The sequence below is a fragment of the Pseudomonas onubensis genome, from assembly GCF_965653655.1.
Classification (GTDB): domain Bacteria; phylum Pseudomonadota; class Gammaproteobacteria; order Pseudomonadales; family Pseudomonadaceae; genus Aquipseudomonas.
The window spans coordinates 1-57,346 of the sequence record NZ_CBFHAZ010000001.1; the positions used below are offsets into that span (position 1 = coordinate 1).

The 57,346-nt window shown below is 59.8% G+C and carries 49 protein-coding genes; 22 read left to right on the plus strand and 27 right to left on the minus strand.

What is annotated here, in order from left to right; translation table 11 throughout:
- Positions 1–75 precede the first annotated feature (75 nt).
- A complete protein-coding gene (locus ACTD9P_RS00005) occupies positions 76–822 on the minus strand; it encodes a 3-oxoacyl-ACP reductase family protein (RefSeq protein ID WP_219269273.1) in 747 nt (248 codons plus the stop codon).
- Between the two features lie 105 nt (positions 823–927).
- On the opposite strand from ACTD9P_RS00005, the gene ACTD9P_RS00010 reads away from it, so the two are divergent.
- A complete protein-coding gene (locus ACTD9P_RS00010) occupies positions 928–1,851 on the plus strand; it encodes a LysR family transcriptional regulator (protein WP_438866202.1) in 924 nt (307 codons plus the stop codon).
- A gap of 10 nt (positions 1,852–1,861) precedes the next feature.
- On the opposite strand, the gene ACTD9P_RS00015 is transcribed toward ACTD9P_RS00010, so the two are convergent.
- The 3 genes from ACTD9P_RS00015 to ACTD9P_RS00025 all read right to left on the minus strand — a co-directional run bounded on the left by ACTD9P_RS00015 (position 1,862) and on the right by ACTD9P_RS00025 (position 5,343).
- The gene (locus ACTD9P_RS00015) at positions 1,862–2,581 is read right to left on the minus strand and encodes an aspartate/glutamate racemase family protein (protein ID WP_438866203.1); all 720 of its coding nucleotides are present in this window, start codon (positions 2,579–2,581) and stop codon (positions 1,862–1,864) included.
- Between the two features lie 13 nt (positions 2,582–2,594).
- Positions 2,595–4,124: an NCS1 family nucleobase:cation symporter-1 gene (locus tag ACTD9P_RS00020; RefSeq protein ID WP_438866204.1), complete on the minus strand. Its 1,530-nt coding sequence runs from the start codon at positions 4,122–4,124 to the stop codon at positions 2,595–2,597.
- Positions 4,125–4,608: 484 nt separating this feature from the next.
- Positions 4,609–5,343, minus strand: coding sequence for a phosphoadenylyl-sulfate reductase (locus ACTD9P_RS00025; RefSeq protein WP_438866205.1), 735 nt, complete (start codon positions 5,341–5,343; stop codon positions 4,609–4,611).
- Positions 5,344–5,494: 151 nt separating this feature from the next.
- Between ACTD9P_RS00025 and thrH the strand changes: the two genes are divergently transcribed.
- Positions 5,495–6,112: a bifunctional phosphoserine phosphatase/homoserine phosphotransferase ThrH gene (gene thrH, locus ACTD9P_RS00030; RefSeq protein WP_438866206.1), complete on the plus strand. Its 618-nt coding sequence runs from the start codon at positions 5,495–5,497 to the stop codon at positions 6,110–6,112.
- Positions 6,113–6,221: 109 nt separating this feature from the next.
- Here thrH and ACTD9P_RS00035 read toward each other — a convergent pair whose 3' ends face one another.
- The 6 genes from ACTD9P_RS00035 to rloA form a co-directional block, all read right to left on the minus strand.
- A complete protein-coding gene (locus tag ACTD9P_RS00035; RefSeq protein ID WP_056861584.1) occupies positions 6,222–6,578 on the minus strand; it encodes a helix-turn-helix domain-containing protein in 357 nt (118 codons plus the stop codon).
- Entirely contained in the window at positions 6,578–6,880 is a 303-nt protein-coding gene (locus tag ACTD9P_RS00040; RefSeq protein ID WP_438866207.1) for a type II toxin-antitoxin system HigB family toxin, read from the minus strand. Before ACTD9P_RS00040 ends, ACTD9P_RS00035 begins: the two co-directional genes overlap by 1 nt.
- Positions 6,881–7,107: 227 nt before the next feature.
- Positions 7,108–8,451, minus strand: a complete 1,344-nt coding sequence (pabB, locus tag ACTD9P_RS00045; protein WP_438866208.1) for an aminodeoxychorismate synthase component I — start codon at positions 8,449–8,451, stop codon at positions 7,108–7,110.
- Positions 8,452–8,630: 179 nt separating this feature from the next.
- Positions 8,631–9,617: an alpha-L-glutamate ligase-like protein gene (locus ACTD9P_RS00050; RefSeq protein WP_438866209.1), complete on the minus strand. Its 987-nt coding sequence runs from the start codon at positions 9,615–9,617 to the stop codon at positions 8,631–8,633.
- On the minus strand, positions 9,617–11,149 hold the full coding sequence (gene rloB / locus ACTD9P_RS00055; protein ID WP_438866210.1) for an osmotic stress tolerance membrane protein RloB: 1,533 nt from the start codon (positions 11,147–11,149) through the stop codon (positions 9,617–9,619). The genes ACTD9P_RS00050 and rloB overlap by 1 nt, the downstream gene beginning before the upstream one ends.
- 5 nt (positions 11,150–11,154) lie before the next feature.
- On the minus strand, positions 11,155–11,688 hold the full coding sequence (rloA, locus tag ACTD9P_RS00060) for a retropepsin-like aspartic peptidase RloA (RefSeq protein WP_138814335.1): 534 nt from the start codon (positions 11,686–11,688) through the stop codon (positions 11,155–11,157).
- Positions 11,689–11,960: 272 nt separating this feature from the next.
- On the opposite strand from rloA, the gene ACTD9P_RS00065 reads away from it, so the two are divergent.
- The 6 genes from ACTD9P_RS00065 to prpD all read left to right on the plus strand — a co-directional run bounded on the left by ACTD9P_RS00065 (position 11,961) and on the right by prpD (position 20,353).
- Entirely contained in the window at positions 11,961–12,674 is a 714-nt protein-coding gene (locus ACTD9P_RS00065) for a GntR family transcriptional regulator (RefSeq protein WP_138814336.1), read from the plus strand.
- Positions 12,671–13,564, plus strand: a complete 894-nt coding sequence (prpB, locus tag ACTD9P_RS00070; protein WP_438866211.1) for a methylisocitrate lyase — start codon at positions 12,671–12,673, stop codon at positions 13,562–13,564. Before ACTD9P_RS00065 ends, prpB begins: the two co-directional genes overlap by 4 nt.
- Before the next feature lie 42 nt (positions 13,565–13,606).
- Positions 13,607–14,734 (plus strand): bifunctional 2-methylcitrate synthase/citrate synthase, encoded by a 1,128-nt coding sequence (gene prpC / locus ACTD9P_RS00075; protein WP_017134743.1) that lies wholly within the window; start codon positions 13,607–13,609, stop codon positions 14,732–14,734.
- 197 nt (positions 14,735–14,931) lie between these two features.
- Complete coding sequence (gene acnD, locus ACTD9P_RS00080; RefSeq protein ID WP_438866212.1) at positions 14,932–17,526, plus strand: Fe/S-dependent 2-methylisocitrate dehydratase AcnD; 2,595 nt, start codon at positions 14,932–14,934, stop codon at positions 17,524–17,526.
- A gap of 10 nt (positions 17,527–17,536) precedes the next feature.
- The gene (gene prpF, locus ACTD9P_RS00085) at positions 17,537–18,727 is read left to right on the plus strand and encodes a 2-methylaconitate cis-trans isomerase PrpF (RefSeq protein ID WP_438866213.1); all 1,191 of its coding nucleotides are present in this window, start codon (positions 17,537–17,539) and stop codon (positions 18,725–18,727) included.
- Between the two features lie 141 nt (positions 18,728–18,868).
- Entirely contained in the window at positions 18,869–20,353 is a 1,485-nt protein-coding gene (gene prpD, locus ACTD9P_RS00090; RefSeq protein WP_438866214.1) for a 2-methylcitrate dehydratase, read from the plus strand.
- 43 nt (positions 20,354–20,396) lie between these two features.
- Here prpD and ACTD9P_RS00095 read toward each other — a convergent pair whose 3' ends face one another.
- Both ACTD9P_RS00095 and ACTD9P_RS00100 read right to left on the minus strand, forming a co-directional pair.
- A complete protein-coding gene (locus ACTD9P_RS00095; protein ID WP_056861574.1) occupies positions 20,397–21,719 on the minus strand; it encodes an ABC transporter ATP-binding protein in 1,323 nt (440 codons plus the stop codon).
- A gap of 14 nt (positions 21,720–21,733) precedes the next feature.
- Positions 21,734–23,479, minus strand: a complete 1,746-nt coding sequence (locus ACTD9P_RS00100; RefSeq protein WP_056861573.1) for an ABC transporter permease — start codon at positions 23,477–23,479, stop codon at positions 21,734–21,736.
- A gap of 213 nt (positions 23,480–23,692) precedes the next feature.
- Between ACTD9P_RS00100 and ACTD9P_RS00105 the strand changes: the two genes are divergently transcribed.
- Entirely contained in the window at positions 23,693–24,718 is a 1,026-nt protein-coding gene (locus ACTD9P_RS00105; protein WP_438866216.1) for a hypothetical protein, read from the plus strand.
- A 61-nt stretch (positions 24,719–24,779) separates the two neighbouring features.
- Here ACTD9P_RS00105 and ACTD9P_RS00110 read toward each other — a convergent pair whose 3' ends face one another.
- From ACTD9P_RS00110 to ACTD9P_RS00130, 5 genes are read right to left on the minus strand one after another with little or no spacing between them, the layout of a single operon-like run.
- Positions 24,780–25,511 (minus strand): alanyl-tRNA editing protein, encoded by a 732-nt coding sequence (locus ACTD9P_RS00110; protein ID WP_438866218.1) that lies wholly within the window; start codon positions 25,509–25,511, stop codon positions 24,780–24,782.
- A 2-nt stretch (positions 25,512–25,513) separates the two neighbouring features.
- Positions 25,514–26,506, minus strand: a complete 993-nt coding sequence (locus ACTD9P_RS00115) for a serine O-acetyltransferase (protein ID WP_438866219.1) — start codon at positions 26,504–26,506, stop codon at positions 25,514–25,516.
- Between the two features lie 37 nt (positions 26,507–26,543).
- A complete protein-coding gene (locus ACTD9P_RS00120; protein WP_438866220.1) occupies positions 26,544–27,458 on the minus strand; it encodes a PLP-dependent cysteine synthase family protein in 915 nt (304 codons plus the stop codon).
- A gap of 15 nt (positions 27,459–27,473) precedes the next feature.
- On the minus strand, positions 27,474–29,336 hold the full coding sequence (moeB, locus tag ACTD9P_RS00125) for a molybdopterin-synthase adenylyltransferase MoeB (protein ID WP_438866221.1): 1,863 nt from the start codon (positions 29,334–29,336) through the stop codon (positions 27,474–27,476).
- A gap of 35 nt (positions 29,337–29,371) precedes the next feature.
- On the minus strand, positions 29,372–30,265 hold the full coding sequence (locus ACTD9P_RS00130; protein WP_017134754.1) for a DMT family transporter: 894 nt from the start codon (positions 30,263–30,265) through the stop codon (positions 29,372–29,374).
- A gap of 160 nt (positions 30,266–30,425) precedes the next feature.
- On the opposite strand from ACTD9P_RS00130, the gene ACTD9P_RS00135 reads away from it, so the two are divergent.
- Positions 30,426–31,850, plus strand: coding sequence for an aminotransferase-like domain-containing protein (locus tag ACTD9P_RS00135; RefSeq protein ID WP_438866222.1), 1,425 nt, complete (start codon positions 30,426–30,428; stop codon positions 31,848–31,850).
- Positions 31,851–31,976: 126 nt separating this feature from the next.
- Here the strand turns inward: ACTD9P_RS00135 and ppsR are convergent, their stop codons facing one another.
- Positions 31,977–32,795 (minus strand): posphoenolpyruvate synthetase regulatory kinase/phosphorylase PpsR, encoded by an 819-nt coding sequence (gene ppsR, locus ACTD9P_RS00140; protein ID WP_058412273.1) that lies wholly within the window; start codon positions 32,793–32,795, stop codon positions 31,977–31,979.
- A gap of 178 nt (positions 32,796–32,973) precedes the next feature.
- Here ppsR and ppsA point away from each other — a divergent pair, with 178 nt between their 5' ends.
- From ppsA to ACTD9P_RS00180, 8 genes are all read left to right on the plus strand, one after another.
- Positions 32,974–35,349: a phosphoenolpyruvate synthase gene (gene ppsA / locus ACTD9P_RS00145; RefSeq protein WP_200432315.1), complete on the plus strand. Its 2,376-nt coding sequence runs from the start codon at positions 32,974–32,976 to the stop codon at positions 35,347–35,349.
- 106 nt (positions 35,350–35,455) lie between these two features.
- Positions 35,456–36,445, plus strand: coding sequence for an alpha/beta fold hydrolase (locus tag ACTD9P_RS00150; RefSeq protein ID WP_438866223.1), 990 nt, complete (start codon positions 35,456–35,458; stop codon positions 36,443–36,445).
- A 232-nt stretch (positions 36,446–36,677) separates the two neighbouring features.
- Positions 36,678–37,169 (plus strand): ribonuclease E activity regulator RraA, encoded by a 492-nt coding sequence (rraA, locus tag ACTD9P_RS00155; protein WP_200432317.1) that lies wholly within the window; start codon positions 36,678–36,680, stop codon positions 37,167–37,169.
- A gap of 25 nt (positions 37,170–37,194) precedes the next feature.
- Positions 37,195–38,190: a divalent cation transporter CmaX gene (gene cmaX, locus ACTD9P_RS00160; protein ID WP_438866224.1), complete on the plus strand. Its 996-nt coding sequence runs from the start codon at positions 37,195–37,197 to the stop codon at positions 38,188–38,190.
- An 86-nt stretch (positions 38,191–38,276) separates the two neighbouring features.
- A complete protein-coding gene (locus ACTD9P_RS00165; protein ID WP_005790375.1) occupies positions 38,277–38,522 on the plus strand; it encodes a hypothetical protein in 246 nt (81 codons plus the stop codon).
- 2 nt (positions 38,523–38,524) lie between these two features.
- A complete protein-coding gene (locus ACTD9P_RS00170) occupies positions 38,525–39,349 on the plus strand; it encodes a mechanosensitive ion channel family protein (RefSeq protein ID WP_003193288.1) in 825 nt (274 codons plus the stop codon).
- An 87-nt stretch (positions 39,350–39,436) separates the two neighbouring features.
- Positions 39,437–40,027 carry an RNA polymerase sigma factor SigX gene (gene sigX / locus ACTD9P_RS00175; RefSeq protein ID WP_219269259.1) on the plus strand — a complete coding sequence of 197 codons (591 nt, stop codon included), beginning with the start codon at positions 39,437–39,439 and terminating at the stop codon, positions 40,025–40,027.
- Between the two features lie 107 nt (positions 40,028–40,134).
- On the plus strand, positions 40,135–41,118 hold the full coding sequence (locus tag ACTD9P_RS00180) for an OmpA family protein (protein WP_438866225.1): 984 nt from the start codon (positions 40,135–40,137) through the stop codon (positions 41,116–41,118).
- 60 nt (positions 41,119–41,178) lie between these two features.
- On the opposite strand, the gene cobA is transcribed toward ACTD9P_RS00180, so the two are convergent.
- The 8 genes from cobA to ACTD9P_RS00220 form a co-directional block, all read right to left on the minus strand.
- A complete protein-coding gene (gene cobA, locus ACTD9P_RS00185) occupies positions 41,179–41,922 on the minus strand; it encodes a uroporphyrinogen-III C-methyltransferase (protein ID WP_438866226.1) in 744 nt (247 codons plus the stop codon).
- A gap of 10 nt (positions 41,923–41,932) precedes the next feature.
- Positions 41,933–44,641: a nitrate reductase gene (locus ACTD9P_RS00190; RefSeq protein WP_438866227.1), complete on the minus strand. Its 2,709-nt coding sequence runs from the start codon at positions 44,639–44,641 to the stop codon at positions 41,933–41,935.
- A complete protein-coding gene (nirD, locus tag ACTD9P_RS00195) occupies positions 44,641–44,958 on the minus strand; it encodes a nitrite reductase small subunit NirD (RefSeq protein WP_017134764.1) in 318 nt (105 codons plus the stop codon). Before nirD ends, ACTD9P_RS00190 begins: the two co-directional genes overlap by 1 nt.
- Positions 44,955–47,408 (minus strand): nitrite reductase large subunit NirB, encoded by a 2,454-nt coding sequence (nirB, locus tag ACTD9P_RS00200; protein WP_017134765.1) that lies wholly within the window; start codon positions 47,406–47,408, stop codon positions 44,955–44,957. Before nirB ends, nirD begins: the two co-directional genes overlap by 4 nt.
- Positions 47,409–47,639: 231 nt before the next feature.
- Positions 47,640–49,310, minus strand: a complete 1,671-nt coding sequence (locus tag ACTD9P_RS00205; protein WP_438866228.1) for a bifunctional protein-serine/threonine kinase/phosphatase — start codon at positions 49,308–49,310, stop codon at positions 47,640–47,642.
- Entirely contained in the window at positions 49,310–50,521 is a 1,212-nt protein-coding gene (locus tag ACTD9P_RS00210) for a nitrate/nitrite transporter (RefSeq protein ID WP_058422064.1), read from the minus strand. Before ACTD9P_RS00210 ends, ACTD9P_RS00205 begins: the two co-directional genes overlap by 1 nt.
- A 184-nt stretch (positions 50,522–50,705) precedes the next feature.
- Positions 50,706–51,281, minus strand: a complete 576-nt coding sequence (locus tag ACTD9P_RS00215; protein WP_053257467.1) for an ANTAR domain-containing response regulator — start codon at positions 51,279–51,281, stop codon at positions 50,706–50,708.
- A gap of 13 nt (positions 51,282–51,294) precedes the next feature.
- On the minus strand, positions 51,295–52,521 hold the full coding sequence (locus tag ACTD9P_RS00220) for a CmpA/NrtA family ABC transporter substrate-binding protein (protein WP_438866229.1): 1,227 nt from the start codon (positions 52,519–52,521) through the stop codon (positions 51,295–51,297).
- Positions 52,522–52,809: 288 nt separating this feature from the next.
- On the opposite strand from ACTD9P_RS00220, the gene sctC reads away from it, so the two are divergent.
- From sctC to ACTD9P_RS00240, 4 genes are all read left to right on the plus strand, one after another.
- The gene (gene sctC, locus ACTD9P_RS00225) at positions 52,810–54,267 is read left to right on the plus strand and encodes a type III secretion system outer membrane ring subunit SctC (RefSeq protein ID WP_438866230.1); all 1,458 of its coding nucleotides are present in this window, start codon (positions 52,810–52,812) and stop codon (positions 54,265–54,267) included.
- 206 nt (positions 54,268–54,473) lie between these two features.
- On the plus strand, positions 54,474–54,875 hold the full coding sequence (locus ACTD9P_RS00230) for a winged helix-turn-helix domain-containing protein (protein ID WP_438866231.1): 402 nt from the start codon (positions 54,474–54,476) through the stop codon (positions 54,873–54,875).
- Positions 54,868–55,323, plus strand: a complete 456-nt coding sequence (locus ACTD9P_RS00235) for a transglycosylase SLT domain-containing protein (RefSeq protein WP_438866232.1) — start codon at positions 54,868–54,870, stop codon at positions 55,321–55,323. The genes ACTD9P_RS00230 and ACTD9P_RS00235 overlap by 8 nt, the downstream gene beginning before the upstream one ends.
- An 85-nt stretch (positions 55,324–55,408) precedes the next feature.
- Positions 55,409–56,428, plus strand: coding sequence for a quinone-dependent dihydroorotate dehydrogenase (locus tag ACTD9P_RS00240; protein ID WP_438866233.1), 1,020 nt, complete (start codon positions 55,409–55,411; stop codon positions 56,426–56,428).
- Between the two features lie 220 nt (positions 56,429–56,648).
- Here the strand turns inward: ACTD9P_RS00240 and rmf are convergent, their stop codons facing one another.
- Complete coding sequence (gene rmf / locus ACTD9P_RS00245; protein WP_002553055.1) at positions 56,649–56,864, minus strand: ribosome modulation factor; 216 nt, start codon at positions 56,862–56,864, stop codon at positions 56,649–56,651.
- Positions 56,865–57,346: the final 482 nt, after the last annotated feature.

Genomic DNA, 57,346 nt, shown 5'->3' on the forward strand with positions numbered 1-57,346 from the left:
CTGCGATGGCGATCTTGAGGACGCCATCGCAGGCAAGCCAGCTCCCACATTGGGTTTTGCGGTGTTATAGAAGTCTTAAGCGCTGAAACCACCATCGATGGTCAAGCTCGCACCCGTGATGTAACCGGCTTCCGGGCCGGCAAGGTAAGCCACGAAGCTGGCAATTTCCTCGACCTGCCCATACCGCCCAACCGCCATCAACCCAATCAAACTCGCCGCAAACTCACTGTCCGCCGGGTTCATATCGGTATCCACCGGCCCAGGCTGCACATTGTTAATGGTGATGCCACGCGGTCCCAGATCCCGTGCCAAGCCCTTGGTCAACCCCACCAGCGCCGCCTTGCTCATTGCATACGGCCCGCCACCGCCAAACGGCATGCGCTCGGCATTGGTGCTGCCGATATTGATCACGCGGCCGCCTTCGCCCATGTGTTTGGCCGCCTCCTGAGTGGCAATAAATACACTGCGCACATTGATCGCCAGGGTCTGGTCGAAGTCTTCCAGCTTGAAGTCTTCCAGTGGCGCGATGGCCAGCACACCGGCGTTGTTCACCAGGATATCCAGGCGCCCAAACGCTTCGACAGTCGCGTTGACGGCGTTGCGAATCGCCGTGGCATCGGCACTGTCGGCCTGAATGGCCAAGGCTTTGCCGCCTGCGCTGATCACGCTGTTTTGCAGTGCCTCGGCCTTGGCGGCGGAGCTGACGTAGGTAAAGGCGACGGCCGCGCCTTGCGCTGCCAGGCGCTTGACGATGGCAGCGCCAATACCGCGTGAACCGCCCTGAATCAATGCAACTTTGCCGCTGAGGGTGTGTGTGGTCATGTCGATCTCCAAGTAGTTGATGGACCGAGTATCGGCCTCGCCCACCCAAGCCGGTAGGCCGTGATTACTATAGTCTGTGTAAACCAAAAGTTTAGAGTGGTCGATATGGAGAGCTTTGGCAGTATCGAGTGTTTCGTGCGCAGCGCCGAAGGTGGCAGCTTCGCCGAAGCGGCCCGGCATCTGAGTTTGACCCCGGCGGCAGTCGGTAAAAGCGTCGCCAAGCTGGAAGCGCGCCTCGGGGTTCGGCTGTTTCAGCGCAGCACCCGGCGGCTGACGCTGACCGAAGCCGGCAAGCTGTTCCTCGAAGAAGTCAGCGCCAGCCTCACCACCATTCAGAATGCCGTGGCCAACCTTGCCAGCGCCGAAGGGCGGCCGGTGGGAACCTTGAAAGTCAGCATGGGCACGGTGGTCGGCTGTTTATACATCGTGCCGTTGCTTGGGGAGTTTCTGAAGCGCTTCCCCGATATCAGCCCCGACTGGCATTTTGACAATCGCCAGGTCGACCTGATTGGCCAGGGCTTCGATGCCGCATTGGGCGGCGGTTTTGAACTGCCTCAGGGCGTGGTCGCGCGTAAGCTCGCGCCGGCGCATCGGGTGCTGGTGGCCTCACCTGATTATTTGGCGACACGTGCGAGGGTGTTGCAGCCCGAAGACCTTGAGCACTGCGATGGCATCCTGATTCGCTCGCCACAAACCGGCCGCGTGCGCTCCTGGCAACTGACCGGCCGCCACGGTGCGCACGGCCCGTTGAACCTCAAGGCGCGCATGACCATGAGCGATTCCCAGGCGGCCTGCGTCGCGGCAGACCAGGCGTTGGGCATTGCGCTGGTGAGCATGCCGTTTGCCGTGCCTTGGCTGGCGAGCGGCAAGTTGGTACGCGTACTGCCTGATTGGTATGTCGACGACGGCAACATCTCCATTTACTACGCCGAACACAAACTGCTGCCCGGCAAGACCCGGGCGTTTGTGGACTTCATCATCGAGCAATTTTCCGAGCAGAAACTGGGGCAAGCATTCAGCGCGACTTGATCACGGCGATCTACCGACCTGGCCAACCAATCACTTTCTTCGGCCGTGGTGTCGCATAAGTCCTGATCTTCGACGTCGACAACCCCAGGCGCACCAGCGATTCGGCAATGGTGACCGCCGCAGTCACGCCATCCACCACCGGCACGCCGGTGCGCTGGCGAATCTGCTCATCCAGCCCGGCCATGCCGCCGCAGCCCAGGCAGATCACTTCGGCCTTGTCGTCGCGGATGGCCAGCTCCGCCTCGCGCACGATGGCTTGCATGGCGGCGAGCGGGTCTTCTTCCAGCTCCAGCACCGCCATGCCGCTGGCGCGTACCGAGGCGCAGCGTTGATACAGACCTGCGAGTTTCAGGCGGTCTTCAATCAACGGTACGGTACGGTCCAGGGTGGTGACCACCGAATAGGCATGGCCCAGAAACATCGCCGTGCTGGCCGCCGCTTCGGTGATGTCCACCACCGGCACGTTGAGCAATTCCTGCAAACCTTCACGGCCATGTTCGCCGTAGCCGGCCTGGATCACCGCATCAAATGGCTGGTCGTAGGCCATCACCCGGTCCATCACGGCGATGGCGGCCAGGTAGCTTTCAAAGTTGCCCTCGACTGATTCCGCACCGAAGAACGGGGTGAGCCCGACAATCTCGGTGCCCGGTGAAGCCACGGACCGCGCCTGCTGGGCGATGGTGTCGGTGATGGAGGCGGTGGTGTTGACGTTGACCACGAGGATGCGCATGGAATGTCCTTGATTAATGACTGACGTTATCGACTGCAATGCTTTCGCCGCTGACATCGGCGTAGAACGCGTGGCGCTTGGCAATCAGCAGGTACAGCAGCCCTGCAATACCGGCGCCAAACAGCCAGGAAAACGGTGCGACGCTGGCAAAACCGGGCAACAGCGCCAGCAGAATCGCGATGACCGCCGCAGGAATAAACGCCGCGACCGCGCGTAAATTGACCCCACGGCTGTAGTAATAAGCGCCATTCGGGTCTTCGCTATACAGCTGCAATACATCCACCTGGCTTTTACGGATCAGCCAGTAATCGACCATGATCACGCCATACAACGGCCCCAGCAGTGCGCCCAGCCCGGAGAGGAAATACACGATCACCAGTGGGCTGTTGTAGAGGTTCCACGGCAGGATCAGCACCGCCACGGTAGCGCTGATCAGCCCGGCACGCCGGAAGTTCAGGTACTTGGGCGCCAGGTTGCTGAGCACAAAGGCCGGTGCGACGAAGTTGGCCATGATGTTCACCGCCACAGTCACGATCAGGAACGCCAGGCAGCCGAGCACGAGGAAGAAGGTATTGGGGATGGCCGCGATGATTTCGGTCGGGCTTTCAATCACCCGGCCATTGAGCTGGAACTGCCCGCCGCAGAGCAATACGGTGATCGCGGCAAACACCAGGATATTCACCGGCAAGCCCCAGAAGTTGCCGACCAGGATGGTCTTGCGGCACGGCGAGGAGCGAGCGAAGTCACAGAAATTGAGGATCAGCGTGCCGTAGATGCTCAGCCACAGCGCGCCACCGGCAAAGATGTTGCGCCACATCTCACCGCCGCTTAAAGGCTCGCGGATCGACCAGGCGATATTGCCGCCAACCTGGAAGTACATCCAGCCGGCCAGCGCAGCCACGGTCACCAGAATCACCGGCCCGGCGAAGGCTTCATAACGGCGCACCATTTCCATGCCATAAGCCAGGATCGCCAACTGCACAAACCAGATCGTGATGAAACACGCCCAGCCCAAGGTCGACAGGCCGAGAATCGAGTTGTGGTCATAGTCGGCAAACCCTGGATGAATCGCCGACAACAACACACGGAAAACTACCGAAGCCAGGTAGGTCTGGATACCAAACCAGGCAATCGCGATCACGGCACGGATCAACGCCGGAATCTGCGCACCGTGAATGCCGAAACTGATACGGCTGATCACCGGGAACGGCACCCCAGTCTTCTGGCCCATAAACCCCGACAGGTTCATAAAGAAGTACACCAGCGCCGCGCCAATCCCCAGGGACAGCAGAATCTGCCAGCCACCAAGGCCCAGCGCATAGAGGCCGATGGCAAACGAATAGTTGGCGATGTTGTGCACGTCGTTGGTCCACAACGCGAAAATACTGTAGCGCCCCCAGCGTCGGTCTTCGGCTTTGGTGGGGGCCAGGTCCCTGTTGTGCAAGCGTGGGCTTAGCACCAATGGGCCAGGGCTTGTGGCGTCGGGGTTCAGGGCGGAGGAGGGCAGATCCAGTGCGATGTCATTCGAGAGGCTTGTACGCATTCCGGCAGGCTCCGGCGCATCTGCAGGAGCGCTGCAGATGGCAAAGTGTATGTATGTTTTGTATTTATTGTATACAAAGAACAATTCACCTTAAGCCACATGCGTGCCAGTTTTGGCTCTATTAAAATCAGGGTTAATTTCGTTTTTATAGGTTTTACAAATAACTAGTTGAATTAACAGCAATATAAATTGACCGATTGAACAGGTAATTATTTTTTGTGGGAAGGCGCTTTATTTAAGAGGGAAGCAGCGTTAGGAAACGAGTGTTACGTTTTGGTGCGGGAGACTACGGATTGCACACATAAATGGCACTTATGGTTACATTGGTGTGTACATTCCTATGGGCTGCCCCAAACAAAATGTGGGAGCGGGCTTGCTCGCGAAGGCGGCCTCTCAGTCGACTTATAAGTGACTGATCCACCGCCTTCGCGAGCAAGTCGAACCGTCGCACCGCCGCTCCCACACTTTTTTACCGCGTTATATCTCAAGCCTTGCTGATGATATTCCCGGCATGCAGCCCGCATTCCTTCTGCGTGGCTTCCTCCCACCACCAGCGGCCTTCGCGCTCGTGCTGGTTGGGCAATACCGGGCGGGTGCAGGGCTCGCAGCCGATGCTGATAAAACCGCGCTCATGCAGGCTGTTGTACGGCAGTTCCAGCATGCGGATGTAACCCCAGACTTCCTCGCTGGTCATTTGCGCCAGCGGGTTGAATTTGTACAGCGTACGTTCCGGAGTCGAAAACGCCGTATCGATCTCCAGCGCTGCCACCTGGCTGCGGGTGCCGGGGCTCTGGTCGCGGCGTTGGCCGGTGGCCCAGGCGTTTACACTGGACAGTTTGCGGCGCAGCGGTTCGATCTTGCGCACGCCGCAGCATTCGCCATGGCCGTCTTTATAGAAGCTGAACAGGCCTTTCTCTTTGACGAAGGGTTCCAGTTTGCTCTGGTCTGGTGAGATCAGCTCGATGTCGATTTTGTAGAAATCGCGCACCTGTTCAATAAACCGGTAGGTCTCCGGGTGCAGGCGGCCGGTGTCGAGGCTGAAGACTTTGACGTTCTTGTTCAGCTTCCAAGCCATATCGACCAGCACCACATCCTCGGCACCGCTGAAGGAAATCCACAGGTCATCACCGAACTGGCTGAATGCCAGCTTGAGAATGTCCTGGGCGGATTTGTTGGCATAAGTCGCGGCGAGTTCAGCGACGTCGAAGGCTTGGTTCATCAGGACGGTTCCTACAGGTCAGTGGCGCTGAGCGCTCTATAGGGGAGCGATGGTATCAAAATCCGCTCTGCGTTGCGGCGCCGCGCTTGAATCGCTAGAGTTCGGCAGTCCTTTTGCTCGCTCAACTAACAACATCCAATAGGAGTGTCTTGTGGAAATTGCCTGTCTCGACCTGGAAGGGGTGCTGGTTCCGGAAATCTGGATAGCCTTCGCCGAAAAAACCGGTATTGAATCCCTGCGGGCCACCACCCGTGACATTCCCGACTACGACGTGCTGATGAAGCAGCGTCTGCGCATTCTTGACGAGCATGGGCTCAAACTTGCCGATATCCAGGAAGTGATCGCCACCCTCAAGCCGCTGGATGGCGCCATCGAGTTCGTCAACTGGCTGCGCGAACGCTTCCAGGTGGTGATTCTGTCGGACACCTTCTATGAGTTCTCCCAGCCGTTGATGCGCCAGCTCGGTTTCCCGACCTTGTTGTGCCACCGCCTGATCACTGATGGAAATGATCGAGTGGTGAGCTATCAACTGCGTCAGAAGGACCCTAAGCGCCAGTCCGTGCTGGCGTTCAAGACGCTTTACTACCGCGTGATCGCCGCTGGCGATTCCTACAATGACACCACGATGCTGGGTGAAGCTGACCGCGGGATTCTGTTTCATGCGCCGGAAAATGTGATTCGCGAGTTCCCGCAGTTCCCTGCGGTGCACACCTTTGAAGATTTGAAGAAAGCGTTCATCAAGGCATCGAATCGGCAGTTGAGCCTGTAATACACCCAGCGCTGTTGATGGCCCCATCGCAGGCAGGCCAGCTCCCATACTGAATGCGGTCAGCCTGTGGGAGCTGGATTGCCTTCGATGAAGCCCGTGCGGCCACTGCCTAAACCCCTGCCAGTAACCGCTCATAAGGAATGCTCAAGCCTTCATGCAGCCGCTTGATCATCGACAGGCTCAGCTTGCGCTTGTGGTTAAGCACCTCTGACACCCGCCCGCTGGTGCCAATGAAGGGCTCCAGATCACGGGCAGTCATGCCAAGCTGTTCCATGCGAAATTTAATCGCTTCCACCGGGTCCGAAGGCGGCATTGGAAAGTGTTCCGCCTCGTACTTCTCGATGAGTACGGCGAGAATTTCCAGCTCGTCACCCTCAGGCGAGCCGATTGGCGCGCCCCAAAGCTGCTCCACACGCGCGAGCGCGGCAGTCAGGTCTTCCTGGGAATGAATAGGTTTGATGTTCATCACACGGTCTCCGCGTTGATCTGGTCATATTGCATATGGGTGCCCACGAAACGCACGAACCCCAGCTGTCGTTGATAGTCGATCGCCATGATCACTCGATACTTGTTGCCGCCCACGTTGAAAACAACCCTGCTGCCCTTGAGAATACTCGCCGTTCTAAGCTCTGCCTTGATTGCCTGTGGCGTTGTGTAAGTGGTCCTCTCCATATGGCGATACAGTTCGACCAGCGGTGTTTTGGCATCGGTATAAGCGGGATGGCTTTCCCAGAATGTCCTTAAGGTAGAGAGGGCGATTATCCGCATCGCTGTATCCTCCCAATTTGGGAGATATTAGGCGGGGTTAGTGTGAGATGCAATCTCGGAATTAATTTCTGACGAATAGGCAGTCGCTTCATGTGATCCTTCACAGGTGGCGGGTGGACGGTCTGAACCGGACGCTATCCGCCCGCTCATACTTCGTCCACAGCCGTTCTGATTCAGGTTTTTTCTGTCGCTGGGCGCCGCGTACGAGCGCCAGGAAAGGCGGGGTGCTACAGGTTTTCCAACGTGTGTAACAAGACCCGTACTTTGGTCAGCGACTCTTGATACTCCGCCTCCCACTGCGAGTCCGCGACAATTCCGCCGCCGCCCCAGCAGTTCACGTGCCCATCCTTGACCAGCAGACTGCGGATGGCGATGGAGCTGTCCATCTCGCCGCGTACATCCAGATACACCAGCGAGCCGCAGTACAACCCGCGGCGGGTCGGCTCCAGCTCATCGATGATCTGCATCGCGCGAATCTTCGGCGCGCCGGTGATGGAGCCGCCAGGGAAGCTGCCGGCGATCAGGTCGAGGGCGTCTTTGTCGTCGGCCAGCACCCCGGTCACGCTGCTCACCAAGTGGTGCACATTGGGATAGCTTTCCAGGCTGAACAATTCCGGCACTTTCACCGAGCCGGTGCGGCAAGTGCGGCCCAGATCGTTGCGCAGCAGGTCGACGATCATCAGGTTTTCGGCGCGATCCTTGGGACTGGCCAGGAGTTCGGCGGCATTGGCGGCGTCTTCTTCAGGCGTCAAACCCCGCGGGCGGGTGCCTTTGATCGGACGGGTTTCGACCTGGCGTTCGCTGATCTGCACGAAGCGTTCCGGCGACAGACTGAGTACCGCGCCGTCATCCGGCAGGCTCTGAAACCCGGAAAACGGCGTAGGGCAGGCCTCACGCAGCGCGCAGTACGCGACCCAGGGATCGCCGGCACAGGGCGCGCGAAAACGTTGCGCAAAGTTGACCTGGTAGCAGTCGCCCGCCTGGATGTAGGCCTGGATACGCACGATGGCCTGCCGGTAGGCCTCGGATGTGAGGGCCGGTGCCATGGGACCGTTCAGCTTGAACGTGTCAGGCGATTTAGCCGCAGGTTGCCCAAACAGGTCGATCAACCGTAGCCGTTCGCTGCCGGCCAACGCGGGGTGAAATACCAACTGGCTGGTCTGCGCCTGGTGATCGCTGATCAGCGCCCAGGCATACAGCCCGAAGCGTGCATCCGGCAGGTGCAGGTCATCTATGGCCCAATCAGGCAGTTGCTCCAGGTGCCGGCCAAAGTCGTAACTCAAGTAGCCAATCAAGCCGCCAGCAAACGGTAGTGCATAACCTGCAGGCAGATCCGCTTCGCCTAACTGCGTCAGGTTTGTCCGCAAGCGTTGCAGGAAATCACCACCACTTTCGTCAGGCGCTACCGCTAATGTCACTTGTGGCCAGGCGCTGAGCAGGTCATAACGCCCGCGTTCGGCAGCCGGGCGACCACTGTCGAGCAGCACTGCGCCGGGGGCATGACGAATTGCCGCAAAGTAGTCGGCGGGGTTGGCCCGGTAGGGCAGCGGGTGTACTGAGCAGGTCGACATTGCGGGGTGGGATCAGCCGGTGGCGTGGGGGAGGCGATTGTAGTCCCCTGAAGGGTTTGGTCCTAGAGTGAGATTCAAATGTGGGAGCGGGCTTGCTCGCGAAGGCGGTGTATCAGTCCCGGTTGTGTCGAATGACACTGCGCATTCGCGAGCAAGCCCGCTCCCACATTGGATGTGTGTCAGCCTTCTACAGCAGGAATATGCCCAAACATTTCCTGCACAAACTTCACCCGTTCTTCCGGGGTTTCGGTCACGCCAGCCGCTTTCAGCGCGTCCAGTCGCGCTTCTACCGCATGGGTACGCGACGTCAAACCGCAGTCGTTGGCGATCTGGATATTCAGCCCAGGCCGCGCATTCAGCTCCAGGATCAACGGGCCTTTTTCCTGGTCCAGCACCATATCCACGCCGATATAGCCTAGCCCGCACAGCTCATAGCAGCCGGCCGCGAGCGTCATGAACCCGTCCCAGTTGGGCAGTTGCACGCCATCCACCGCGTTGGTGGTGTCGGGGTGTTTGGTAATGATGTTGTTCAGCCAAGTGCCGCGCAGGGTCAGGCCGGTGGCGAGGTCCACGCCCACGCCAATCGCGCCCTGATGCAGGTTGGCCTTGCCGCCGGACTGGCGGGTCGGCAGGCGCAGCATGGCCATTACCGGGTAGCCCATCAGCACGATAATGCGGATATCCGGCACGCCTTCGTAACTGATGCTCTTGAAGATCTGGTCGGGCACCACGCGGTATTCGATCAGTGCGCGGTCGCGGTGGCCTCCCAGGGAATACAAGCCGGTGAGGATGCTGGAGATCTGATGCTCGATTTCTTCATGGCTGATGATCTTGCCGGACACCGTGCGGTAGCGCCCTTCAAAACGGTCGGCCACCACCAGGATGCCATCACCGCCGGCGCCCTGCGCCGGTTTGATCACGAAGTCGCTGCGCCCACCGATGATCTCGTCGAGCTTGTCGATTTCTTTTTCGGTGGAAATGATCCCGTACATTTCCGGCACGTGCAGGCCGGCAGCCAAGGCGCGTTCCTTGGTGATGATCTTGTCATCCACCAGTGGGTACAGGCTGCGCTTGTTGTACTTGAGCACGTAATCGGCGTTTCGCCGGTTAATGCCCATGATCCCCCGCGCTTCCAGGGCCTTCCAGGTTTTCCAGAAGCCGAACATTACGAATCAGCCCTGAGGAAGGCCTTGAAACGTACCAGTTCGGTGAGGCGATAGCCGCGATAGCGACCCATGGCCAGCATGAAACCCACCAGGATCAACAGGATCGCCGGGAAGGTGAACACAAAGTAAACCAGCTCCGGCACGCTCATGATGATGTGCGCCAGGGCGGCGGCGAACAGTGTACCTACGGCCACTTTCAGCGCATGGTTGGCGCCGCGTTCTTCCCAGGTGATCGACAGACGCTCGATGGTCATGGTCAGAATCACCATCGGGAACAGCGCCACCGACAGGCCGCGTTCCAGGCCGAGCTTGTGGCTGAACAGGCTGATGGCTGCAATCAGCACCACCACAAAGGTCAGCACCACCGAGAGCCTTGGCAGCATCTGCAACTTCAAATGTTCCAGATACGATCTGAGCGACAGGCCCAGCGCGGTGATGATGGTAAACAGCGCAATGCCGAAGCCCAACTGCGTCTCGCGAAACGCCAGGGCGATCAGTACCGGGGTGAAGGTGCCCAGGGTTTGCAGGCCGATCAGGTTGCGCAGGATCAGAATCACCAGCACGCCGATGGGGATCATCACCATGATCATGAAGGTCTGCTGGGTTTGCAGCGGCAGGCCGTACAGCGAGTATTCGAGGAAGTTGGCGTCGGTGTTTTCGTCTGTCAGCTTGGCCAGGCGAATCGCGTTCATCTCACTGTTGTTGAGGCTGAAGGTCACCATGGCTTTCTTGCCGCCCTCCACCGAGATCAGGTTTTCATCACCGGTCCACCACAGCAGGCGGTCGGACGGCAGGCCCTGCTCGCCGGTTTCCGGGTTGAAGTACAGCCAGTCATTGCCATTGAAACTGCGCAGCCACAGTTCCGGGGTTTGCGGCTGGTCGGCGACCAGCCGGATGGTGTGGACTTTTTCCACCGGCACATGGGCGATGGACAGCAACAGTTCGACGATCTTGGCTTTGTGCGGCGTGGACGGGTCGCCCGCCAGCAGCAGCTTTACATTGTCGTCGTTGAGGTTGTTGGTGCGCTTGATCGCTTCGGTGATAAAGGTCTCGACGTCGGCCGAATGCTGGCGGATCGGTGCCAGCAGGGCTTCGGCGGCGATTTTTTCCGGGCCTTCGACGGCGATGCTGTCGCGAAAGGTCGGGCCTTTGACCTTGACCTTTTCGCCGCTGTAACGCTTGGTCAGCACCAGGCGGTAATACAGCGTCTGGTTGCCCTTGGCGCGGCGCGCCGACCAGGTGACCTTGCGGTTGCCGTCGGTGCGGTTGACGCTCACGCCGTAGTTATTGGATATAAAACTCTCGTTGAGGCTGACGAAATCGCGGCTCAGGGGCGGCACGAACATCGAGATTTTCACAGGGTCCTTGGGGTTGGCGACGAACTCGACCTTGGCGTCGATGTTCCACAAGTCGTCGGTGGCGTCTTCGGTGACGGGGATTCCCAGCACGAAAATCTGATAGGCGGTGACCGAAATACCCAACACCACCAGGATGGTGATCAGGATTCTCAGGTGCAGGGTCAGAGAGCGCATTCGGTTTACTCGGCGGTATGAGCGTCGGCGGCGCAGGCGGGTTTGCCCGCTGCGTATTTAAGACTGGGGTCGACCAGCGCATCAAAGCGTTTCAACGCTTCGGAGCCGATCAGCAGCGGGTATTGGAAGGCGCTGCGGTCAGTCAAGTTCACTTCGATGCTGCGTAAAGCAGTGCCCATGCAGATATCCAGGGCAATCACTGGGCGGGCGGTGTAGTTCTTGTCCTCATCGGGGTCGTAGTCACCGGCGCGGCGCTTGATCTTGCTGACGCGAGCCAGGGGGCGTTCGATGGGGTGGGAATGGGCGGTGTCGATGGCGAGATAAAAGCGCACCCAGGATTCGCCGTCGCGCTTGAAACGCTTGATATCGCGGGCGCTCAACGAGGCGGTCTTGGCGCCGGTATCGAGTTTGGCGGCGACTTCCAGGTCGATGCCGGCCAATTTGGCGTATTCATTCAGGCCATACACGGTCTTCTCGGCGGCAACGCCAAGGCCAGGTAGGCACAATAGGCAAATAAGAAGGAAGGGTTTGAGTCTCATAGATCCTGACGCGGTGCAGTGCGATGTTTAATTCAAGGCGACTGGCATTGCTGCGCAAACTCCCTCGTGCGCCGTTTCATCAAGTGATGTCAGGCAAAAGCGGCGGGCATTCTAACATGATGCTTTTCTGACGCCAGCGCTGGCAGGCGGCCATGCTCCGCGAAGGTGCAGAGGGGGTTATTAGACGATTGTCGACAATGTGGATTTATTCTTTGACTATTAAGGCTTGATTGGCTAGTTTTTGCGGCATTGCTTTTAAAGGTGTCGACAATATGCTGGGTCAGCTGGAAACGCCGCTGGTGTCGCAAGACGATTCCCAGACCATGTCAGAGAACGTCTTTCGGCGTATCCAGGCCGCCATCGTCAAGGGTGAAATCGCTCCCGGCAGCAAGATCTCCGAACCGGAGCTGGCGCGCACCTACGGCATCAGCCGTGGCCCGTTGCGTGAGGCTATCCACCGTCTCGAGGGCCAGCGCCTGCTGGTGCGCGTGCCGCATGTCGGCGCAAGAGTGGTGTCCTTGAGCCATGCCGAGCTGATCGAGCTGTATGAAATCCGCGAATCCCTGGAAGGCATGGCCTGCCGCCTGGCGGCCGAGCGCATGACCGACGCCGAAATCGAAGAGCTGCGCCAGGTGTTGCACACCCATGAGCGCGATGAAGCATTCCAGGCGGGCCTGGGCTACTACCAGCAAGAGGGCGACTTCGATTTTCATTACCGGATAATTCAAGGCGCCGGTAACCGCACCCTTACCCAAATGCTCTGCGGCGAGCTGTACCAATTGGTGCGCATGTACCGCATCCAGTTCTCCGCCACCCCTAATCGTCCACGCCAGGCCTTTGCCGAGCATCACCGCATTCTTGACGCGATTGCCGATCGCGACGGTGAACTGGCCGAGTTGTTGATGCGCCGGCATATCGGCGCTTCCAAACGCAATATTGCCCGTCACTTCCCGGACGGCGCTCCTTCATCACGAGGTGAGTCATGAGTTCCAACAATAAAACCACTCCAGGCCAGCGTTTTCGTGACGCCGTCGCCAGCGAACAGCCCTTGCAGGTGGTGGGCTCCATCAACGCCAACCACGCGCTGCTGGCCAAGCGCGCCGGTTTCAAGGCGATTTATCTGTCAGGCGGCGGCGTAGCAGCCGGTTCCCTGGGCGTGCCGGACTTGGGCATCACCGGCCTGGACGACGTACTTACCGACGTACGCCGCATCACCGATGTGTGCGACCTGCCGCTGCTGGTAGACGTCGACACCGGTTTCGGCTCCTCGGCGTTCAACGTGGCGCGCACCGTCAAGTCGATGATCAAGTTCGGCGCCGCCGCCATCCACATCGAAGACCAGGTCGGCGCCAAGCGTTGCGGTCATCGCCCGAACAAAGAAATCGTGTCCCAGCAGGAAATGGTCGACCGCATCAAGGCCGCCGTGGACGCGCGCACCGACGACAGCTTCGTGATTATGGCGCGCACCGACGCGCTGGCGGTTGAAGGCTTGGAGTCGGCCCTGGACCGTGCCGCCGCCTGCATCGAAGCCGGCGCCGACATGGTGTTCCCGGAAGCCATTACTGAGCTGGAGATGTACAAGCTCTTCGCCTCAAAGGTAAAGGCCCCGATCCTGGCTAACATTACCGAGTTCGGTGCAACCCCTCTCTACACAGTCGATCAACTGAAATCTGCCGATGTTTCTATCGTGCTGTACCCGCTCTCGGCTTTCCGCGCCATGAACAAGGCTGCCGAGAACGTCTACACCGCAATCCGTCGCGACGGTACGCAGCAGAACGTGATCGACACCATGCAAACCCGCATGGAGCTTTACGATCGCATCGACTACCACACCTTCGAGCAGAAGCTCGACGCGCTGTTCGCCGCGAAAAAGTAACGAACGCGCCTCCCTGAATAACTACAAAATTGGAGAAGAACCATGGCTGAAGCAAAAGTACTGAGTGGCGCCGGCCTGCGTGGCCAGGTGGCCGGGCAGACCGCATTGTCCACCGTGGGCCAGGCCGGTGCCGGCTTGACCTATCGCGGCTATGACGTGCGCGAACTGGCCGCCGATGCGCAATTTGAAGAAGTCGCCTACCTGCTGCTGTACGGCGAATTGCCGAGCAAAACCGAATTGGCCGCCTACAGCGCCAAACTCAGCAAGCTGCGCGACTTGCCCCAGGCGCTTAAAGAAGTACTGGAACGCATCCCCGCCGACGCCCACCCGATGGACGTGATGCGCACCGGTTGCTCGTTCCTGGGCAATATCGAACCCGAGAAAGACTTCAGCGCGCAGCACGATGTTACCGACCGCCTGCTCGCCGCTTTCCCGGCGATCATGTGCTACTGGTATCGCTTCAGCCACGACGGCAAGAAAATTGACTGCGTGACCGACGAACCCAGCATCGGCGGCCACTTCCTGCACCTGCTGCATGGCAAGAAACCGAGCGCGCTGCATGAGAAAGTCATGAACGTGTCGCTGATCCTCTACGCCGAGCACGAATTCAACGCCTCGACCTTCACCGCCCGCGTATGTGCTTCAACCCTGTCCGATCTGTATTCCTGCGTGACCGCCGCCATCGGCTCGCTGCGTGGCCCGCTGCATGGTGGCGCCAACGAAGCGGCGATGGAGATGATCGAGCGTTTCGGTTCGGCCGAAGAAGCCGTCGAAGGCACCCTCGGCATGCTGGCGCGCAAAGACAAGATCATGGGCTTTGGCCACGCGATCTACAAAGACAGCGACCCGCGCAACGAAGTGATCAAGGGCTGGGCGAAAAAACTCGCGGATGAGGTCGGTGACAAGGTGTTGTTCCCGGTTTCGGAAGCCATCGACAAGACTATGTGGGAACAGAAAAAACTGTTCCCCAACGCCGACTTCTACCATGCCTCGGCGTACCACTTCATGGGCATCCCGACCAAGCTGTTCACGCCGATCTTCGTGTGCTCGCGCCTGACCGGCTGGGCTGCGCATGTGTTCGAGCAGCGCGCCAATAACCGCATCATCCGCCCAAGCGCCGAGTACATCGGCGTAGAACAGCGCAAGTTCGTGCCAATCGAACGTCGCTGAATTAGGACACCGGCGATTCTGAAGTGATAACCGAAGCAAAATGTGGGAGCGGGCTTGCTCGCGAATACGGTGTGTCATTCAACACATTCGGCGACTGTTCCACCGCTTTCGCGAGCAAGCCCGCTCCCACATTTTGATCGCATTCCACCTCGGAGTCAGTCGGCGCCTTGTGAACCTACCGTGACCGAGTCCTGACGATGAACACTGAATTTCGCAAACCGCTGCCCGGCAGCCGCCTGGATTTCTTCGACGCCCGCGCGGCTGTCGAGGCAATCACCCCCGGCGCCTATGCCACCCTGCCGTACACCTCGCGCGTGCTCGCCGAAAACCTGGTGCGCCGCTGCGACCCGGCCACCCTCAACGCTTCCCTGAGCCAACTGATCGAACGCAAACGCGACCTCGACTTCCCTTGGTTTCCGGCGCGTGTGGTGTGCCATGACATCCTCGGCCAGACCGCGTTGGTCGACCTTGCCGGCCTGCGCGATGCCATCGCCCTGCAAGGCGGTGACCCGGCGCAGGTTAACCCGGTGGTGCCGACCCAATTGATCGTCGACCATTCGCTGGCCGTCGAAGCCGGTGGTTTTGATCCGCAGGCGTTCGAGAAAAACCGCGCCATCGAAGACCGTCGCAACGAAGACCGTTTTCACTTTATCGAGTGGACCAAAAAGGCCTTCAAGAACGTCGACGTGATCCCGCCGGGCAACGGCATCATGCACCAGATCAACCTGGAGAAAATGTCTCCGGTGATCCAGGTGCGCGATGGCGTGGCCTTCCCGGATACCTGCGTCGGCACCGACAGCCATACCCCGCACGTAGACGCCCTGGGCGTAATCGCCATCGGCGTCGGCGGCCTTGAGGCCGAGAGCGTGATGCTCGGCCGCGCCTCGTGGATGCGCTTGCCGGAAAGCGTCGGCGTCGAACTGACCGGCAAGCTGCAACCGGGCATCACCGCCACCGACATGGTGCTGGCCTTGACCGAATTCCTGCGCAAACAGAAAGTCGTAGGTGCGTGGCTGGAGTTCTTCGGTGAAGGCGCTTCGGCGCTCACACTCGGCGACCGCGCGACCATCTCCAACATGGCCCCGGAATACGGCGCTACCGCCGCGATGTTTTACATCGACCAGCAGACCATCGCCTATCTGAAACTCACCGGCCGCGAAGACGAACAGGTCACGTTGGTCGAGCAATACGCCCGCCATACCGGCCTGTGGGCCGATGACCTCAAGGGCGCGCAATACGAGCGTGGCCTGACCTTCGACCTGTCCAGCGTCGTGCGTAACATGGCTGGCCCGAGCAACCCGCATGCGCGCGTGGCGACCAGTGATCTGGCGTCCAAAGGCATCTGCGGTCAGTGGGATGAAGTGCCGGGGCAAATGCCCGACGGCGCGGTGATCATCGCTGCCATTACCAGTTGCACCAACACCAGCAACCCGCGCAACGTGATTGCCGCAGGCTTGCTGGCGCGTAACGCCAACCAGCTTGGGCTGACGCGCAAACCGTGGGTCAAATCCTCGCTGGCGCCGGGCTCGAAAACCGTGGCCATGTACCTGGAAGAAGCCGGCCTGGGCCATGAGCTGGACAAGCTCGGCTTCGGCGTGGTGGCGTTTGCTTGCACCACTTGCAATGGCATGTCCGGCGCACTCGACCCGGTGATTCAGCAGGAAATCATCGACCGTGACCTTTACGCCACGGCCGTGTTGTCGGGCAACCGTAACTTCGACGGGCGTATTCACCCGTATGCCAAGCAAGCGTTCCTGGCTTCGCCGCCATTGGTGGTGGCGTATGCGATTGCCGGTACCATCCGTTTCGACATCGAAAAAGACGTGTTGGGCCTGGATGCCGACGGCAAGGAAATCCGCCTGAAAGACATCTGGCCAAGCGACGAAGAAATCGACGCGGTGGTCAAGGCCTCGGTCAAGCCGGAGCAGTTCCGCGCCGTCTATATACCGATGTTCGCCATCCACGAAGACACCGGCCCTAAAGTCACGCCACTGTATGACTGGCGTCCGCAAAGCACCTATATCCGTCGTCCGCCCTACTGGGAAGGCGCGTTGGCCGGTGCCCGTCCGCTCAAGGGCATGCGCCCGCTGGCGGTACTGCCGGACAACATCACCACCGACCACCTGTCGCCGTCCAACGCGATCATGCTCGACAGCGCCGCGGGTGAATACCTGGCGAAAATGGGCCTGCCGGAAGTCGACTTCAACTCTTACGCGACCCATCGCGGCGACCACTTGACCGCGCAGCGCGCGACCTTTGCCAACCCGAAGCTGTTCAACGAGATGGTGGTGGAAAACGGCAAGGTCAAGCAGGGTTCCCTGGCGCGTATCGAGCCCGAAGGCCAGGTCACGCGGATGTGGGAAGCCATCGAAACCTACATGGAGCGCAAGCAGCCGCTGATCATCATCGCCGGCGCCGACTACGGCCAGGGCTCGTCCCGCGACTGGGCGGCCAAGGGCGTGCGCCTGGCCGGTGTGGAGGCGATTGCCGCCGAAGGGTTCGAGCGCATCCACCGCACCAACCTGGTGGGCATGGGCGTGTTGCCGCTGGAATTTTTGCCGGGCACCGACCGCCACACACTGAAGATCGACGGCAGCGAAACCTATGACGTGGTCGGCCAACGCACCCCGCGTGCGCAACTGACGTTGGTGATCAACCGCAAGAATGGCGAACGTGTCGAAGTGCCGGTGACGTGCCGCCTGGACACCGCCGAAGAAGTGTCGATCTACGAGGCGGGCGGCGTGTTGCAACGTTTTGCCCAGGACTTCCTGGAATCGGCGGCGACCGCTTAAGGGGATAACCATGGCACACGCAGCGCAAATCAAGATCCCCGCCACCTACATGCGTGGCGGTACCAGCAAGGGCGTGTTTTTCAGCCTCAAGGACCTGCCCGAATCGGCGCAGGTGCCGGGTGCTGCTCGCGATGCCTTGCTGTTAAGGGTCATCGGTAGCCCTGACCCCTACGACAAGCAGATCGACGGCATGGGCGGTGCAACCTCCAGCACCAGCAAAACCGTGATCCTGGCCAAAAGCACCCGCGCCGATCACGACGTGGACTACCTGTTTGGCCAGGTCTCGATCGACAAGCCGTTTGTCGACTGGAGCGGCAACTGCGGCAACCTGTCGGCGGCGGTGGGCTCGTTCGCCATCAGCGCCGGGTTGGTTGACCCAGCCCGCGTGCCGCCTAACGGTGTGGCGGTGGTGCGGGTGTGGCAGGCCAATATCGGCAAGACCATCATCGCTCACGTGCCGATCACCGACGGCGCGGTGCAGGAAACCGGCGACTTTGAGCTCGACGGCGTGACCTTCCCGGCCGCCGAAGTGCAGCTTGAATTCATGGACCCGGCAGCGGAAGAAGAGGGCGGCGGTGGCTCGATGTTTCCCACCGGCAACCTGATCGATGATCTGGAAGTGCCGGGAGTCGGTACCTTCAAGGCGACGCTGATCAACGCGGGCATCCCGACGATCTTCATCAACGCCGAAGACCTCGGCTACACCGGCACCGAGCTGCAAGGCGCAATCAACAGCGACCCTAAAGCGCTGGCGATGTTCGAGACCGTGCGGGCCTATGGCGCGTTGCGCATGGGCCTGATCAAACACCTGGACGAAGCCGCCCAGCGCCAGCACACGCCGAAGGTCGCGTTTGTGGCCAAGCCTTTGGATTACGTGGCGTCCAGTGGCAAGGCAATCAAGGCCGGCGATGTGGATTTGCTGGTGCGCGCACTCTCCATGGGCAAGCTGCACCACGCGATGATGGGCACGGCGGCGGTGGCGATTGGCACGGCGGCGGCGATTTCCGGCACCCTGGTCAACCTCGCGGCCGGTGGTGTCGAGCGCAATGCGGTGCGGTTCGGGCACCCGTCCGGCACCTTGCGTGTGGGTGCCGAAGCCACCCAGGTGAACGGCGAATGGGTGGTGAAGAAAGCCATTATGAGCCGCAGCGCACGGGTGTTGATGGAAGGCTTCGTGCGCGTGCCCGGCGACGCGTTCTAAAGACCAACACAATCCCTTTTGGGGAGTGGGCTTGTGTGGGGTTCAACACTGTCCGAACTACCAAGGCAGGCAACCAGACCGGCCTTAACATGATCAACCGTGAGCCCGAGGACTAACCCCAACCCACTTTGGAGTACTGCCATGAGCGCCAACGTCGACCAGAACAACCGCCCCGACTACGACCAGGTCCTGCAGGACATTGCCGACTACGTCCTCAATTACCGCATCGATTCGCGCGACGCGTTGGACACTGCACGCAATTGCCTGATGGACACCCTCGGCTGCGGCCTGCTGGCCCTGCGTTTTCCCGAGTGCACCAAGCACCTGGGGCCGATCGTTGAGGGCACTGTTGTGCCGTTCGGTGCACGTGTGCCGGGCACCTCGTTCCGTCTGGACCCGGTCAAGGCTGCCTGGGACATTGGCTGCATCGTGCGTTGGCTCGACTACAACGACACGTGGCTCGCCGCCGAATGGGGCCACCCTTCGGATAACCTTGGCGGCATCCTCGCCGTGGCCGATCATTTGTCGCAAAAACGTGTGGCCAACGGCGACGCGCCGCTGACGGTGCGTGCGGTGCTGGAAGCGATGATCATGGCACACGAAATCCAGGGCGTGATTGCCCTGGAAAACTCCTTTAACCGCGTCGGCCTCGACCATGTATTGCTGGTGAAAGTCGCCTCCACGGCGGTCACCGCCAAGCTGATGGGCGCCAACCGTGAACAGCTGCTGTCGGCGCTGTCCCATGCGTTTGTCGATGGGCAGGCGCTGCGCACGTATCGCCATGCGCCGAATGCCGGCTCGCGCAAATCCTGGGCGGCCGGGGATGCGTCGAGCCGTGGCGTACGCTTGGCGGATATCGCACTGCGCGGCGAGATGGGCATCCCCGGAGTGCTGAGCGCGCCGCAATGGGGTTTTTATGACGTGCTGTTCAGCCACACCAACAAAGACCTGGCGCTTAAGCCTGAGGACAAGCGCGCGTTCAGCCTGTCCCAGCCTTATGGCACCTATGTGATGGAAAACGTGCTGTTCAAGATCAGCTTCCCGGCCGAGTTCCACGCGCAAACGGCCTGTGAGGCGGCGGTGACCTTGCACCCACTGGTCAAGGATCGCCTGCATGAAATCGACCGCATCGTGATCACCACCCACGAGTCGGCGATTCGTATCATTTCCAAAGTCGGGAAGCTGGCCAACGCCGCCGACCGCGACCACTGCCTGCAATACATGACCGCCGTGCCGTTGGCGTTCGGCAATCTGGTGGCCGAGCAGTACGAAGATGAGTTCCACGCGGCGCACCCGGTCATCGATGAGCTGCGCGACAAGATGGAGATCGTTGAAGACCTGCGCTACAGCCGCGAATACCTGGAGGCCGACAAACGCTCTATCGCCAATGCGGTGCAGGTGTTTTTCAAAGACGGTACCCATACCGAGCAGGTCGCGGTGGAATATCCGATTGGCCATCGCCGGCGTCGGGCAGACGGTATTCCGTTGCTGGAGGATAAGTTCAAAGCCAACCTGGCCACGCGGTTTACCGCGCAGCGCAGTGGCGAGATTTTTGCGTTGTGCAAGGATCAGACGCGGCTTGAGGCCACGCCGGTGAATCGGTTTGTGGACCTGTTTGTGATCTGAGAAACACCCCGTACCCACATTTAAATCTACGTTCACTTAGGACTTACATACTGCCTTCCACATCATCCAGGCTAAACGTCTCGGTATGGTCGTCATACGAAAAAATCTCCGCATAACGCCCCCACGCAATCACGCTTTCGAGGGTTTTTTCTACGAAGGCTTCGGTCATCGAGTCTTCCAGCTCCTGCTCAAAACGCACCCGTGGCGCCCGGTGCCCGCTGCGCTCAAGCAACACCTGATGAATCCGCGCGGCCAGCGGCACGTGTTTGATCAAATGCTCGGCGAACAGGGTTTTGCGCTCCTGGGTGCCGTAGTCGGCGAACAGCTTGCCGGCCTCGGTGAGGGTGATGTCGGCGCCCTTGAGTTCAGCGAAACCCAAATGCTCGAGCATCTCGGCCACCGGAAACAGGTCATCGACTTCCAGCAAGCGCCGTTCGGCCACGGTGGGCAAACCGGCGTGGCCGTTGTAAGGCTCGGCGGCCAGGGTTTCGATCAGGCCGGCCATGAGGTTGGTGGACACCTCCGGCAGCAGGCTGCCCATCTTCAGCTCGGGTATGCCACGGCTGGCATCGGCGCTGCGTCGGTCGGTCATCAGTGCATAGATGTCGTCAACCATTTGCCGGAACGTCGGGTCCAGGCGGTTGCGCGGGTGCGCGAACGGCACCTTTATCTCGGCGACCACACGGCCGGGGTTGGATGACAGCACCAGAATGCGGTCGCACATCAGCACTGCTTCTTCGATGTTGTGGGTCACGATCAGGATCGACTTGATCGGCAACTGTTTGCCGCTCCACAAATCCAGCAGGTCAGTACGCAGGGTTTCGGCGGTGAGCACGTCGAGGGCCGAGAAGGGTTCATCCATCAGCAACAGCGTGGGGTTGACCACCAGGCCACGGGCAAACCCCACGCGCTGGCGCATGCCGCCGGACAGCTCGCGCGGGTAGGCGTTTTCAAAGCCGTCGAGGCCGATCAAGTCGATGGCGGCCAAGGCGCGCCGGCGGGTTTCCTTGCGCTCGACTTGCAGGGCTTGCAGGCCGGCTTCGACGTTTTCCAGCACGGTCAGCCAGGGGAACAGCGCAAAGGTCTGGAACACCATGGCCACGCCTTCGGCCGGGCCGTTGAGCGGTGCGCCGTTGTAGCGGACTTCGCCGGAGGACGGCTGGATCAGCCCGGCGATAATGCGCAGCAAGGTAGACTTGCCCGAGCCGGAACGGCCAAGCATGCCGACGATCTCGCCTTCGTGCAGGCTCAGGTCGACGCCGCTGAGCACCTGCAGCTCGTCTTTCCCTTTGCCGAACACTCGGTTGACGTTTTTCAGCGAGTAGATTTGCGGGGTATCGGCAGTGTTTTCGGTGTAGGTAGTCATCACGGCGAATCCCATCAATTCAGACGAAGTTTGTTTTCAGCGATGGCGTACATCGGCCGCCAGACCGCGCGGTTGAACGCCACCACGAAGATCGACATCACCACCACGCCAAGGGCAATTTTCGGGAAGTCGCCGGCAGCGGTGGTTTGCGCAATGTAGGCGCCCAGCCCATGGGCGACCACGTTGTCCTGGCCCCAGGACACGTACTCGGACACGATACTGGCGTTCCAGGCACCGCCCGAGGCGGTAATGGCGCCGGTGACGTAATAGGGGAATATCCCCGGCAGCATCACCTTGCGCCACCACAGCCAGCCGCGGATGCGGAAGTTGGCGGCGGCTTCCTTGAAGTCATTGGGGAAGGCGCTGGCGCCGGCAATCACGTTGAACAGGATGTACCACTGGGTGCCCAGCACGATCAGCGGGCTCAGCCAGATATCCGGATTGAGGTTGTAGTGCAGGATCACGATCACAAAGACCGGGAACAACAGGTTCGCCGGGAAGGCCGCGAGAAACTGCGCCAGCGGCTGGATTTTTTCCGCCAGCGCAGGACGCAAGCCGATCATCACGCCCAACGGCACCCAGATCAGCGAGGCGATCAGGATCAGCCCGGCCACCCGCAGCAAGGTGATCAGGCCCAGTACAAATACGTGGCCGACTTCGGCGAAGGTCACTTCGGTGCCCACGTATTGCACGATGTGATACAGCGCGTACGCGGCCAGCAACGCAATCAGCGTGCCCCACACCCAGTCGATCACTTTCGACGCCGCCGGGGTTTCGGCCGGCAACGCCTTGAATGCACCGCCTGCCAGGCTGAAACGTTTGTTGCCGATCCGGCTGAAAGCACGGGTAATGGGGCGCAGGATGCGCTGCACAATGCGCGTGCGCTGGATCAGGTTAAGCAGCCAGGACTGTGGCGCAGCGCCTTGGGACGCGGTGGTTTCCATGCGGAACTTGTCAGCCCAGGCCACCAGCGGGCGGAACAGCAACTGGTCGTACAGCAGGATCACCACAATCATCGCCAGAATCACGTAACCCACGGCGTGCAGGTCTTTCTGAGCGATCGCCAAGGCCAGGTACGAACCGACGCCCGGCAGGGTGATGGTCTTGTCGCCGACGGTGATGGCTTCGGAGGCGACCACGAAGAACCAGCCGCCGGACATGCTCATCATCATGTTCCACACCAGCCCCGGCATGGCGAACGGCACATCGAGCTTCCAGAACTTCTGCCAGCCGGAAAGTCGCAGGTTGGTCGACACCTCCACCAAATCGTGGGGCAGCATGCGCAGCGACTGGTAGAAGCTGAACGTCATGTTCCAGGCCTGGCTGGTGAAGATCGCAAAGATCGCCGCGAGCTCGGCGCCGAGTACGCGCCCAGGGAACAGCAGCAGGAAGAACGTCACCGTGAATGAGATATAGCCGAGCACCGGCACCGATTGCAGGATATCGAGCACCGGGACCAGCAGCTTTTCAGCGCGCCGGCTTTTGGCCGCCAGGGTGCCGTACAGCAGGGTAAACACCAGCGCCGCGACCATGGCCGCGAGCATGCGCATCGTGGTGCGCATCGCGTATTCCGGCAGGTTGGCCGGGTCGAGGGAAATGACTTCACTCTGCAACGTGGCGATGGGCGCCCAGGTTTCCCGGGCCGTTAGGGAGAAAAACAGCAGAAAGCCGATGACCAGCGGCAGCGCGACCAGGTCCCAGCGGTTGGGCAGCAAGCGCAGGGTGGATGCCGGCAGGTAATCGCGGAACACTTTGTTCATAGGCATTCAGTCCTGCAGCGTTCAGGTTCAGGGGCGTGGTGGGGGTGAGCTTAGCTGCTGCACGAATGACCCACCGAGAAGGACGGGCGCTGTTTTCGTGAGTCAGGGGCAACGAGACGTTGCTGGCGGGATTGTACGTTTCTGAATGTTACAAGCACATAAATTTGCTGTCAGTTTCCTGTACGAACTGCGCCTTGGGCATCGGATTTGCCTGTGCCGATCAACCTTCAGGAAAAGGCTCCTTGCGCTGCCGACATAATTAGCTACCCACACATCCTGTATCCCAGGAACTGCTTTCAGATAAATGCCAATCAATGGGTCAGATGGCTTGCCGCAGCAAGTCTCTGCCAACCCAACAATCAGCACTATCTGGATTTGAGAAAGCATTTTATGACTAACGTAAATACCCGGCCACAAACGAATTACCCTATGGGCTATGAGGCGTCTCAGCATTCGAAACCGCCCCGTCAGGAAAGCAAGGCCGATACCTCAAGTGGTGTGGGCACACAGGGCGATGTTGCAGCGCCTCGGCCCCCCGTAACGCCAGAGCAGCGCGGTCAGTTTTCGAGCCACAACACCCTTGTTAACCAACCGCAAATGCAAAACGTCGGCCCACAGGCTGAGACCCTGGAATTGGTGGGTAAAAATAACCAGCTCCTGATCGACTTCAAGGCGTTTATCACCGAATGCCAGGAGAAAATCGTCAAACTCAAAAACGATATTGTCGAACTGCGTGAGCAACTGAGTGCTCCACGCAAAGGCACAGATGAGGCCCCCGTCGAACTGCCTCAAACATCTCAAGCGCCGGTTAAGCAGGTTGTTCAAGACACTCAGACACCTGAAGTTGTCCAGAATCAAGATCTTGAGGAGCCACTCAAGCTGAATACGCAGTTGCGCGCAGATATCACCAGGCTGATGCAGCAGATGACAGAAGCCTTTGAAGCGTTGGGCAAGGAGCTTAAAAGTATGACTGAGTACGTCAAGAAGATGACCAAACCTGAAATCCAGCCGCCAACGGCGCCGGCGGATAAGTCCACTGTGACCACCCGCGATGCCCCGGCAGATCCGACCAACGAGTCACCCATGCGGTCGGTGCCCACCGCCGAGCAATTCAGGGTGGACAACGCTAATATCGAAGCGGGTATTGCTGAGATGAAGTCCTACTACAGCACACAAATTTCAATGCTTGAGGAACAGGTTCAGGTGTTGAAAAAACACCTCAATGAGGCGAAGCAGTAAGGTTTAGCTTGACGTCGGCAAGCGCGGTCTACAGCGCCCACGCTTAGCCGACTCACGTAATTTATTCCTCAAACCGCAGGATAACCCGGCGGTTGTGCTTGCTCTTTTTCTCGATTTTCTCGCAGAACACCCGGCCGATTTCTTCGGTGTTGATCACATGGGTGCCGCCGCACGGCTGGATATCGATCCCGGCGATTTCTATTACCCTCACTGAGCCCTGGATGACCGGCGGTGCCACTGCCTGGGTGCGGGTGATCTGCAGCAGGGTCGAGTATTCCGAGGCAGGCATCGACAGTGTTTTCACCGCATGGGCTTGTTCGATCAAGGCATTGAGGTCGCGGGTGATGCTGTCCTTGTCGAGGGTCATTTCCGGTAAATCGAAATCCAGGCGGCCTTTGTCTGCGCTGATGCTGCAGCCGGTGACGGGCGCATCAATGATCGAGCACAGCAGGTGCAGGCAGGTGTGCATCTTCATGTGCTGGTAACGCCGTTCCCAATCCAGGCCGGCATCCACTTGTACGCCGGCCGTCAATTGCTCGGGGCAGTGTTCAACCTGGTGCCAGATAATTGAGCGCAACACCGGGTCGCGCACGGTACCCGTCACGTTGACCCGTGTCCCATCGGCCAGGGTCAGGTGGCCGGTGTCGCCTGGCTGCCCACCGCCAGTGGGGTAGAACAGCGTGTGTTCCAGGGCAATGCCCTGTTCGCTGACGGCAATCACCCGGGCGCTGAAGGCGTTCTGGTAGGGCGCGCTGTCAAACAGCGCCAGGGTTTCCATGGTATGCACGGACATGTTCAACCTCCGACGATCAGTGGGTTGGCTTGCAGCAAATGACGCACCATTGCGCTCAAGCCAGGCGGGGAGAGCAGGGTGATTTCAAATTCGGGGCCACAGACTTTCAGGTTCAGTGGCAAGCGCGGCAGATGGTCGCCGGTATCCAGGCGACGCAGGCGAAACTGCAAGTGATGGCGCTCCTTCACCGTGGGCTCCAGCAGCAGCCCGTGCAAGGGATGAAAGTCGGCATCCAGCACGGTGACCTTATGGCTGGCGCTGACTTCGCCGACCACGTGCAAACGCTCATCCAGCGCGAAAGCGCTCAGGTAGTTGCTATGGTCGGTTTCGGCGTTCTTCTGTAATTGAATCTGGTTGACTACCTTGACCTTGGTGCCCGCCGGCACATCCTGGGTGATCACACACGAAGGGCTGATAAACACGTTGTCGCCGATCAGCACATAACCCAACACACGGGCGCCGGAGCCGACCTCGACATTATTTCCCAGGCGCGGGTGGCGTTTGCCGTCCGGGTTGTTGGCAATGCCTCGTGCGCCAAGGGTCACGCCGCAGAGGATGTAGCAATCGTTGCCGATCTCGCAGGTTTCGCCGATCACGGTGCCAAAGCCGTGGTCGAGCACAAAGCGCCGGCCAATGCGGGCTGCGGGGTGGATTTCGGCGCCGGAGAGGATTTTGCCCTGGTTGCTGAGCTTAAGGGCCAGGCGTGAAAACACACCGTTGGCCTGGTCGGGGAAATTCCACACCAGGTGTGCCAACCGGTAGAACAACACGGCCTTGAACGACGCATAGGATTCCAGGATCAACTCGCCACGCCCACGGGAAGCCGGGTCGCGATAGGCATATGCAATCAGGTCTTCTGCCACGGCCTGGGCAGCATTCTGGATCAGTGGCGCCAAATGCGGTTCCAACTGCTTCATCTGCGCAGGCGTCAGGGTCTGGATGAGGTGGGTCAGCAACTCATCGTGCAGCTGTTGCATGTCGATAAAGCCCCCCATGGAGGCACCCCCACAGTTTGGATGGTTGAAAAACCGGTTATTCGAAATTGGGCAGGTAGCTGTCGGCATTGTCGTAGACCATGGTCAACATCACCGTTTCGGGCGGGAGTTCGGGGGCGAGTTGGGCGATGGCCACCATGTTGGCGGCCGAGGACAAACCCAGGCTGATGGCGTCGGTGCGCATGATGCGTTTGATCATGTCGATGCACGCCAGGCGCGAGACCTTGAGCATGCCGTCAATTACACCCACGTTAAGGATGCTCGGGATCAAGCCGATCGACAGGCCCTGGATGTGGTGCGACGCGTGCTGGTCCTTGAGCAGGTCGCATTCTTCCGGCTCCACGCCCATGACGCGCATCGCTGGCCAGGCCGCCTTGAGGGTTTCGCCGATGCCGGTGATGTGGCCGCCGGTGCCGATGCCGCTGACGAAGTAGTCCACTCGTTGCTCACCGAAGGCGCGGAGGATTTCCGGAGCGGTGGTGTCGCGGTGAGTCTGCGGGTTGGCGCCATTACGCTGCTGGTTGAGCATCACGAAGTTGGGGTTTTCCAACTGCAGTTCCATGCACTTTTCGCCGTGGGAATTGTTGCCCAGTCGGCTGTCCGACAACACTACCTTGGCGCCGTATAAACGCAGCAGTTTTTGCTTTTCGGGGCTGTAGTTGTCAGGGATCACCAGCACCACTTTGTAGCCCAGCACATTGCCGGCCATCACCAGGCCAATGCCGGTATTGCCGCCGCTGGGCTCGATGATGGTTTGCCCGGAGTCGCGAATCAGCACGCCACGGCGTTCTGCGTCGAGGATCATGCCCAGGGCGATGCGCGCCTTGTGGCTGCCGCCAGGGTTGAGGGATTCGAGCTTGGCATAGACCTCAATGCCGAGGTCTTCGGAAAACTGCGCCAGGCGCACAATCGGCGTATGGCCGATCACGTCGAGAATGGAGTTATGCAACATCGTTCAGCCCCCGGATCAGTACAAAGGCATGTCGGGTTCGACGTCGCGAACCCAATGTTTCATGCCGCCCTGCAGGACTTTGGTATTGGCGAAGCCGGCTGCCAGCAGGGTGCTGGCCGCTTGCTCGGCGCGGGTTCCGGCGTAGCAGATCAGGTAATGGGTATTGTCGCGGCTCAGGCTGCTCAATTGCCCGTCCAGTTCGGCCAGGGGGATATGCACCACGCCCGGCAATTTGCACACTTCCAGCTCGCTGGCGTCGCGCACATCCAGCAACACGTCGGCGCTGCGCGGGTGTTCGAGCAGTTGCTTGAGCACGCGCGGTTTGATGTAGCGCTCCTCGGCCAAAGCCGGTTGGCTCGGGACGGCATCCGCGCACACGGCTGGCGCGACGTTTTCGCTGTGGCGCAGGTCTGAGCAGCATGGGCAGTCGGCACGGCGTTTGAAGCGAATCTCGCTGAATTTCATGGCCAGCGCGTCGAAGCGCATCAGGCGGCCCGACAGTGGTTCGCCGATGCCGATGAGCAATTTAATCGCTTCGGTGGCCTGGATCATGCCGACCACGCCGGGCAGTACGCCGATCACGCCCCCAGCGCTGCAGTTGGGCGCCAACTCGGCAGGCGGTGCTGAAGGAAACAGGCAGCGATAGCACGGCCCACCCTTGTAGTTGAGCACGCTGATCTGCCCGTCGAAGCGATAGATCGCGCCGTACACCAATGGCTTGCCCAACTGTACGCAGGCATCGTTGACCAGGTAGCGGGTGTCGAAGTTGTCGGTGCCGTCGATCACCAGGTCATAAGCGCCGACCAGTTCCAGCGCATTGTCGGCATTGAGGGCAGTGTCGTGGGCGTTGATCTGGATATGGCTGTTGAGGTCTTGCAGCCGCCGCTTGGCCGACTCGACCTTGGGCATGCCCAGGGTGCTGTTGCCGTGCACGATCTGGCGTTGCAGGTTGCTGCTCTCTACCACATCGAAATCCACCAGGCCCAGGGTGCCGATGCCGGCTGCCGCGAGGTACAGGCTGATGGGCGAGCCCAGGCCACCAGTGCCGATGATCAGCACCTTGGCTTTTTTCAGGTTCAACTGGCCTTCACGGCCGACGCCGGGCAGGGTGATGTGGCGTACGTAGCGCTGGACTTCTTCGTTGCTCAGTTGCTCGACGTCCATACCGCCGGAGGTGGCCAGCAGCACTTCTATTTTGGCTTTTTCCGGCAGCGGCTCATCGGCGCCGATCAGTTCTTCCTCGGCGGTGAACAGGAAGTGCTCCTTGAGCTGGTTGTTGTTTTCGTGGAACAGGTGCGGGCGCAGCTGTGGGTGGCTGCTGCAGAGGTTTTCAATGACTTCGCGCAATGTCGATCCAGTGCCCTTAAGGGTCGATTCCGGCAGCTTGGCCACGCGAACCAGAATATCGGGGAAAGAGACAGCGTTCATGGACAACTCCGTGTGCAGGTCGTTGAAGGGTTTAAGGGCGAATTGCTTGCCATCCCAGGCAAACAGCTTTGAGCCCAGGGCCTGGCCCTGGCGCACGTCCACCACCAAGTAGCTGACGGGGTGGATCGGCTCACCCAGGAACAGTGCCTTGTCCTGGTCTTCATCACTGAAATAGGCGCCGACGTCCGGGTGGGAGTGGTAGATCACCACCACCGGGTTGTCGCTGCGAAACGCCTTGTTCATCAGCAGGGTGTCGGCCACCGAAAAGGTATAGCCATTGGCCGCGCTGCGCGGGTACATCTCGGGGTTCTTGCGGTGCAGCTCATTCTGGATATTGTTGCCCAGGTACACACTGCCATCGGCGAAGACAAAACCGCAGCATTCTTCCGGGTAGCTGCGGCTGGCGTGGGCATAGATCTGTTCCAGAGCGGTGGGGCGGAGGACTTCCATGTTTCTCTCGCGTTGTTGTAGTTGTGGTTTAAGAGTCAATTTTTCTTGGCCAGAAGTTTTTCAACCGGCAATTTGGTGATCGCAAAGCCGGCCAGCAGGATGGCCGAGTACAGCATCAGGTCACGGGAAATTTCCACGCCCTCGTACCAGGCGCCGATGATCACTGCGAACACCGGGAAGATGATGAACACGAACGACAAAATGATTGGGCTCAAACGTTTGAGCAACATGAAGTACACGATAAACCCGCCCACCGAGGCCACCAATCCCAGGTAGAACAAGGCACTCCACGAACGCAGGGTGATGTTTTCGAACGTCGGTGTTTCAAACCACAGGCCGGCCACGAACAGCATCAGCCCGGCGATGCCGATGGGCAATGTGTTGTAGGTGATCACGCTGATGGCGCTGCCTTTTTGTTTGGTAATGACGTAGCACAAGGCATGCATGATCGCGGCGGTCAGAATCGCCAGCACGCCGAAGAATTCGGCGTGGTCCAGGTGCAGGCCCTGGCTCTTGATGATCATGTAGAGGCTGCCGAAACCGATGCCGATGCCGACCACTTGGGAAAAGTAGATGCGCTCGCGCAAAAACAGCGCGGAGAAAATCAGGATGAACACCGGCATGCAGCTGAACAGCAGCGCGGTGAGGCCGGACGATACATGCATCTCGCCATAGTTGAGCAAGTAGTAGGGAACGCTGAAGTACGACAGGGTCACGAATACGAAGAACCAGCGGCTTTCACGCGGGAACAGGATCGGCTCGCGGCGTACCAGGGCAAAACACAAAAACAGCGGGAACGCGATTAGAAAGCGCAGCCCGGCCGACGTCAGCGGTGGCACGCTTTCGACGGCGATCTTGATGCCCAGCCAGGTGGTGCCCCAGCTCAGGCACACGATAAGAAACATCACGCTGGTGACCAGACCGGCCAACCACTGTTTCTGATTTTTTGTTTTTGTAGTGTTTTCAAGAACGGCGGACATTGGCATCGTTTATTGCTTCCCTGAGCCGGAATTGAACTCTATATTGACTGTGTATTAAGTTGTTTCATTCGGTGATTGAACCCGTAAAAGCACACTATTAGGGCGAATGATGGCTGTCAAAACAAATATTGACATGGTGTCAATTATGCGTGAGGGGTTGTCCAGCGGTCAGGGCGTCAAGTACAAACGCCTGTCCGATGTGATGGAGCGGGGCATCCTTGAAGGCTTGATTGAGCCGGGGTGCAAACTGCCACCCCATCGGGTTCTTTCCGATAACCTCGGCGTGACCATTGGCACCATCAGCCGAGCCTACGGCGAGCTGGAACGCTTGGGGCTTGTAGTGGCGCGTGTCGGTGACGGCACTTTCGTGCGCAAGCGTGGTATGGAACGCCAGCGCGATGAAGGTTTTCGCAACGTCAGCGAAGAGCCGCGCCAGTACTTCGATATGAGCCGCAACATGCACATTCCCGGGCAAGAGACGGTGTTCCTGGCCCAGAGCTTCCAAACCTTGTCGACCAACGCCAAGTTCCTCCAGGACATCAGCGCCTATACGCCGGACGCCGGTTTGCCGCGCTACCGGGACGCCGGGGCGCAATGGCTGGTGCAGCGCGATTTCCATCCGATTCCCGAGCAGGTCATCTGCGTCAACGGCGGCCAGCATGGCCTGCTGTGCGCCATGATGGCGCTGTTGCGGGCGGGGGATACGGTGGTTACCGAGCAGCTGACGTACCCAGGGCTTATCACTGCCGCACGTATGCTCGGTGTGCGGCTGATTGGCCTGGAGATGGATGACGAGGGTGTGTTGCCGGGCGCCCTGGATGAAGTCTGTCGTAATCACCGGGTTTCGGCGCTGTACTGCACGCCGACGATCCAGAACCCGACCACGGCCGTGCTGTCGGTCGCGCGCCGAGAAGCGTTGGCCAAGGTGTGCCGCGAGCATAATCTGCTGATTTTGGAGGACGAAGCCCACGGCGTGTTGGTGGAAGATCGGCCGCCACCGCTGAGTTTTTTCGCCCCTGAGCGTACGATTTTGATCAGTAGCCTGAGCAAGGCGGTGTCTGCCGGGCTGCGCGTGGGGTATGTGCATGCGCCACCGGCTTTGGTCAGCCGTATTTCGGCGGCCTTGCGCTCGACCTGCTGGATGGCCACGCCGGTGACGCTGGAGCTGGCGACCCAGTGGATCGAAAACGGCACGGCGGAATACCTGCTGCGCCAGCAAATCAACGAGATCAGCCGGCGCAAAGCACTGGTGCGCGACCTCTTGGTCGGTTTGGAGTACCGCACTCACCTCAACAGCCCGCACTTCTGGATTGAAGTCCCTGAACCCTGGCGGGCGTCGGAAATCGAGGCAGAGCTCAAGCAGAATAATTACCTGATAGCCACCGCCGAGGCATTTGCCGTAGGGCAGACGGCGGTGCCGCAGTTTATTCGGGCGAGTATCTGTAATACGTCGGGCGATGATCAGTTACTGCGTGAGGGCTTTGATGCCTTGGCCACCGCGCTGGGGCAGGGCGGTGACAGGTTTCAGCTGTAGGCAAGCATATACACCGACCTAATGTGGGAGCGGGCTTGCTCGCGAATGCGGTGTGCCAGTCAACCGATTTATTGGCTGATCCACCGCATTCGCGAGCAAGCCCGCTCCCACAATTTGAATGCGGTGTTATTTGAATCTGCGCTCCACACCTTTCTCCACCAAAATCTTCGCCGAGATCTCTTCCACCGAAAAATGCGTGGAATTGATGTGCGCAATATTCTCGCGACGGAACAGATTTTCCACTTCGCGCACTTCGAACTCGCACTGGGCGTAGCTGGAGTAGCGGCTGTTGGGCTTGCGCTCGTTGCGGATGGCGGTGAGGCGATCCGGGTCGATGGTCAGGCCGAACAGCTTGTGCTGGTGCGCACGCAGGGCGGCAGGCAGCGTCAGGTGCTCCATATCGTCTTCGGTAAGCGGGTAGTTGGCCGCGCGGATACCGAATTGCATGGCCATGTACAGGCAGGTCGGGGTCTTGCCGCAGCGAGACACGCCCACCAGGATCAGGTCGGCCTTGTCATAGTAGTGGGTGCGGGCGCCGTCATCGTTGTCGAGGGCGAAATTCACCGCCTCGATACGCTCCATGTAGTTAGAGTTGTGGCCAATGGAATGGGACTTGCCCACGGAGTAGGAGGAATGTTCACTCAGCTCCTGTTCCAATGGCGCCAGGAACGTGGAGAAGATGTCGATCATGAAACCATTGGAGGTTGCCAGGATCTCACGAATGTCTTGATTGACGATGGTGTCGAAAATGATCGGGCGAAAACCGTCTTTTTCAGCCGCCAGATTGATTTGTTGTACCATGGCCCGCGCTTTATCCACGCTGTCTATATACGGCCGCGTAAATTTGGCGAAGGTAATGTTTTCGAACTGCGCGAGCAGGCTCTGACCCAATGTTTCGGCTGTGATGCCGGTGCCGTCGGAGATAAAGAAAGCAGATCGTTTCATTTGAGCCCTGGGCCTTAAGCTGATGGCGAATCTTGGATATGATAGGCGCGATTTTGCCGTCCCGCAGTGGGCCGCATTCTCACTTATTTTCCAGGTCCAGGCCACAAGCGCTGGCGTTTGCTCCTACTGAGCTGCCGGCGTCCTGAGCTTTTCCAACACAGAAAGTGGAGAGATCACCTTGGTAGAGTACGTAGTTTCCCTCGATAAGCTCGGCGTCCATGATGTAGAGCATGTGGGGGGCAAGAACGCATCCCTCGGCGAGATGATCAGTAATCTTGCAGGCGCTGGAGTCTCGGTGCCCGGTGGTTTCGCCACCACGGCCCAGGCTTACCGCGATTTCCTCGAGCTGAGCGGCCTCAACGCCCAGATCCACGCCGCGCTGGACGCCCTGGACGTCGATGACGTCAACGCCCTGGCCAAGACCGGTGCCCAGATTCGCGAATGGATCATGGACGCCGAGTTCCCCGAGAAGCTCAACGAAGAAATCCGTACCGCCTTCGCGGCACTGTCGGCCGGCAACCCGGACATGGCGGTTGCCGTGCGCTCCTCGGCCACCGCCGAAGACTTGCCGGACGCCTCTTTTGCTGGCCAGCAGGAAACCTTCCTGAACATCCGTGGCGTTGAAAACGTGATCCGCGCCGCCAAGGAAGTGTTTGCGTCGTTGTTCAATGACCGCGCTATTTCCTACCGCGTACACCAGGGTTTCGACCACAAGCTGGTGGCTTTGTCTGCCGGTGTGCAGCGCATGGTGCGTTCGGAAACCGGCACCGCCGGCGTGATGTTCACCCTCGATACCGAGTCCGGTTTCCGTGACGTGGTGTTTATCACCGGCGCCTACGGCCTGGGCGAAACCGTCGTACAAGGCGCGGTTAACCCGGACGAGTTCTACGTCCACAAACACACCCTTGAGGCTGGCCGCCCTGCCATCCTGCGCCGCAACCTGGGCAGCAAGGCCATCAAGATGATCTACGGCGACGAGGCCAAGGCCGGTCGCTCGGTGAAAACCGTTGAAGTCGACAAGGCCGAACGCGCGCGTTTCTGCCTGACCGACGCTGAAGTCAGCGAACTGGCCAAACAAGCGATGATCATCGAAAAGCACTACAAGTGCCCGATGGACATCGAGTGGGCCAAAGACGGTGACGACGGCAAGCTGTACATCGTGCAAGCGCGTCCGGAAACCGTGAAGAGCCGCACATCGGCCAACGTGATGGAACGCTACCTGTTGAAAGAAACCGGCACTGTGCTGGTGGAAGGCCGTGCCATCGGCCAGCGCATCGGCGCCGGCAAAGTGCGGATCATCAAGGACGTGTCCGAAATGGACAAAGTCCAGCCCGGTGACGTGCTGGTCTCCGACATGACCGACCCGGACTGGGAACCGGTGATGAAGCGCGCCAGCGCCATCGTCACCAACCGTGGCGGGCGTACCTGCCACGCGGCGATCATTGCCCGAGAGTTGGGGATTCCCGCAGTCGTCGGTTGTGGCAACGCCACCCAACTGTTGAAAGACGGCCAGGGTGTGACCGTGTCCTGTGCCGAAGGCGACACCGGCTTCATCTTTGAAGGTGAGCTGGGCTTCGATATCAAGCAAAACTCCATCGATGCGATGCCGGACCTGCCGTTCAAGATCATGATGAACGTGGGTAACCCGGACCGTGCGTTCGATTTCGCGCAGTTGCCGAACGCCGGTGTGGGCTTGGCCCGCCTCGAGTTCATCATCAACCGCATGATCGGCGTACACCCCAAGGCGCTGTTGAATTACGACGGCCTGCCGCTGGAAATCAAGGAAAGCGTCGACAAGCGCATCGCCGGCTACAACGACCCAGTGGGTTTCTACGTCGAGAAGCTGGTGGAAGGCATCAGCACCCTGGCGGCGGCGTTCTACCCGAAAAAAGTCATCGTGCGCTTGTCGGACTTCAAGTCCAACGAATACGCCAACCTGATCGGCGGCAAGCTCTACGAACCCGAAGAAGAAAACCCGATGCTGGGCTTCCGCGGCGCTTCGCGTTACATCAGCGAAGCCTTCCGTGACTGCTTTGAGCTGGAATGCCGTGCCCTCAAACGCGTGCGCAACGAGATGGGCCTGACCAACGTCGAGATCATGGTGCCGTTTGTACGCACCCTGGGCGAAGCGAGCCAGGTCGTCGACCTGCTGGCTGAAAACGGCTTGTCCCGCGGCGAGAATGGCCTGCGCGTGATCATGATGTGCGAACTGCCGTCCAACGCCATTCTGGCCGAGGAATTCCTGGAGTTCTTCGACGGCTTCTCCATCGGTTCCAACGACCTGACCCAGCTGACCCTGGGCCTGGACCGTGACTCGGGGATCATCGCGCACCTGTTTGATGAGCGTAACCCTGCGGTCAAGAAGCTGCTGGCCAACGCCATCCAGGCCTGTAACAAGGCCGGCAAGTACATCGGCATCTGCGGCCAAGGCCCTTCCGACCACCCGGACCTGGCCAAATGGCTGATGGAGCAGGGTATCGAAAGTGTTTCGCTGAACCCCGACTCCGTGCTGGAAACCTGGTTCTTCCTGGCGGAAGGCCAAGCGTCCGCTTAAAGGCGTGACGTCAAAAGTGCCGGTCACCCAGCCTGGGTGACCGGCATTCTTATCTGTACAGGGCGGAACTCCATCCGGACGCCGCCCTTTTTTGTGCAAGAGCATTATGCAAAGCAGCAGCAACCTATTTCCCGTCGCCTTGATCAGTGCTGAACGTCGTGGCGACCTGAGTGAAGATGTGTACCGCCTCAAACCCGGCAACAGCCCCGACGGCACCGTCGAACTGGCTGTGACCCGTTTGGGCCTGGCGGATGCCCCGCAAAACCGGGGCACGCCGGTTATTTTATTGCACGGCAGTTTTTCCAATCGGCGCTTCTGGTATTCGCCCAAAGGGATCGGCCTGGGCGCTTACCTGGCGCGCCAGGGTTTTGATGTGTGGATCCCGGAAATGCGCGGCCATGGCCTGTCCAAGCGCAATCAGGATTACGCCAGAAACCGCGTCGCCGATTATGCGCGATACGATTTGCCGGCGATCGGCGCGTTTGTGCGTGAGCAAAGTGCACAAACCCCGCACTGGATCGGCCATTCCCTGGGCGGCACCGCCCTGGCAGCGGCCCTGGGCGGTCAGCACCTTGGCGCGCCAGCCGTGGCGTCGGTAGCGCTGTTTGGTTGCCAGGTCAGCCGCACCCACTGGCCGCTGAAAATTCCGCCGCTGGAGTGGACCGGCCGTTTGCTCTTGAAACGTTTTGGTGAAGTATCCGGCGTACGGCTCAAACGCGGCCCCGAGGACGAGCCGGCGGGCGTGATGATCGAAGCGATGCGCTGGAACGGCCTGTTCGGTCGTTTTGGCGAGGGCAAGCAGGACTGGTGGAAGGGGCTGGCGAACGTCGACGTGCCGCTGTTGGCCGTCAGCGCTGCTGGCGATCAACAGGACCCGGACTGGGCCTGTCGCAAGTTGTTCGAACAAGTCGGCTCTGAACATCGCCAATACTTGTGCCTGGGGCGCAAGCAAGGCTTCAGCGGGGATTTCGGGCACGTCGAGATGCTCGTCAGCAAGGCCGCGCAGGTCGAAGTGTGGCCGTTGGTGGCGCAGTGGTTGAAAGATCCTCTGACACCTTTATTGGCGGCAGAGCCGCAGGTAGCTGCGACGGTTTAGCGCAACCGCTCTGCCAAGGGCGTTTCACTCGGCAGAGGTTGCGGCTAAGATATGACGCATCAAACGCTTCTGGTCATATTCAGTCGCGCAGTCGCTATTGCGTTGCGGTGGTGTGAGTCTGATCATGGCCGCCGCTAACGGGGGAGCGCTTAAAGTTCAGCCGTTGTGACGCGTTTTGCTGATGTACACCGTGGGATTGTTCGACCTCTTCTTTGACGACAGGAGTTTCTCGATGAACCATTACGTGACGCCCGATCTGTGCGACGCCTACCCGGAGCTGGTGCAGGTAGTTGAGCCGATGTTCAGTAATTTCGGTGGCCGAGACTCCTTTGGCGGTGAAATCGTCACCATCAAGTGCTTCGAAGACAATTCGCTGGTCAAGGAACAGGCCGACCAACCGGGCGCGGGCAAGGTGCTGGTGGTCGACGGCGGCGGTTCCCTGCGTCGCGCGCTGCTGGGCGATATGATCGCCGAGAAAGCCGCAAAAAATGGTTGGGAAGGCTTGGTGATCTACGGTTGCGTGCGTGATGTCGACGTCCTCGCCCAGACTGACCTGGGTGTGCAGGCGTTGGCGCCTCACCCAATGAAGACCGACAAACGCGGCATTGGCGACCTGAATGTGGTGGTGACGTTTGCCGGCGTGACATTCCGCCCTGGTGAGTACGTCTACGCCGACAATAATGGCGTGATCGTTTCGCCAAGCCCGCTGAAAATGCCTGAATAAACCGCAGTAGCCGAAAGGGGTGAGGATGTTCGAGGAAGAAAACGCGCAATGGGGGCTGGTGCATGCCCTGGTGCTGGACGGTAAAGGCGGTGCGCGTTCGATTGCCCGGACTGAGCTCGACGACTTGCAACTGCAACCCCAGGAAAGCCTGTGGCTGCATTGGGATCGCAGCCATCCACAGACCCAGACCTGGTTGCGTAAATCCAGCGGTTTGAGCGAATTTGCCTGCGACTTGTTGCTGGAGGAGAACACCCGCCCGCGCCTGTTGCCGCTGCCGGACAGCGAATTGCTGCTGTTTCTGCGCGGGATCAACCTCAACCCGGGCGCCGAACCGGAAGACATGGTCTCGGTGCGTATTTTTGCGGCAGCCAGTCGTGTGATTTCCCTGCGCTTGCGCCCGTTGCGGGCTACCGATGAGCTGCTGGTGCAACTGGCGGAGGGCAAAGGGCCAAAAACCGCCTCTGAACTCATCCTTTATATGGCGCAGTACCTGACCAATAAAGTGCAGGATCTGGTCACCGACCTGTCCGAAGTCGTCGATTTAGAGGAAGAAAAACTCGATGCCGACGAACGGTACACCCCGGAGCACGGCAACGTCTTGCAGATCCGTCGAAGGGCTGCCGGATTGAAGCGTTTCCTGGCGCCGCAGCGGGATATTTTTGCCCAGCTGACGCGGATCAAATTAGCGTGGTTTTGTGACGACGATGCTGACTACTGGAACGAACTGAACAACAGCCTGACTCGCTACCTGGAAGAGCTCGAACTGACCCGGGAGCGCGTGGGGCTGGTACTTGAGGCCGAAGACCGGCGCTTGAGCGTACGCATGAATCGCACCATGTACCGCTTCGGGATCATCACCGGCATCTTCCTGCCGATGAGTTTTCTGACCGGTTTGCTGGGTATAAATGTGGGTGGGATTCCGTTCTCCGCCAGCCCCTATGGATTCGTGATTGCCTGCCTGTTGATGGTCTCGGTAGCACTGGGGCAATGGTGGCTATTTCGACGATTGCGCTGGGTTTGACCTGAATATGACCTGAACGCAGGCAGGGTCACATGTGACCCCAAGAATTTAACCCTCGTCTTTTAACTCACTTGCGAGAGGTCTTTATGCACGATCCGTTCGAACAGTCTTTGCGTGACATGCTCAATGCGTCGCCATCCAACCGTGATGACGATGCCTGCCTGGGCCGCGTGTTGAAAACCGCCAACCGCCAGGTTGGGGCGGGAGACCTGTTCGGTCTGCTGGGTCGTTGGTTGCCGGCATTGATGATGGCCTTGAACAATGGTTCGGCCCACGTATCGCCGGTTTCGCGTCGTAAACCTCTTGCTCGCACTGCTGATAAGGCTGATTGAATATGGAACTTGATCTCTGGACCCAGAGCCTGGTCACCGCGATGACCGCATTGTGGACCAAGGTGGCGAATTTCATTCCCAACCTGTTTGGTGCCCTGGTTTTGGTGTTGCTGGGCTTTGTCGTGGCCAAGTTGCTCGACACCCTGCTGTCCAAATTGCTTGCAAAACTGGGGCTGGACCGCTTGATGGCTGGCACCGGCCTGACCAAGCTGCTGGGCCGTGCCGGGCTGCAAGTACCGATCTCAACCCTCATCGGCAAGATCGTTTACTGGTTTGTTCTGCTTATTTTTCTGGTTTCTGCGGCTCAATCCCTTGGACTTGAGCGAGTTTCAGCTACGCTCGACATGCTGGCGCTGTATTTGCCGAAGGTTTTTGGCGGCGCGCTGGTGTTGCTGGTAGGTGTATTACTGGCGCAACTGGCCAACGGGCTGGTGCGCGGTGCTGCTGAAGGCGTGGGGCTGGACTATGCTGCGGGCCTGGGGCGAATCGCCCAGGGGCTGGTGATCATCATCAGTATTTCCGTCGCGATCAGCCAGTTGGAGGTCAAAACTGACCTTCTGAACCACGTGATTGTGATTGTTTTGATTACCGTTGGTCTGGCAGTTGCGCTGGCCATGGGTTTGGGAAGCCGGGAAATTGCCGGCCAGATTCTTGCGGGAATCTATGTGCGTGAGCTGTATCAGGTTGGGCAACAGGTGCGTGTGGGCGAGGTCGAAGGGCAAATCGAGGAGATCGGCACGGTCAAGACGACGGTGCTGACCGATGACGGTGAGCTGGTATCGCTGTCCAATCGGATTCTCCTCGAGCAGCAGGTCAGTAGCCGCTAACCCGGCAAATCCTGCTAATGTACGCCGCCGCAAACCCGGGAGACCGGGCTGTAGCGGACATTGACCTGACTGTCGGCACGACTTGTTTTGAATAAAGCCCAAACGCTGTCCACGCGCTATGACCCCCGTGAGCTCTCTGATGAGGAGTTGGTCGCGCGCTCGCACACGGAGCTGTTTCACGTAACACGCGCGTACGAAGAATTGATGCGCAGATATCAACGCACTCTGTTCAACGTTTGTTCAAGGTATTTAGGGAACGATAGAGATGCGGATGATGTCTGTCAGGAAGTGATGCTCAAGGTGCTATACGGCCTGAAGAACTTTGAGGGAAAATCGAAGTTCAAGACATGGCTCTATAGCATCACGTACAACGAGTGCATCACGCAGTATCGTAAGGAACGGCGAAAGCGTCGCTTGATGGACGCTTTAAGTCTGGATCCCCTTGAGGAGGCGTCTGAAGAAAAGGCGCCGGTACCCGAGGAAAAGACCGGGCTTGATCGCTGGTTGGTGCATGTGAATCCGATTGACCGGGAAATTCTGGTGCTACGATTTGTCGCAGAGCTGGAGTTTCAGGAAATTGCTGACATCATGCACATGGGTTTGAGTGCTACAAAAATGCGTTACAAGCGTGCTCTTGATAAATTACGTGAGAAATTTGCGGGCGAGACTGAAACTTAGTGCGTGGCAAATATCTCTTACGTGTAGGCAAGTTCTGTTAGACTTGTCGCCGAGTTGTCCCCCGGTTTGTGGGACTGCTTTACAATCACCAGATGGGGATTTAACGGATGAAACTGAAAAACACCTTGGGCTTTGCCATTGGTTCTCTTATTGCGGCCACTTCTTTCGGCGCTCTGGCACAAGGCCAAGGCGCAGTTGAAGGCCAGCTGTTCTACAAGAAGCAGTACAACGATAGCGTTAAGCACATCGAAGACGGCTTCAACCCTGGCGCTAGCATCGGTTACTTCTTGACCGACGACGTGTCGATCAACCTGAACTACGACACCACCAACCACACCCGTTCGAACGACGGTACTGGTTCCCAGAAGATCAAAGGTGACACTGGCAGCGTGACTGCTCAGTACCACTTCGGTCAGGCCGGTGTTGACTCCCTGCGTCCATACGTAGAAGGTGGTTTCGGTCACCAGAGCCGTACCAACGTACAGGCTGACGGCCACAGCGGTCGCGACCAGACTACTCTGGCAATCGCTGGCGCTGGCGTGAAGTACTACTTCACCAACAACCTGTTCGCTCGTGCTGGCGTTGAAGCTGACTACGGCATCGACAACGGCAAGTGGGACTACTCCGCACTGGTTGGCCTGGGTGTGAACTTCGGCGGCAACGCCGGCGCAGTCGCTCCAGCTCCTACCCCAGCACCAGCTCCAGAGCCAACTCCAGAGCCAGAAGCTCCAGTTGCTCAGGTTGTTCGTGTTGAGCTGGACGTTAAGTTCGACTTCGACAAGTCCGTTGTTAAGCCTAACAGCTACGGCGACGTGAAAAACCTGGCTGACTTCATGAAGCAGTACCCACAGACCACCACCGTGGTTGAAGGTCACACTGACTCCGTTGGTCCAGACGCTTACAACCAGAAGCTGTCCCAGCGTCGTGCTGACGCTGTTAAGCAAGTCCTGGTCAAAGACGGTATCGCTCCTAACCGTGTAAGCTCGGTTGGTTATGGCAAATCCCGCCCAGTTGCTGACAACGCAACTGAAGCTGGTCGCGCTGTTAACCGTCGTGTAGAAGCGTCGGTTGAAGCTCAAGCTGCTCAGTAATTACTGAGTGGTAGAAAAAAGCCCGGCTTAGGCCGGGCTTTTTTTCGCCTGTAATTTGCCTTAGGCGCTCGCTGATACGGCAATGCAGGCAGCTTGCTCTGCGCCAGCCACACTGCCGATCACCAGGATCGCCGGGCTTTTCAGAGCAAATGCCTGTGCATCGGTATGCATGTGCGCCAGGGTGCTGCGGCACTCGCGTTGCTGAGGCAATGAGGCGTTCTCGATCATCGCCACTGGCATATCCGCTGCCATTCCACCCTCCAGCAATTGCTGACGAATCTCCTCCAGTTTCGCTACGCCCATATACACCACCAATGTCGTGCCGCCCTCGGCGAGTGCGCGCCAGTTCAGGCTGCTGTCGTCCTGGGTATGCGCGGTGACCAGCGTGACGCCGCGGCTGACCCCGCGCAGCGTCAGGGGAATATCGCAGTTGGTTGCACCTGCCAGGCCCGCCGTAATCCCGTTGACCAACTCCACTTCAATACCACGTTCACGCAACCACAGAGCCTCTTCGCCGCCCCGGCCGAAAATACACGGGTCGCCGCCTTTGAGTCGCACCACGCAATTGCCTTGGCGCGCATAGCGCAGCATCAGGCGGTGGATAAAATCCTGCGGTGTCGAACGGCAGCCGCCGCGTTTGCCCACGGTGACCACACGAGCGTGCGGGCAGTGTTCCAGCACCATCGGGTTGACCAAGTCATCGATCAGCACCACATCGGCTGCGTGCAGGGCGCGTACCGCCTTGAGCGTCAGCAGCTCCGGATCACCGGGGCCTGCGCCTACCAGCCAGACTTTTGCGCTCATGTTTATCCCCTCACACACTGATTGCGATTGGCAGCGATGTGCTGGCCAAAAGACGTTTGATTTCCGGTACACAGGAGCCGCATTGCGTGCCGCACCCCAGTTCCTGTTTAAGTCCTGCCAGGTCCAGGCCACGGGCGATACCGGCGCATACCGCGCTTTCGCTGACGTTCTTGCAGTTACACACAATCTTGCTGCTGGCTGCCGCGCCGCCCGGTGGTGCACTCAGTGGTGCCAGCAGCCAGCGGCGTAGTTGATCGTCGGCACGGCCTTCCAGCCACAGGCTCTGCAGCCAATGTCGCGCCAGGGTTTCGCCGGCCAGGCGCAGTGCGGTAATGCGGCCTTTTTCGATTTTTACCCGCTTGCCAATCGAACGCCGTGGATCGTCATAGGCCATGACCGGGCCGTCATTGAGGCCCAGCAGTTCATCGATACGGGTTAACAGTTGCAAGTCGGGCGCCTCCGTATGGGCTGCGCGCACCAGAAGTGCCGGCCGTTCACGCCCTGCCAGGCTCAAGCTGACGTAGGCAAAGCCCTCACACAGTGGGCGTAGGGCGTCAAAGTGTTGCTGCACATTTCCTTCGATCAGCGCAAACAACTGCCACGGCAGTTGCACTGGCTCCAGGCGCACGCCGCTGTGTTTGAGTTCGGGCTGTTTCGACAAGGGGTCGAACGCCGGCTGCGTAAGGGCATTAACACCGCCCTTGAGAAAACGATCGCCCCAATGCATGGGCAGGAACGCCTGGCCGGGGCGCACGCTGTCATCACTGCTGACAGCGACAATCACACTGCCGCGACGGCTTTTCAGGCTGACCAGATCGCCCTCTTTGAAGCGGTGCCGACGCAGCTCATCCGGGTGCAGGCTCAACAAGGCTTCATTGACGTGACCGAACAACTGCGCGGCGGTGCCGGTGCGGCTCATGCCGTGCCATTGATCGCGCAGGCGCCCGGTGATCAGGGTCAGTGGGAAGCGCGCGTCACGTTGCTCTTTAGCGGCACGGTAAGGGTCAGCGATAAAGTGCGCGCGGCCGCTGTCTGTCGGGAACACGCCCTCGGTGTACAGACGTGGGGTGCCCGCTTGTGCGCCCACGGGAAATGGCCATTGCTGCGGGCCGAGCTGGTCGAGCAGGGCATGGCTGATACCCGATAGGTCGAGGTCACGGTCGCGGGTCAGTACCTTGTATTCATCAAAGATCTGCGCCGGTTGCTCGAAAGCGAACAAACTCGGCAACCCCGGGCGCAAGCGTTGCTCCAGGCGCTGTGCGAAATCCACGGTAATCGCCCAATCTGGCCGCGCTTCGCCGGGTGGGGCGACGGCGCGGCGCACGTGGGAAATCCGCCGTTCGGAATTGGTCACCGTGCCTTCTTTCTCGCCCCAACTGGCGGCGGGTAACAGCAGGTCTGCGTAGGCGGCGGTTTCGGTGGTGCGAAAAGCCTCTTGCAACACCACGAACGGGCAGGCCGCTAATGCGGCACGCACGCGGTTCTGGTCCGGCAAGGATTGCGCGGGGTTGGTACAGGCAATCCACACGGCCTTGATCTTGCCGGCCTGGATCTGTTCGAACAGTTCGATAGCGGTCAGCCCGGCAGGCGCCGGCAACGCTTCGACGCCCCAATATGCCGCGACTTCGGCCCTGTGCTCAGGGTTGGCCGCCTCGCGATGCCCCGGCAGCAGGTTCGACAAACTGCCGGTTTCACGCCCGCCCATGGCATTCGGTTGGCCGGTCAGGGAAAACGGCCCGCAACCCGGCCGACCAATAGTGCCGGTGGCCAGGTGCAGGTTGATCAGCGCACTGTTTTTGGCGCTGCCGGCGCTGGACTGGTTAAGCCCCATGCACCACAGCGAGAGAAAGCTGCTGGAGGTGCCGACCCACTCTGCACACAGGCGCAATTGCTCAACGCTGATGCCGCACAACTGCGTGACCATCTGCGGCGTGTAGTCATGCACCAGTCGCTTCAACTCGACCAACCCATCGGTATGCGCCTGGATAAAGTCGCGGTCGATCCAGTCTTCCCACAGCAACAGGTGCAAGATCCCATGGAACAGCGCCACATCGGTGCCCGGCAGGATCGCCAGGTGCAAGTCGGCCAAATCGCAGGTGTCTGTGCGCCGAGGGTCGATTACCAGCACTTTCATCTGCGGGCGCCGCGCCTTGGCTTCCTCAAGGCGTCGGAACAGTACCGGATGGGCGTAGGCCATGTTGCTGCCGACGATCATCACGCAGTCACTCGCCTCCAGGTCTTCATAACTGCACGGCGGTGCATCGGCGCCCAGGCTGCGTTTGTAGCCGACCACTGCCGAAGACATGCACAGCCGCGAGTTGCTATCGATGTTATTGGTGCCCACCAGCGCCCGCGCCAATTTGTTGAAGCTGTAGTAATCCTCGGTCAGCAATTGCCCGGAGATATAGAACGCCACGCTGTCCGGCCCATGTTCGGCGATGGTGTCGGCGAACACATTGGCCGCGTGTTCCAACGCGGTGCTCCAGTCGGTGCGGGCGCGGGCCAGGTCTTTGCCCAGGCGCAGTTCCGGGTACAAGGCGCGGGCGGCCAGGTCGCCGGTCAAATGCAGGCTGGAGCCCTTGCTGCACAACTTGCCGAAGTTTGCCGGGTGGCTCGGGTCGCCCTGCACACCGAGGATCTGCTCGCCGTCATGCTCGATCAGCACGCCGCAACCCACCCCGCAGTAACAGCAGGTGGACGCGGTGGTCTGGCGGTTCATCAACCGGCGTCCCGCAGGGCCAGCATCACTCGGCCGTTTTCGACGCGGGCGGGGTGATGATGGGCGCAGCCTATGTCCGGCGCCTGGGCTTCACCCGACGCCAGGTCGATCTGCCAGTTGTGCAGCGGGCAGGCCACGCGTTTACCGTAGATCAAGCCTTGGGACAGCGGCCCGCCTTTGTGCGGGCAGCGGTCGTCGAGGGCGAAAACCTCATCGTCACTGGTACGAAAAATCGCAATATCGCCTTTTGGCCCATTGATGATGCGCGAGCCCAGGGCGTTGATTTCATCCAGGGCGCAGATATCCAGCCAGTTCATGCCGACACCTCCAGCTGTTTGACGGGGATGACCTCGAATTCCTTTTTCAGCAGTGGCTGTTCCAGGCGTTCTTTCCACGGGTCTTGTTCGAATGACAGCGAGAATTGCAGGCGCTCATTGAGGGCCTGGCGCCGTGCCGGGTCTTCCAATACAGCTTTCTTGATGTGCTCCATGCCCACCCGTTGCAAGTAGTGAACGGTGCGTTCCAGGTAAAAGGCTTCTTCGCGATACAGCTGCAGGAACGCGCCGTTGTATTCACGCACTTCTTCAGCGGTTTTGAGCTTGACGAAAAACTCCGCGACTTCAGTCTTGATCCCGCCGTTGCCGCCGATGTACATCTCCCAGCCAGAGTCGACGCCGATAATGCCGACGTCCTTGATACCCGCTTCCGAGCAATTGCGTGGGCAGCCGGACACCGCCAGCTTGACCTTGTGCGGCGACCACATATTGAACAGGTCGTGCTCCAACTCGATACCCAACTGCGTGGAGTTCTGCGTACCGAAGCGGCAGAACTCGCTGCCCACGCAGGTCTTCACGGTGCGGATGGATTTGCCATAGGCGTGGCCGGAGGGCATGTCGAGGTCCTTCCACACACCGGGCAAATCCTGTTTCTTGATGCCCAGCAGGTCGATGCGCTGGCCGCCGGTGACCTTAACCATCGGCACGTTGTACTTGTCGGCCACATCGGCAATGCGCCGCAACTCCGACGGATTGGTCACACCGCCCCACATCCGTGGGACTACGGAGTAAGTGCCGTCTTTCTGAATATTGGCGTGGGCGCGTTCGTTGATCAGGCGCGATTGTGGGTCATCCTTGGCCTCGCCGGGCCAGGTGGAGATCAGGTAGTAGTTCAGCGCCGGGCGGCAGGTGGCGCAGCCGTTGGGGGTGCGCCAGTTCAGGTAGCTCATGGTGCCGGCGATGGTCAGCAAGTGCTGGTCGCGGATCGCCTGGCGGATTTGCCCGTGGTTGAGGTCGCTGCAGCCGCAGATGGCTTTTTCGCTTTTGGGTTTGACGTCGGCGGCGCCGCCCACGGTGTTGATCAAAATCTGTTCCACCAACCCCGCGCAGGAACCGCATGAGCTGGCGGCCTTGGTGTGTTTTTTCACGTCATCGACACTGAACAGTCCGTGTTCCTGGATCGCCTTGACGATGGTGCCTTTGCACACGCCGTTGCAGCCGCACACTTCGGCGTTGTCGGCCATGCTCATGGCTTTGTCCTGGCCTTGATGGCCGACATCGCCCAGTGCGTTCTCGCCGAACATCAGGTGATCACGGATCTCGCCAATCGCGTGGTTCTCACGGATCTGGCGGAAATACCAACCACCGTCGGCGGTATCGCCGTACAGGCACGCGCCGACCAGGATGTCGTCCTTGATCACCAGCTTCTTGTACACGCCGCCAATCGGGTCGGAGAGGGTGATGGTTTCGGTGCCTTCACCGCCCATGAAATCCCCGGCAGAAAACAGGTCGATGCCGGTCACCTTCAGCTTGGTTGACGTGACCGAGCCTTTATAAGTGGCAAAGCCCAATTGGGCCAGGTGATTGGCGCAGACCTTGGCCTGCTCGAACAATGGCGCCACCAGCCCATAAGCGATCCCACGGTGGCTGGCGCACTCGCCGATGGCATAGATGCGCGGGTCGTAGGTTTGCAGCGTGTCATTGACCAGGATCCCACGGTTGCAAGGGATGCCGGATTTCTCTGCCAGTTCGGTGTTGGGGCGGATACCGGCGGCCATCACCACCAGGTCGGCGGGGATGATGTCGCCATTCTTGAACTGCACCGAGCCGACGCGACCATTGCCGGCGTCGTGCAGGGCCTGGGTTTGTTCGCACAGGCGAAATACCAGGCCGCGGCTTTCCAGTTCGGTTTGCAGCAATTGCCCGCTGGTTTTATCCAGCTGGCGCTCCAGCAGCCATTCGCCGATATGCACCACGGTCACGTGCATGCCGCGCAGCATCAGGCCATTGGCGGCCTCCAGGCCAAGCAGGCCACCGCCGATGACCACCGCGTGTTTGTGGGTCCTGGCGGTGTCGATCATGGCCTGGGTGTCGGCGATATCGCGGTAGCCGATCACACCCTGCAAGGTGTTGCCGGGGATTGGCAGGATAAACGGCGTCGAGCCGGTGGCAATCAACAGGCGATCGTACTCGGCCTCGCTGCCGTCCTCAGCGATGACGATGCGTCTTACGCGGTCGATCTGCACCACCTTGCGGTTGAGCAACAGCTTGATGTGGTTATCCAGGTACCAATCCAGATCGTTGAGCACGATCTCTTCGAAAGTCTGCTCACCGGCCAGCACCGGCGACAGCAGGATACGGTTGTAGTTGGTGTGGGGCTCGGCGCCGAACACCGTGATGTCGTACAGGTCGCTGCTCAGCTTGAGCAATTCTTCAAGGGTGCGAACCCCGGCCATGCCGTTGCCGATCATCACCAATTTGAGTTTCTTCATGTCGTTCTCCGCAATGGCTCGACAAATCGTGCGCAAACAAAAAAGGCGTCCCCACCAGTTACCTGGCGAGGACACCTTTGTCCGGTCCCGTTCTCTCGGGAAGCTCGGCCCTTCGACGTTGAAGGGGCGGCTATATGTGAGTTGTTGATGAAGCTAATGCAGCGGTTGTGCCAAGTCGGCAGGCGCCGGCTTTATTGGGATTCCCATCAATATTGTGTGGGAAATTGCCCTCTAGTGGTGCAGCAGCCAGTACAGCAGCACCAGATTGACCAGCAGCGAGACGCTCGCCAGGGTTTGCCAGACCTTGAGTGGTTCACGCTCCAGCAAGGGCTTGGGTCGCACGCTCAATTCACGGCGATCGGCCTGTTCCAGCACCAGCAACCATTCTTCGGCGGTTTCATAACGCTCTGCGGGCTGTGCGGCCACCGCGCGCTCCAGGCTCAAGGGTAACCAGTCCGGTAAATCGGGGCGGTAACGGCTGGCGCTGACGGGCTGAGCGAAACGGGGTCGTTGGAAGACTTCGATTTCTCCGTAGGGGTAATGCCCGGTCAGCAGGTAATAGAGCGTAACGCCGACGCTGTATAAATCCTGTTGCGGCGTAGGGCGTTCACCACTGAACGCTTCGGGCGCGATAAAACTCGGGGTGCCGGGCAGCAAATGGGCGCGGTCCTCGGAAAGCCCCGGGCAGTAGGCCAGGCCGAAATCCAGCACACGCAATTCGCCATCATCGCCCAGCAGCAGGTTTTCCGGTTTGATGTCACGGTGCAGGATCTGCCGTCGATGCAGCATGCCCACCGCCCGAAGCAAACGCTCGGCAATCGACTGCCATTGCGCCAGGGGCAGCGGGCCTTGTTGCTGGAACAGCTGCGCGAGGGTCTGCCCCGAATATTCACGCATCACGTAGTACAAATGCTGACGCCCACTGGCCGCATGCACTTCAGGAAATGCGCGCCCGGCCACTCGGCGCAGAAACCATTCTTCCGACAGCAAGGCTTGGCCGGCGTCGTTGTCATCGTCGCGGTTGAGCGGCAAGGTTTTCAGCAGCCAAGCTTGCTGCTGGGCATCACGCACGCGGTATAGCAATGACTGTCGGCTCTGCGCCAGCAGGCTTTCAACCTGCCAGCCTTCAAAGCGTTGCCCGGCCTTCAGGGGCGGTGGCAGCGGCCATTGCTGCAACTGCACCAGCGCATCGCCCAGGGTCGCTGCGCCGAGCTGGTCGATACGCACCAGCAGCGCGCTGGCATTGTCCTGGCTGGCGGCCAGGTGCGCGGCATTGACCAGCGTGTTTACCGCCGCGTCGAGATCGGTTTGTTCGCGCAGGATTGCGCTGATGCTGTGATCGCCCAACGTGGCCCACACGCCATCGCTGAGCAGCAGGAAGCACTCGCCCTCACGCAGCTCACCGTCGAGAAAATCCAGCACCAGATGCTGATCCAGGCCGAGGGCGCGCTTGAGCACATGCTGCATGCCCGGTTGTTCCCACACATGGTCTTGCGTGATGCGCTGCAACTCGCCATCCAGCCAGCGATACACCCGGCAATCACCCACATGCGCCAGGGTGAAGCGTTGGCCGCGAAATACCAGGGCGCTGAGGGTCGTGAGCAATGGCTGGCCACTGCCGTTGGCCTGCAGCCAGCGATTCTGCGCCAGCAACAGTCGCTCCAGGGCCTGGGCCACGCCCCAGGTTTGCGGCGTGGCGTAGTAGTCCAGGGCCAGCGCCTGCAAGGTCGAACGGGCGGCCAGGCCACCGTCGGCGCATTGGCTGACGCCATCGGCGATGGCGCACAGGTAACCCTTGCTGGCGGCCAGTTCCGGCATGGGCGTGACCACCCGCAAGGCGTCCTGGTTTTCTGCCCGCGGGCCGATGGCGCTGGCCTGGGCGACGCTCAGTTGCAGGCTCATCAGACGCGTGCGGCGGTCACGGCAGCCGAGCCCCAGGTGGTTCTCCAGCGACGCTTGACGCCGTGCAGGCCGAACCAGGCCAACACGCCAAGGCTGGCAAACAACCACAAGGCCAACTGATAACTGCCGGTGCTCTGTTTGATTGCGCCCATGCCCGCCGCCAGGGCAAAGCCGCCGATACCGCCCGCCATGCCGATCAAGCCGGTCATCACACCGATCTCACGGCGAAAACGCTGGGGCACCAGTTGGAACACCGCGCCATTACCTGCGCCAAGGCCGAGCATGGTGCAGACGAAAAGCGCCAGTGCGGCGTAGGAACTTGGCAGGTTGAAGCCCACGGCGGCGATGCAGATCGCTGCCACACCGTACATGCCGAGCAGGGTGCGAATGCCACCGAAGCGGTCGGCCAGTGCGCCGCCCAAGGGGCGCATCAGGCTGCCGCCAAACACGCAGGCGGCGGTGTAGTAGCCGGCGGTCACCGGGCTCAGGCCGTATTGATCGTTGAAGTAGCCGGGCAGGGCGCTGGCCAGGCCGATAAAGCCGCCGAACGTCACGCTGTAGAAGAACATGAACCACCAGCTGTCGCGGTCGCCCAGGGCTTTGAAATAGTCGGCCATGGATTTGGCTTTCGGGCGCTCGGGCGCATTGCGTGCCAGCCAGGCGAACACGATCAATGTCAGCACCAGTGGGATCAGCGCGAAGCCGAACACATTGCTCCAGCCAAATGCGGCGGCCAGTACCGGCGCCAGCAAGGCGGCAAACACGGTGCCGGAGTTGCCGGCGCCGGCGATACCCATGGCTTTGCCCTGATGCTCAGCGGGATACCACTGGGAGGCCAAGGGCAGGGCGACTGCGAAGGAAGCACCGGCCATGCCCAGGAACACGCCCAGCAACAGGGCTTGTTCGTAGCTATGGATGCCGAGTTTCCAGGCGCCGAACAGGGCGGCGATCACTATAACCTGGCCAATCAGCCCGGCGGTCTTGGGCGACAGCTTGTCGGCCAGCATGCCCATCAAAAAGCGCAGCACCGCGCCTGCCAGGATTGGCGTGGCCACCACCAGGCCGCGTTGCTGGGTGGTCAGGTGCAGGTCGGCGGCAATCTGTACCGCCAGTGGCCCCAGCAGGTACCAGACCATGAAGCTCAGGTCGAAATACAGGAACGCGGCAAACAGGGTCGGGGTGTGCCCGGATTTCCAGAAGCTTGATTTCATCACGCACCTCAACGGTTGGGGGTCTTGTCAGAAGGCCTGTTGGCCCCATTCGCCGGGGCCAAAACGAAAAAAAAACGCCGCCATCGAGTTCGCGAGTGCAAACCGGATGGGCGACGTCTTTGTCGTAGAAGGGGCAACCGCCGTTGGCTACCTGTGATGAATGCTTAGCAAGAGCTGCGCCAGTTCAGCCGAGCAGCTCACTCATGGCGATGATCTGCTCGGCCACCTGGATCAGTTTCTGCTGGCGGCTCATGGCCTGGCGGCGCATCAGGGTGTAGGCCTCTTCCTCATTGCAGTGCTTCATTTTCATCAGCATGCCCTTGGCCAACTCGATGCGCTTGCGCTCGGCCAACTGTTGGTCACGGGCCTGGAGCTGGGCGCGCAGGGCCTGGTCGCTTTCAAAGCGCGCCATGGCCACGTCGAGGATCGGCTGCAGGCGCTGGGCTTGAATGCCTTCGACGATGTAAGCGCTGACCCCGGACTTGATCGCCTGGCGCATCACGTTCGGGTCGTGCTCGTCGGTAAACATCACGATCGGGCGCGGCTGGTCGCGGCTGACCAGCACCACTTGCTCCATCACATCGCGGCCAGGTGACTCGGTATCGATCAGGATCACGTCCGGGCGCACCGTTTCGACGCGCGCCGGCAGGTCGATGGTCAAGCCGGACTCATCGATCACCTCGAAACCGGCTTCGGTCAAGGCAGCTTTGAGGCGCCCGACCTTGCGCGGGGTGTCGTTGATCAACAGGATTCGTAACATAGTCGTGGTCCTGTCAGCGCAGTGCCTGGCGGCTGGTGGCATCCGCCAAGGCATGCAGGCGGAAGCTGCGGGCATAGGCAGCCGGGTCGGAGCCGTCCCAGATCTTGCCGTCGATCAACTGGCTGCTGCGCATGTTTTGGGCGGTAGTCGGGACGCCGACGGCAGCAGCGGCTTGGCGATACAGGTCCAGTTGCTGCACCTGGCGAGCCACGCCCAGGTAGTCCGGATCTTCGCGCAGCAGGCCCCAACGGCGAAACTGGGTCATGAACCACATGCCATCGCAGAGGTAGGGCAGGTTCACCTCGCCATCAGCGAAAAAGCGCAGGGCGTGCGGGTCTTTCCACTGGTTGCCGAGGCCGTCGTCATAATCTCCGAGCAAGCGCGGTTCGATGCAGTCGAGCGGGGCATCAAGGTAATCACGGGCACTGAGCAGTTGTGCGGTGGAGCGGCGGTTTTCCTGGCTTTGTTCGATGAAACGGCTGGCCTCGAGGATCGCCATGACCAGTACGCGGGCGGTGTTCGGGTATTGGTCGACGAATGCCTGGGTGCAGCCCAGCACTTTTTCTGGGTGATTCGGCCAGATCGACTGCGTAGTGGCCAGGGTGAACCCCTGGTTTTGCTGGACCGCGCTGGCGCACCAGGGCTCACCGACACAAAAGCCGTCGATGCGCCCCGCTTGCAGGTGCGCGATCATCTGCGGCGGTGGCACCACCACACTGTCGACATCTTGCAACGGGTGAATGCCTTGGCTCGCCAGCCAGTAATACAGCCACATGGCGTGGGTGCCGGTGGGAAATGTCTGGGCAAAAGTCAGCTTTGTACGGCTTTGGTGCACGTGGCGGTCGAGTGCCTCAGGAGTGGTCACTCCCTGCTGTTGCAGGCCGTGGGACAGGTTGATGCTCTGGCCGTTCTGGTTGAGCCCCATCAGCACGGCCGTGTCGGTGGGCGCCACGCCGCCGATGCCCAGGTGTACGGCGTAGATCAACCCGTACAGGCTGTGGGCGGCGTCCAATTCACCGCTGACCAGTTTGTCGCGCAGGTTGGCCCAGGAGGATTGGCGCTTGAGGTTCAGCGTCAGGCCGTAGGGTTGGGCAAACCCCTGTGTGGCGGCGACCACCAATGAAGCGCAGTCGGTGAGCGCCATGAAACCCAGGTCCAGGCTGCTCTTTTCCGGGGCGTCACTGCCGTTGACCCACGCCAGTGGGTTGTTCACCGGGCTGTTGCCGACCGAGTCGTTCATCAACACCTACCTTTTCTTTCAAAAAAAAAGCATCGTTCCTTCGCATGGCAGTGCAAGCCATTGCCGGGTAACGACGCCTTTGTCTGCAAGCCTGCTCCGACGTTGGCGCAGGCTCTGATGCAGAGTCCGTAGCAAGGCACATGCCACGGGCAGGCGGAGGGAGCCTGTCGTCACCTTTCCATCAAGATTGAAACTCGAGTGCCTTTCAGTATGGCCGCTTCTTTGCGCCAGATTGCCAGGAACACTCAAGTTGCCTATCGATTCACCGACCCTGATGAGCTACCACCGATGAGCTCCCGCCGGCTATGCCGCTGGCTGCTGTGCAGTGCGTTGCTGTGGGCCAATGTTCCCGCCTGGGGCGAGAGCTATGAGGCCCGGGATGAAAGCCTGCATACCTTTTTCAGTGCGTTGTCGCTTCCTTTGGGGTTGCCCATCGTCGTCAGCCGCGAAGCGGCGCGTAGACGCATTTGCGGCACATTCGATCTGGAGGCTGCGCAGCAGACCCTCGCGACAGTCGCCGAGCAGCAGGGGCTGATCTGGTACAGCGACGGGCAGGTGCTTTACCTGTATGACGCCAGCGAAGCAAAAAGCACTGCGGTCGCGCTGCGGCACATTTCGGTCGGCAGATTGCGTGGGTTCATGCGCCGTTCGGGGTTCGATGAATCACGTTATCCACTCAGAGAGAGCGGCGTGCGCACTTTCTATGTTTCCGGGCCACCTAATTATGTCGACCAGGTGTTGCACCTGGCTCAACTGATGGACAGGCCGCGCACCGAAGTGCGTGTCGGTAAACAGGCCTTCGGCGTGGTGCAGGTGTTCAACACCCATGTAGCTGACCGTCAGTACGTCATGGGCGACGACAAGGTCAACGTACCGGGCATGGCCACGATGATCGAGAACCTGCTGGCTATCGAGCAGAAGGATACCAAGCGGCGCCCCCCGGGTTTGCTGGCTGACAAGAGCCTATTGGTGATGGCCTACCCGGATTCCAACAGTTTGTTGATCAAGGGCAATCCTGATCAGGTCAAGGTGATAGAGGAACTGGTAGCGGAGTTGGACAAGCCCAAGCGGCCAATCGAAGTGGCGCTGTGGCAGATCGATGTAGACCGTAAGGAACTCGACAAGATGGGCGTGGCCTGGGCTCTGGAAACCGGCACCGGAGCCTCCATGACCCGGGTGCTGGAGCCCTTGGACGACAGCCGCTTGATGGCACAGCTCGGTGTTCTTGAGCGTCGCCGCAAAGCCAGGGTCACCACGTTTCCCGTGCTGCTTACGCAAGAGAATGTTCCAGCGGTTTTCCAGGCCAACCATACTTTTTACCTGCCCAAGCCTGGTGTCGACAGCGGCAAGTGGGAGCCGGTGGGGTATGGCACCGAAGCCAGCGTGCTACCACGCTTTGCGGCAGCGAATCAGATTGAAATGCAGCTGACCCTTGAGGATGGCCGTCAACTGGACAGCAAGCTCAAGCCGGGCTCGGTTGGGGCAGTAGGGCGGCTCGGAATCAACACGGTGGTGCGCGTGCCTCTGGGCAGGCGGTTGTGGCTGGGTGGGTTTGAACGTGAAGGCGGCGTGGGTTCTGGTCGGCGCGCCGAGGTGCGGCTGTTTGTGATCCAGGCCCGGGCGGTCGGCGCAGAGTCGCGGATGCTGGCGGGCGCTATCGGGCCGCCGCCGCTGACGCAAAGCCAATATGAGCGTGTGCAGCGCGCATTTGTGCGCGAAAACCGCGAAGCCTCTGAAATCCAATAACTCTTTGAGCGCCTATCAACGCGTTTGTGGGTTCGTGCTGCCTGGAATAGCGAAAAGTCCTACGCAATACGCACCCAAATCCTCGATTACATGGGTTTTTTCCTAACGTTGTTCAGAGGCCGACTTTCTATAGTCGCGGGGTTGTCGTATCGACCGTTTCTGGAAACAAGGGAATCAATGTCAGTAGATCAGGTACAGAGGTGAATATGACCCTCGAGAATGAAGGGCTGGCGGCCTCGTGGTTTTTTGCCGGATGGACCTTGTATGTTGATGGCCGGTTAACGGGCGAGGGTGTGGATATTCAGCTACCACCCAAGGAGTGGCAGGTGCTGCGGTTGTTGTTGGCATCCGGTGGTGTGCTGATGACCAAAGATCGTTTACTCGAGCAGGCCTGGTCCCGTGGCGAGGTTGCGGAGGAGTCGCTCACCCGTTGTATCTATGAATTGCGCAAGCACTTGAGGAAAGACAAAGGCTTTATCAAGACGATCTATGGCAAGGGGTATCGGTTTACCTGTGCCGTCACCGTTCGGCAACACATCCAACAACAGCCCGGGCAGGCGCGCGTGTCACGCATCTGTTCGGCCTGTGGTCAGGTGAATCATGATTAAGCGTTTGCGCGACGGTTTGCTGCTGTGCCTGCTGATGGGCAGCTTCCCGGCCTGGGCCAACTGCTGGAAGGAGGTCGCCGGCCGGTATGACATCGAGCCGGAGCTGTTGCAGGCCATTGCGGTCGTGGAGTCGGGCGCACGCACTGGCGCGGTCAACGAGGCAAATAGCGATGGCTCGCGGGATATTGGCCTGATGCAGATCAATAGCATGCACTTGCCGCGCCTGGCCAAGCAGGGGATTACCGAGGAAAGGCTGTTGGCCGAGCCGTGTTTATCGATCGAAGTGGGCGCTTCGATTCTGGCCGACTTTATCCAGCGCTTCGGTTACAACTGGACAGCCGTGGGCTCCTATAATGCCGGGCCAGCACCTGGGCGCGAAGCATTGCGCCTGCGTTATGCCGAAAAAATCTGGGCGCAGTATGAGGCGTTGGTTGCACAGCGCCCGTGATGATTGGGCGGCACGCCTCGCACCTGGCGTGCCACCCCGGCTATAATCGCGCCACCTTTCGCCTCCATCCGAGTCTAGCCTGCCCATGTATACCCTGGCCCGCCAGCTGTTGTTCAAACTCTCCCCGGAAACCTCCCACGATCTGTCCCTGGACCTGATCGGTGCCGGTGGCCGCCTGGGGCTCAATGGCCTGGTATGCAAGGCACCGGCAAAAATGCCCGTGTCGGTGATGGGGCTGGATTTCCCCAATCCGGTCGGGCTGGCTGCCGGCCTGGACAAGAACGGCGCGGCCATCGACGGTTTTGCGCAACTGGGTTTCGGCTTTGTTGAAATCGGCACCGTGACGCCACGGCCACAGCCGGGCAACCCGAAGCCGCGTATTTTCCGTTTGCCCGAAGCCGAAGCAATCATCAACCGCATGGGTTTCAACAACCTCGGTGTTGATCATTTGCTGTCGCGGGTTCAAGCCGCGAAATACAAGGGTATTCTCGGCATCAATATCGGCAAGAACTTCGACACGCCGGTCGAGCGCGCGGTGGATGATTACCTTATCTGCCTGGACAAAGTCTACGCCCACGCCAGCTACGTCACCGTCAACGTCAGTTCGCCCAACACACCAGGGCTACGCAGCCTGCAGTTTGGTGATTCCCTCAAGCAATTGCTCGAAGCCTTGCGCCAGCGCCAGGAAGACCTGGCCGTGCGTCATGGCAAGCGCGTGCCGTTGGCCATCAAAATTGCCCCGGACATGAGTGATGAAGAAACCGTACTGGTCGCCCAGGCCCTGGTGGATTCGGGTATGGACGCGGTGATCGCCACCAACACCACCTTAAGCCGCGTCGGCGTCGAAGGGCTGGCCCATGGTGACGAAGCGGGCGGCCTGTCGGGTGCGCCGGTGCGGGACCAGAGCACCCATATCGTCAAGGTACTGGCCGCTGAGCTGGCGGGGCGTTTGCCGATCATCGCCGTGGGCGGCATTACCGAAGGCAAGCACGCAGCCGAGAAAATCGCCGCCGGCGCAAGCTTGGTGCAACTCTATTCCGGCTTCATCTACAAAGGCCCGGCGTTGATTCGTGAGTCGGTGGATGCCATCGCGGCTTTGCGCTGATAGATCAGCCAATAGATCGTTCCCACGCTCTGCGTGGGAATGCATCCCGTGACGCTCTGCGTCGCCGTTGCGCAAGGCCTCAGGTTGGACTCTTATTCACCGCGCATTAAAAAGGGCTCCAAAAGGAGCCCCCTGGGCCGAAGCCCGCCGCCCGGATAGGACGTGCGTGGTTAAGTCGTTACAAAATCTTCAAGGTGGTTGTCGGATTAAGTGCCCCGTGTCAGCCGACGGCGTGAAGTTCGTTGAGTCTGTGGATTCCCGCAGTGCCAGTCATACCGTCCCAGTTGTCGCCGCGTCCTTCTCGCCAGCCGTTGATCCAGGCTTGGCGTACCGACGGTAGAGTAAATGGGCAAAGCTCACGGGATTTACCATGAACGCCATATTGATATCCGCGTAAAAATGCTCTTTCCAACGGATCACGCTTAAGTCTTCTCATAGGGTGTTTCCCTCACTTGTTGACTGTCTAGATATCCTTCGGCCCCGCTTGGGGCCGGGCAGGGTTTTCCTGCCGTTGGTGGGCTCGCTGCCGGCGTGGCGAGCCTATGTGTCGGCGTCGTTACGGCGCCAACCTGTGTTGAGTTCTAACCAATAGGTCACATGGATTCAATGATCGTTTTGTCATAAGCACGTAACGATAACGATGCTATAGCCATAAGCTGGGATGGCTTTTCGCCCCATTTATTAGGCAAACCCAGCTATGATGTGCCCTGCATAGAGGATGGGTTTAATCCTTTAGTGAGAATGCCCGCCCGTTGCAGTCGGTTATTATTCGACGAAGGGTCGGAATATTTCTTTTTGTTGCACACATTTATCTATCTGCCCCGGCAATTCAGGCTCAAAAGCCCGGCAGCCGGGGTGGAACGGCACATTCGTGCCACGCGAGCACTCTTCAAGAAAAGTGCTTGATTGAAAACCGAG

What these genes read in the sequence shown, in the direction of transcription:
- ACTD9P_RS00005 (WP_219269273.1), bottom strand. Translation starts at nt 822, where the DNA reads ATGACCACACACACCCTCAGCGGCAAAGTTGCATTGATTCAGGGCGGT.
- ACTD9P_RS00010 (WP_438866202.1), top strand. Translation starts at nt 928, where the DNA reads ATGGAGAGCTTTGGCAGTATCGAGTGTTTCGTGCGCAGCGCCGAAGGT.
- ACTD9P_RS00015 (WP_438866203.1), bottom strand. Translation starts at nt 2,581, where the DNA reads ATGCGCATCCTCGTGGTCAACGTCAACACCACCGCCTCCATCACCGAC.
- ACTD9P_RS00020 (WP_438866204.1), bottom strand. Translation starts at nt 4,124, where the DNA reads ATGCGTACAAGCCTCTCGAATGACATCGCACTGGATCTGCCCTCCTCC.
- ACTD9P_RS00025 (WP_438866205.1), bottom strand. Translation starts at nt 5,343, where the DNA reads ATGAACCAAGCCTTCGACGTCGCTGAACTCGCCGCGACTTATGCCAAC.
- ACTD9P_RS00035 (WP_056861584.1), bottom strand. Translation starts at nt 6,578, where the DNA reads ATGAACATCAAACCTATTCATTCCCAGGAAGACCTGACTGCCGCGCTC.
- ACTD9P_RS00040 (WP_438866207.1), bottom strand. Translation starts at nt 6,880, where the DNA reads ATGCGGATAATCGCCCTCTCTACCTTAAGGACATTCTGGGAAAGCCAT.
- pabB (WP_438866208.1), bottom strand. Translation starts at nt 8,451, where the DNA reads ATGTCGACCTGCTCAGTACACCCGCTGCCCTACCGGGCCAACCCCGCC.
- ACTD9P_RS00050 (WP_438866209.1), bottom strand. Translation starts at nt 9,617, where the DNA reads ATGTTCGGCTTCTGGAAAACCTGGAAGGCCCTGGAAGCGCGGGGGATC.
- rloB (WP_438866210.1), bottom strand. Translation starts at nt 11,149, where the DNA reads ATGCGCTCTCTGACCCTGCACCTGAGAATCCTGATCACCATCCTGGTG.
- rloA (WP_138814335.1), bottom strand. Translation starts at nt 11,688, where the DNA reads ATGAGACTCAAACCCTTCCTTCTTATTTGCCTATTGTGCCTACCTGGC.
- ACTD9P_RS00065 (WP_138814336.1), top strand. Translation starts at nt 11,961, where the DNA reads ATGCTGGGTCAGCTGGAAACGCCGCTGGTGTCGCAAGACGATTCCCAG.
- prpB (WP_438866211.1), top strand. Translation starts at nt 12,671, where the DNA reads ATGAGTTCCAACAATAAAACCACTCCAGGCCAGCGTTTTCGTGACGCC.
- prpC (WP_017134743.1), top strand. Translation starts at nt 13,607, where the DNA reads ATGGCTGAAGCAAAAGTACTGAGTGGCGCCGGCCTGCGTGGCCAGGTG.
- acnD (WP_438866212.1), top strand. Translation starts at nt 14,932, where the DNA reads ATGAACACTGAATTTCGCAAACCGCTGCCCGGCAGCCGCCTGGATTTC.
- prpF (WP_438866213.1), top strand. Translation starts at nt 17,537, where the DNA reads ATGGCACACGCAGCGCAAATCAAGATCCCCGCCACCTACATGCGTGGC.
- prpD (WP_438866214.1), top strand. Translation starts at nt 18,869, where the DNA reads ATGAGCGCCAACGTCGACCAGAACAACCGCCCCGACTACGACCAGGTC.
- ACTD9P_RS00095 (WP_056861574.1), bottom strand. Translation starts at nt 21,719, where the DNA reads ATGACTACCTACACCGAAAACACTGCCGATACCCCGCAAATCTACTCG.
- ACTD9P_RS00100 (WP_056861573.1), bottom strand. Translation starts at nt 23,479, where the DNA reads ATGAACAAAGTGTTCCGCGATTACCTGCCGGCATCCACCCTGCGCTTG.
- ACTD9P_RS00110 (WP_438866218.1), bottom strand. Translation starts at nt 25,511, where the DNA reads ATGTCCGTGCATACCATGGAAACCCTGGCGCTGTTTGACAGCGCGCCC.
- ACTD9P_RS00115 (WP_438866219.1), bottom strand. Translation starts at nt 26,506, where the DNA reads ATGGGGGGCTTTATCGACATGCAACAGCTGCACGATGAGTTGCTGACC.
- ACTD9P_RS00120 (WP_438866220.1), bottom strand. Translation starts at nt 27,458, where the DNA reads ATGTTGCATAACTCCATTCTCGACGTGATCGGCCATACGCCGATTGTG.
- moeB (WP_438866221.1), bottom strand. Translation starts at nt 29,336, where the DNA reads ATGGAAGTCCTCCGCCCCACCGCTCTGGAACAGATCTATGCCCACGCC.
- ACTD9P_RS00135 (WP_438866222.1), top strand. Translation starts at nt 30,426, where the DNA reads ATGGCTGTCAAAACAAATATTGACATGGTGTCAATTATGCGTGAGGGG.
- ppsR (WP_058412273.1), bottom strand. Translation starts at nt 32,795, where the DNA reads ATGAAACGATCTGCTTTCTTTATCTCCGACGGCACCGGCATCACAGCC.
- ACTD9P_RS00150 (WP_438866223.1), top strand. Translation starts at nt 35,456, where the DNA reads ATGCAAAGCAGCAGCAACCTATTTCCCGTCGCCTTGATCAGTGCTGAA.
- rraA (WP_200432317.1), top strand. Translation starts at nt 36,678, where the DNA reads ATGAACCATTACGTGACGCCCGATCTGTGCGACGCCTACCCGGAGCTG.
- cmaX (WP_438866224.1), top strand. Translation starts at nt 37,195, where the DNA reads ATGTTCGAGGAAGAAAACGCGCAATGGGGGCTGGTGCATGCCCTGGTG.
- ACTD9P_RS00165 (WP_005790375.1), top strand. Translation starts at nt 38,277, where the DNA reads ATGCACGATCCGTTCGAACAGTCTTTGCGTGACATGCTCAATGCGTCG.
- ACTD9P_RS00170 (WP_003193288.1), top strand. Translation starts at nt 38,525, where the DNA reads ATGGAACTTGATCTCTGGACCCAGAGCCTGGTCACCGCGATGACCGCA.
- ACTD9P_RS00180 (WP_438866225.1), top strand. Translation starts at nt 40,135, where the DNA reads ATGAAACTGAAAAACACCTTGGGCTTTGCCATTGGTTCTCTTATTGCG.
- cobA (WP_438866226.1), bottom strand. Translation starts at nt 41,922, where the DNA reads ATGAGCGCAAAAGTCTGGCTGGTAGGCGCAGGCCCCGGTGATCCGGAG.
- ACTD9P_RS00190 (WP_438866227.1), bottom strand. Translation starts at nt 44,641, where the DNA reads ATGAACCGCCAGACCACCGCGTCCACCTGCTGTTACTGCGGGGTGGGT.
- nirD (WP_017134764.1), bottom strand. Translation starts at nt 44,958, where the DNA reads ATGAACTGGCTGGATATCTGCGCCCTGGATGAAATCAACGCCCTGGGC.
- nirB (WP_017134765.1), bottom strand. Translation starts at nt 47,408, where the DNA reads ATGAAGAAACTCAAATTGGTGATGATCGGCAACGGCATGGCCGGGGTT.
- ACTD9P_RS00205 (WP_438866228.1), bottom strand. Translation starts at nt 49,310, where the DNA reads ATGAGCCTGCAACTGAGCGTCGCCCAGGCCAGCGCCATCGGCCCGCGG.
- ACTD9P_RS00210 (WP_058422064.1), bottom strand. Translation starts at nt 50,521, where the DNA reads ATGAAATCAAGCTTCTGGAAATCCGGGCACACCCCGACCCTGTTTGCC.
- ACTD9P_RS00215 (WP_053257467.1), bottom strand. Translation starts at nt 51,281, where the DNA reads ATGTTACGAATCCTGTTGATCAACGACACCCCGCGCAAGGTCGGGCGC.
- ACTD9P_RS00220 (WP_438866229.1), bottom strand. Translation starts at nt 52,521, where the DNA reads ATGAACGACTCGGTCGGCAACAGCCCGGTGAACAACCCACTGGCGTGG.
- sctC (WP_438866230.1), top strand. Translation starts at nt 52,810, where the DNA reads ATGAGCTCCCGCCGGCTATGCCGCTGGCTGCTGTGCAGTGCGTTGCTG.
- ACTD9P_RS00230 (WP_438866231.1), top strand. Translation starts at nt 54,474, where the DNA reads ATGACCCTCGAGAATGAAGGGCTGGCGGCCTCGTGGTTTTTTGCCGGA.
- ACTD9P_RS00235 (WP_438866232.1), top strand. Translation starts at nt 54,868, where the DNA reads ATGATTAAGCGTTTGCGCGACGGTTTGCTGCTGTGCCTGCTGATGGGC.
- ACTD9P_RS00240 (WP_438866233.1), top strand. Translation starts at nt 55,409, where the DNA reads ATGTATACCCTGGCCCGCCAGCTGTTGTTCAAACTCTCCCCGGAAACC.
- rmf (WP_002553055.1), bottom strand. Translation starts at nt 56,864, where the DNA reads ATGAGAAGACTTAAGCGTGATCCGTTGGAAAGAGCATTTTTACGCGGA.